A 57671-nucleotide genomic window follows, 5' to 3' on the forward strand; every position below is an offset into this window, starting at 1 on the left:
TATAGTAATATTGTCCAATGAATCGGATGCGGAATCTCAGGGGAAGCTGCATGATATTGCAGATCATTTATTAAGAAATAGTAGTAAAAAATAAAGTTAAAAAATCAAATGAAGAACATTGCAGCGCTTGCGCTTATATCATCAATAGCTCTTGTATCTTGTAAAAAAGAGACAGCAAAAATAACGAAAGTAGACCCTAAAACCGGAAAAACAGTGACTGTAGAAGTTCCTGCCGATTCAGTGGCAAAAGTTACAGAAAACCCGGCAATCAAAGATTCTGCCGGAGTTATCACACAGACTTTCAAGCTTGAAAAAGGGAAAACATATCCTCTTACCACGTATCAGAGAGATGTAAAAACAATGACAGATCCTCAGGGAAAATCAATCACTGCAACCAGTGAATCTACAGACGAAATGAATTTTGTGGTGGATGATATTAAAGGAAATGTATACGAAATGACCCTTAATCTCGTAGCTAAGAGAAGTTCTCAGTCTGCCCAGGGAAAAACGGTGGTGGTAGATACCAAACTTCCTCTTCCTAAAGAAGACGATCTTAAAATGATCTGGAATGTCAACAAAGCACTTACCGGAAACAAGCTTCAGATGAAAATGGATACAAAAGGGAATGTAATTTCTATTACAGGATTTGATGCTGTTTACACGAAAGTAGGGAATGCAGTAGGTACACTGATCAAAGATGCTAATGAAAAAGCTAGCGTAGTAGCAAGCCTTAAACAATCATTCAATGAAAAAGTACTGAAAGATCAGTTCCATAAAAACCTGATGATTATTCCTAAAAAAGGAGTGAAAATTGGAGAAAAGTGGTCAACTTCTGAAAATGCAGACCCAAGCGGAAGCGTAAAAGTAACTTCAAATTATGTAGTAAAAAGCTTAGGAAACGGAGCTGCTGAAATTGCAGTAACAGGAGGTATCCCTAAGAAAACAGAGAAGAAAGCTCAGGGACCTATTACCCATAGCCTGAGTAGTGAACTGGTTCAGAGCGGAACCATTAAGTTTGACGAAAACACAGGATGGATTACCAACCAGAATATCAACGTAAAGACCACTCAGATAGAAACCATTTCCGATGGAAAACAATCTCAGTCTATGAAGAGTGTTTCCAACTCTTCAGTAATGGTAAACCCATCTGCTAAATAACTTGAATAAACATTCAGGGTTTAAGGATTACTCTTTAAACCCTGAACTTTAAACAAAAAATTATGAAGTACATTCTTGAGTTAGTACTCACTGCTATTATTATTTTCTTTGTCTGGAACATTCTGAAAAGAATTTTCTTTAAGACCTTTTACAGCTATCGTTTCAACAATAACAATCAGAATAATAAACAGCAGGACATACACGACTCGAATAAGAATAACAAACAGAACCTTAACTGGGATGCAGAAACTGTAGACTATGAAGAGGTGAAAGAGAGTAATGACAAAAGGTAAACATTCCAAGAAATAAAAGATAATAACCAGCATGGCAAAAAATAAAAACTTAATTTATATTGCAATTTCAGTAGTAGTATTTATAGTTTTAGCATTTTTATATTCTACCCCTGTATTTTCAGGAAAACAACTTTTCCAGCATGATATTGTGCAATACAGAGGAGGAGCAAAAGAACTGCTTGACTATAGAGCCAATACCGGAAATGAAACCTATTGGAGCGACTCCATGTTTGGGGGAATGCCGACTTATCAGATGGGAAGCCAGTTTAAGGGTGATATCATCAAGAAAATCGACAGCAATCTGAATTTCCTGCCAAGGCCGGTCAATTATCTCTTCCTGCTATTTGCAGGTTTTTTCCTTTTGGGAATGGTAGTGGTCAGAAACTGGAAGTATGCTCTTCTGGGAGCCACTTTCTTCGGGCTTTCAACCTATTTTTATATTATTATTGCAGCCGGACATAATGGTAAGGTAAATACCATTGAATACTTTGCCCCGCTGTTAGCCGGAATTTTACTGGTTTATATCAGGAAACAATACATCTGGGGATTCATCGTCACAACCCTTTTTATGGGGCTTCAAATTGCGGCAAACCACCCACAGATGACCTATTATCTGTTCATTGCTTTAGGATTTTTATTCCTTTCTGAGTTGATCAGAGCGATACAGAAAAAAACACCGATGAAGCATTTCCTTATTTCATCAGGAATTATTGCTGCATCATGCATGATCGGGGTTGGAATGAATTCACAAAGAATCATGGCTAATTCAGAATATGTAAAAGAAACTGTTCGTGGAAAACAGATTTTAACAAACGACAGCCATACTTCAGGAAAATCAGGAATGGATAAAGAGAGCATGCTGATGTGGAGCTACGGACAACTGGAAACTTTAAACCTTTTCATCCCAAGATTAATGGGTGGTGGAAGCCAGGAACCTGAAGGAAAAGAAATCATGAACAGGGTTCAGGAACTGGTGCAGGAAAATGTAGGCTCACAATCTGAAATGGATAGAATTTCCAAAGGTTTCAGCGGAGTAACCTATTGGGGTGATCAGCCGGGAACCTCCGGACCTGCTTACCAGGGAGCTATTGTATGTTTCCTTGCATTGTTAGGCTTCTTCTTTGCCTCGAAGAAATACCGTTACTGGATTCTGGGAGCTTCCATCCTGACGATCTTACTAGCCTGGGGAAGTAACTTTATGCCGTTATCTGATTTCTTTATCGATTATGTACCGTTCTATAATAAATTCAGAGCACCTTCATCCATTTTAGTTGTTGTGGAATTATTATTCCCATTAATTGCCATCCTGGGATTATACAGATTCTTCACAGATGAAAAACTGACTGAAGAGTACAAACAAAAAATCCTTATGTATGTAGGAGGTGGAACTCTAGGATTCTTATTGATTCTTTTAATCTTCGGAAAATCATTACTAGGGTTTGCTACAGAAAATGAAAAAACATATTTCCCTCCTTTCCTACTCGACTATCTGGTAGATGAGAGATACAAATTATTCAGAATAGATGCGATAAAAGCATTCATTTATGTAGCCATTACTGCAGCTGCGTTATTCTTAACTTTAAAGAAAAAGCTTAACCAGAATATTGCTTTGGTAGTCATTGGACTTGTAAGTCTATTTGATCTTTGGACGGTAAACAAACGTTATTTAAATGACGAAAACTACGTAGATAAAATATTTGCTGAAAACCCTTTCCAGACAGAAAGCTCAGACCTGTTGGCCGAAAAAGTTCAGGGAAATCCGAATCTGGAATCTATTTTATCCAATGTCAACATCAACAAAACATTGGAAACAATTGCTGAAAAGGACAAAACACACTACAGAATTTACAACCAGACGCTGGGAGTAACCAGTGAAACCAATACGTCTTATTTCAAGGCTTCCATTGGAGGTTATCACGCTGTAAAATTAAGAAGATATGATGATGTACTGAATGAATATATCAATAGTATTGACAGTGTAAAAACACCTAACGTATTAAATTTACTGAATGCAAAATATATGGTTTTCGGAGGACCCGAGCAGCCACAGGTTGTTCCTAATCCAAAAGCCAACGGAAATGCATGGTTTGTAAGCGATTTAAAATTTGTAGAGACTCCTAACCAGGAAATTAAATCTATCGGAACGATTGACAATAAGAAAACAGCCGTTATTGCATCATCTGATAAAGCCTATTTTGACAACAAGCCCGTTCAGGCAGATTCTGCAGCATTTATCAATCTTACGAAATACCAGCCTAATGAACTTGAATTTAAATCTCAGTCGAAAACGCCTCAATTGGCAGTATTCTCTGAAGTTTATTATCCTCACGGATGGAAGATGTTTGTAGACGAAAAAGAAGTTCCTTATATCAAAGCAGATTACTTGCTTCGTGCAGTACATGTTCCGGCAGGAACTCACCATATCAGAATGGTATTTGAACCTGAAGTGATTGAAAAAGGAAAATGGCTTTCTCTACTGTCATTCGGTTTATTTATTCTTTTGTCTGCATTTGGAATTTTCTGGATGAATAAAAACAAGAAAAAAGAAATTGTAGCTGAACAAAAAGCTAAATAATATAATAAGGTTTTTAAATAATATTACGAATGTCATTCTGAATGAAGCACGGCGTAATGAAAAAACTTAATTAAAGAATTCAATCCAGATTGGAAATTTCTCAATGAAGAGATAGAGTGAGATTCTTCACTACGCTTCTGCTTCATTCAGAATGACATAGGAATCAATTAAAATGGAACAGAAGAAAATATTGATTATCACCTATTACTGGCCTCCTGCGGGAGGTCCTGGTGTTCAAAGATGGCTGAAGTTTGCAAAATATCTGCCGGATTTCGGATGGAAACCAGTTATCTATACTCCGGAAAATCCGAGCTATCCTTTATTGGATGAAACTCTGATGAAAGATGTTCCTGAAAATATTGAAATGGTAAGAACCAAAATCTGGGAACCTTATCAATTAGCAGAAAAGCTGAATAAAAGCAATAAAAAATTTAAGGCAGGACAATTTGATGTAGGTAAAAACCAAAGCTGGAAATCCAAACTTTCCATCTGGGTGAGAGGCAATTTTTTCATCCCTGATGCCAGAGTTTTTTGGGTGAAGCCTTCGATAACATTTTTGGAAAAATACCTGAGAGAACATCAAATAGATACGATTGTAACTTCCGGTCCGCCCCACTCTCTCCACCTGACTGGTTTAGGACTTAAAGATAAAATGCCGGATCTGAAATGGATTGCCGATTTCCGTGATCCATGGACAGAAATTTCCTATTACAAGCATTTGAAATTAACCAAAAGTTCGGATAAAAAACACCGTCAGCTGGAAAGTGCTGTATTTAAAAATGCAGACATTACACTGGCAACAAGCTATACCGATGCAGAAAACTTCAGGAAAGCGGGTGCGAATGCTGTTTGTATTACGAATGGATTTGATGAAAGTGATTCAGAGGGAAAAGTAAAAGGACAGAATTATCAGGATCAATTCACTTTAAGTTATATCGGAGTTTTGGAGCAGCTTAGAAATCCTGAAAACCTCTGGAAGGCACTCGATGAACTGATCAAGGAAAACACTGATTTTGCAGCTGATTTTAAATTAAAATTTGCAGGAAGAATCGATGATAAAATCCTTCAGGCTATGGAAAATTCAAGTCTGAAAAACCATATTCTGAATCTTGGATATCTTTCTCATGGTAAAGCGGTAGAGGAAATGCAGAATTCAAGTCTACTTCTTATTACCAATTTCCCGAATGAAGCCTCAAAGGGAATCATCCCCGGAAAAATATTTGAATATCTGGCTTCAGGAAAACAGATCCTATCATTTGGACCCGATCAGGCGGATGTGGCAAAAATTCTGAACGAAACGCAGTCAGGAAAGCATTTCAACTATCAGGATACAGAAACAGTGAAGCAGTTTATCCTTGAAAAATTCAACCTTTGGAAAGAAGGAAGCCTTCATGAAAACACTCAGCATATTGAACAGTTTTCAAGAAAAAATCTAACCCGTCAGCTGACTGAAATCTTATAATAAAGAAAGGAAGTTAGAAGCTGGAAGCTGGAGGTCTTACTCTACAAATTCCATTTGTGGCTTCTAACTTCTAACTTCTACTTCTAACTTCTAAATCGTCCACTGATCATTTACAACAGCGATCAGATAGTATTTACCCTGAAATTCTTCAAATACAAAACGAACTGTTTTCCAATCCATTTCGCCATATTTTTCAGTTCCTTTGATATAATTTTCTGTGAAATCATCTTTAGGATAAATCTCTTGTAAGTTATTCAGGGAATTTCCTCCTCCGATAAATTTATTCAATGAATATTGTGATGCCGTAAAATCTTTGGAAAACACCCATTTACCAAGATAATCATTGATTGTTGCTTTATAAGGATCCCCTGAACCGTCATGTGCTCCCCAGGTAAACAAGGTTTTGGTAGGTTGATATTTTTCAAAATCTGCTTTAGAAAAATGTTTATCTCCTTTCATATCAACAAAAGCATACATTGAAAAACGAATTCCTTTTTCGGGATGAATCAAGGAGGCAAAAGTGGTATAATCTTTAGCTTTCAGCGCTTTCAAAACCTCATCATTGGTCTGCTTTAAAACCACCTCTTTATTAGCATTATTCTTAATGATGTCTGCACTATCTGTTTTGGTCTGTGCTATGGAATCTATCTCATTGGGAACAGGTTTCCCAACTTCTTTCTTACAGGCTACTATCATACTCAGAGCGAATACCGCTATTAATATTTTTTTCATATTTTACATTTTGAAATTGCTAAAAAACACCAAAACTGATGCCAAGCAGCAGATAAGGCAAAGAATCATGAATTCGTCATTCATCATTGATAATTTATAATTTCAGTCGTACCTTTGTTAGATGGAAATGTTGGATATTCTCATTATCGGAGCCGGACCAATTGGTTTAAACTGTGCTCTTGAAGCTCAAAAAAATAACCTTAGTCATGTCATCATAGAAAAAGGAACCATTGTCAACTCACTGTACAATTATCCTTTATATATGCGTTTTTTCTCTACTGCAGAAAAACTGGAAATTGATGAAGTTCCTTTTATTTCTACGGCTCCAAAACCGGGAAGACAGGAAGCTCTGGAATATTATCAGGGAATTGCAAGGCAAAAAAAGCTGAACATTAATCTGTATGAAAAAGTTCTGAATGTCTCAAAAAATAATGAAATATTTGAGATCGAAACTACAAAAACAACCTATCATGCTAAAAATGTAGTGATTGCCACCGGGTTCTATGATATTCCCAATCTTATGAATATTCCCGGCGAAAATCTTCCAAAGGTTAAACATTATTACACCGAGCCTTATCCTTATGCAAAACAGAAAATAGTGGTGGTAGGATCAAGCAATTCTGCTGTAGATGCAGCGCTTGAAACTTATAGAAAAGGAGCTGAAGTCACTATGATCGTTCGTCATTCTGAGATTTCCAAAAGTGTAAAATATTGGGTTAAACCGGATATTGAAAACAGAATTGCAGAAGGAAACATAAAAGCTCATTTTAATGCAGAAATGGTCGAAATTAAAAGTAATACCGTTATTTTTAAAGACGAGAAAGGAGCACTTCATGAAATTGATAATGATTTTGTACTGGCTATGACAGGTTATCTTCCCGATTTTGATTTCCTGAGAAATTCAGGTATTGAACTTAATGGAGACTGTCTGAATCCGTTTTATAATCTTGAAACTATGGAAACCAATGTTTCCAATCTTTATCTTGCAGGAGTAGTATGTGGTGGAAAAGATACTCATCTTTGGTTCATTGAGAACTCAAGGGTTCATGCGAACATGATCATCAACACGATTCTTTCCAGATCTTAATCGTAAACGATTAGTATAATACAAGTTCGGGCAATTTCGTAGAAATTGCCCGAACTTGTATTTTTGAATCCATGAAGCAAAAGCATTCAGCTTACATCAAATCTTCTTCAACTTTTTTTCTATCCTTAAGCATCCAGGGAACAATAAAATAAAAACCAACAGCAATAGCCACAGCCAGCACTCCTGTTCCGATCCATAGGATATTGAATCCTAATTTTTCTGCAATCAGTGTTCCTATATAGGGTGTAATGATGAATGCAATGGAAAATGATATCCCATTCAATCCCATATAAGCTCCTTTATTATTCTCTCCTGAGCGTAATGCGGTAATGGTTGACATAAAAGGAAGTGTCCATATTTCTCCCACACAAAGGAGTGTCATAGACAGAACAAGGGTAATCATACTGTAATCAAATGCCAGCATGGCATAGGAAACTCCACATAGGAAAGTTCCGATCAACATGGTAAAGGCTAAACTGAAATACTTCTCTGCTACCTGTACCAGTCCCATTTCCAACAAAACAATCAGAAAACCACTGTAACCAAGAATATATCCAATATTTTGCTGGCTCAGATGTGCGGTGTCCTTATAAAATATCGTCAGCGTACTGAAAAGCTGGAAGAAACATATCGAAAACAGCATACAGAATGCACAATAAATCAAAAATTTACGATCGCGGTACGGAGAACTTTCTTTTTTAATAACAATGGCTTCCTTTACCTTTTTCGCTTTTTGTTTCGCTAATCTTGTACGGTCTTTAAAGAACCAGATATACATCAATCCAGCCAGCAAAGCAGCCAGCGCATTACTGAAAAAAAGAAATTCATAGGAAATAGCCGACAAAATACCACCCAACGCCGGGCCGATAGAAAACCCAAGATTTACAGCCATACGGTTTAGTGAGAACGCACGGGTAATATTTTCAGGTTTTGCATATTTGGTAATTGCCACCGAGTTTGCCGGACGGAAAGTTTCACTTACAATACTTTGGGCTAAAATAATTCCTGCCAGACCAGCTTCCGTTGTAAAAAGCGGAATTAAACAAAATAAAGGAACACTGAGCAATAAACTCAGACTCTGTACCCTATATTCCCCTATTTTATCCGTAATCATTCCTCCCAGCCAGGATCCTATAACGGAACCTATCCCGAAAAAACTCAGTACAATTCCTGAATTTTCAATACTGAAATGTAAATGATTAGTCATATAAACTCCCAAAAATGGAAGCACCATAGAACCGGCCCTGTTGATGAGCATTACCAAAGCCAGCATCCAACTCTCTTGCGAGAGTCCTTTAAAAGAACTCGTATATACGTTAATTAGTTTCACAATAATATTTTGGAGGGGAAATTCGAAAGTGCAAAATTAGATAAAAATAACCCAAAAACCCTTGTTTAAACCCTGTTTTTATAAATAAAGTCTATAAAAACAGACCATCATCTGTATCCTTAAAAAAACATTTTTTTTAACTATATAAAACCCTAAGACCTTTATAAAAATCGTAAATTGCAGTAACAACAGGTGTTTTGAGCTAAAAAAGACTCTAAAACATAATAAAAACTTAACCAATACGTAAGAATGATAACCTACGAAAATTTGCATGATACCCTATCTTTTTACAGTATTGACTGCCGCCAATCCTATTATATTTCTTCCGGAAAACCCATTTTTGAATTTCCCAAAGCGCCTTTCAGAATGGATTATTATGCACTCTGTATTTGTACCGCAGGAGAAATCAATATTGAGATAGACCGTCAGAAATATAAAGTAGATGTTCACAGTTTTTTGATGGCAGCTCCTTCCACCATTGTAAAGTTTGGAAAGACCAGCGATGATTTTACGATGAAACTGTTGTTCTTTGACAAGAATTTTTTAATTAAAAACATTTCAAATCCTTTTATCATTGAGAAGATGAATCTTTTCTCTAAAGGTTCTTACAGCATTGTAAAAACTACAGTGAAAAATTCTTCATTACTGCAGAATCTTCTGGATGATCTTGAAAAAAAATCCAAGAAAGAAGGAAAGTTTACTGAGGAAATTATCCGTACTATTATTTTCCATCTGCTGCTTGAAACGGCTGAGATTATGGAACATCAAAACACAGCAAATCCTGCAAAAGAAGAAGGAAAAAAAGACCTTTATCTGAAATTCAGCCAACTCATCAGAGAAAATATTAACAGGGAACGAACGGTTCAGTTTTATGCAGATCAGCTGCACATTTCCAATAAATATCTCATAGAGATTATTAAAAAGGCAAGTGGAAAAACACCTCATGAAGTGATTGATGAAGCCCTATTGAAAGAAGCCTTTGTCATGCTCGGAAATCCTGATATAACGATTTCGGAAGTTGCATTTGAACTGCAGTTCAATTCCGCTTCGGCATTCGGTCGTTTTTTCAAAAAACATACGGCTCTTTCCCCTTCAGAATACAGAATGAAGGAAAATATTCAGTCCTGAGAATTTGGGGATAATAATTCTGAACTTGAGGATATATGTCGCTTTATGAATCAAAGTACCTTTATACTGTTAATTAAAAACAATAAAAGATGAGTACGATCAATTCAAAATTCGACAAAGTTTTAAATGCCTCTGAGCAGTTTGGAAAAGTGAACCACGAACCGGATTCAAGTAAAGAAGTTCAGATTAACACTCCTGAAAAAACGATGCCTTTCTCCGACCAGATCGGAAACTATCAGCGTAATAAAGGAATTCCTTTACAGTCTTACGAAAACAGTAAAATCTATATTGTAGGAAGCGGAATTGCAGGGATGTCTGCCGCTTATTATTTCATTCGTGACGGCCGTGTTCCCGGCAAAAACATTATTTTCCTCGATCAGCTGAATATTGAAGGCGGATCTCTGGATGGAGCCGGTAACGCAAAAGACGGTTACATCATTCGTGGAGGAAGAGAAATGGATATGACCTATGAAAATTTATGGGATATGTTCCAGGATATTCCCGCTTTGGAATTACCAGCACCGTACAGCGTATTGGATGAATACCGTCTTATCAATGACAATGACCCGAATTATTCTAAAGCAAGACTGATCCACAATCAGGGACAAATCAAAGATTTCAGTAAATTCGGTTTGGAGAAAAAAGATCAGCTGGCGATTGTAAAACTTTTATTAAAGAAAAAAGAAGAGCTGGACGATCTTACCATTGAAGATTATTTTTCTGAATCATTCCTCAACAGTAATTTCTGGTTCTTCTGGCGTTCTATGTTTGCCTTCGAAAACTGGCACAGCTTACTGGAACTGAAATTATATATGCACAGATTCCTTCATGCTATTGACGGAATGAAAGACTTTTCATGTCTTGTTTTCCCAAAATACAACCAATATGATACCTATGTAACACCACTCAAAAACTTCCTGGTAGAAAAAGGGGTACAGATCCAGTTTAATACGTTGGTTAAAGATCTCGATATTCATATCAATACAGAAGGAAAAACAGTAGAAGGTATTATTACAGAACAGAACGGAGAGGAAGTAAGAATTCCAGTCGGTAAAGAAGATTACGTTATTGTAACTACCGGATCGATGACTGAAAGTACTTTCTACGGAGACAACAATACCGTTCCTGAAGTAACAATAGATAACAGCAATGCCGGACAAAGTGCAGGATGGAAGTTATGGAAAAACCTGGCTGCAAAATCTGAAGTATTCGGGAAACCTGAAAAATTCTGTAGCCATATTGAAAAATCTTCCTGGGAATCTGCAACTTTAACATGCCGACCTTCTGCATTCACAGAAAAATTAAAAGAATTGTGTGTGAATGATCCTTATTCAGGAAGAACTGCTACCGGAGGTATTATTACCATTACAGACTCTAACTGGGTGATGAGTTTTACCTGCAACAGACAGCCGCACTTCCCTACCCAGCCGGATGATATCCTTGTTGTTTGGGTATATGCTTTACTGATGGACAAAGAAGGTAATTATATTAAAAAAACAATGCCTCAATGTACCGGAAATGAGATCCTTGCCGAGTTATGCTATCACCTTGGAATGACAGATCAACTGGAGAATGTTATAGAAAACACGATTGTTCGTACTTCATTTATGCCTTACATCACCTCTATGTTTATGCCGAGAGCACAGGGAGACCGTCCGAGAGTTGTTCCTGAAGGATGTACCAATTTAGGTCTTGTAGGACAATTCGTAGAAACCAATAATGATGTGGTATTCACCATGGAAAGTTCTGTGAGAACAGCAAGAATTGCCGTTTACAATCTTCTTAACCTCAACAAACAGGTTCCGGACATCAATCCGCTACAGTATGATATCCGACATTTATTAAAAGCTACTCAGGCTCTTAATGATTACAAACCTTTCTTAGGAGAAGGAATTTTAAGAAAAATATTAAAAGGAACTTATTTTGAACATATTTTAGTCAACCGCCCGGAAGAAAAAGAAGAGCATGAATCTTTCTTAACCAGATTCCAGGATTGGGTAAAAGGAGTAAAAGACTAAAAATATCAGCTTACAAAAAGTAGTTTTAAAGTAGTATAGCCTTTCATTTTAACGTAAAGGTTGATAAAAACATATCCTTATTTTAAGAGAGCAAAGACAGAACATTATTTTCAAACGGAGATTATCTACTTTAAAAACATGTTTAATTAAAAATAAATCTCATGGATTTTAAAAATATAACGATAGCAGGAAGTGGTGTATTAGGATATCAGATCGCCTTCCAGACTGCCTATCATGGTTTCAATGTTACCGTATATGATATCAATGATGAAGTATTGGAAAAAGCCAAGGGTAAATTCACCGTTTTAAGTGAAGCTTACCAACAAGATCTGGGAGCAACACAGAAACAATTGGATGCAACCTTTAAAAATATCAGCTACTCATCTGATCTTGCCGAAGCAGTAAAAGATGCCGATCTGCTGATAGAGGCAGTTCCTGAAGATCCTGCAATTAAAATAGAATTTTATCACAAACTCGCTCAGGTAGCTCCTGAAAAAACAGTATTTGCAACGAATTCTTCCACTCTGCTTCCAAGCCAGTTTGCTGAAGATACAGGAAGACCGGAGAAATTTGTAGCGCTCCATTTTGCCAATGAAATCTGGAAACACAATACCGGAGAGGTTATGCGCCATCCGGGAACTTCTCAGGAGGTATTTGATTCTGTAATCAAATTTGCAAAAGATATTGGAATGGTCGCCTTACCGATCCAGAAGGAGCAACCTGGATATATTGTCAACTCATTATTGGTTCCGTTGCTTGGAGCCGCAGTTAATCTCTGGATTGATGAAGTATCAGATATTGAAACAATCGACAAAACATGGATGGTAGCCACCGGAGCTCCTGTAGGACCATTCGGTATTCTGGATGTTGTGGGAATTACAACGGCATATAATATCAATAAAATGGAAGCTGAAGAAACTCAGGATCCATTAAAGATCAAAGCCGTAGAAAAATTAAAAGAAGATTATATTGACAAAGGAAAACTGGGAGTGCTGACCGGGGAAGGATTTTATAAATATCCTAATCCTTCATATCGCGACAAAGATTTTCTGAAATAGAATCTTATACTTCAGATTTTAAACTATTAAGAAAGCAGGCCTTATTATAGGTTCTGCTTTTTGTTTAAGATTGATTCTCTTCTAAAATATCTGTTGGAAAACGCGAAGGCGCAAAATAATTTTTCCGAAACGTTTTAAGGCGCAAGGATTTATCTCCGATAAAATTGAACACTGTTGATTTCTAAAGTTAAAAATATTGATTGATTAGATTGTATTACACCTGCTGGAAATCTTCGGTTTCTTTGCTCCTTAAATATTCACCCATGTATAAAATTCTTAGCGCCTTTGCGTTTTCCAACAAAAAAAGCAGAACTTCAATGAAGTTCTGCTTTATGTATTATATATTTCCGAAAATTATTAAGGTTTAAAAGAATCTTTCAGTGTTACTGTACGGTTAAATACCATAGATTCATCCGTAGAATCCTGATCTTTTGTAAAGTATCCTATTCTCTGGAACTGAAGAGGTTCACCCACAGCTACGTCTTTCAGGCTTGGCTCAACAAAACCTTTCACGATAGCCATAGATTCAGGGTTGATGAAGTTTAGGAAGTCAACATCTTTTTCTGCATCAGGCTGTTCTACTGTAAACAGCTGATTGTAGATTCTTATATCTACAGGAATGGCATGTTTTGCAGATACCCAGTGTAGTGTTCCTTTTACTTTTCTTAAACTTTCTTCTGTTCCGCTTCCAGATTTACTCTTCTCATCGTAAGTAGCGTAGATGGTCGTGATCTCTCCATTCTCATCTTTCTCAACTCTTTCAGCTTTAATGATGTAAGCAGATTTCAAACGAACTTCTCCACCTAATTTAAGTCTGAAGAATTTATTGTTAGCTTCCTCTTTGAAGTCTTCACGCTCAATATATAATTCTCTTGAGAAAGGAACTTCTCTTGTTCCTGCATTTTCCTGCTCAGGATTATTTTCAGTCTCCAACCATTCTTCTTTGTCTTCAGGGTAGTTTTCGATCACTAATTTTACTGGATCTACCACTGCCATTACACGCTTAGCAACCTTATTCAGGTCTTCACGTACACAGAAGTCAAGCAATTGGATTTCAATAAGATTTTCTCTTTTCGCAACCCCTACTTTATCAATAAAGTTTCTGATGGCAGTTGGAGTAAATCCTTTTCTTCTCATTCCTGAAATGGTAGGCATTCTAGGGTCATCCCATCCGGTTACCGCTCCTTCTGCTACCAATCTCTGCAGCTTTCTTTTGGAAGTAATCATATAGGAAACATTCATCCTTGCAAATTCTCTCTGCTTGTTTTTAACCCTTCCTTCTTCGTAAACCTGATCCAAGTACCAGTTGTACAATGGTCTGTGATTTTCAAACTCCAAAGAACAAAGTGAGTGTGAAACTTGTTCAATATAATCGGATTCACCGTGAGCCCAGTCATACATTGGATAAATTTTCCATGCAGTACCTGTTCTGTGGTGAGGTTTATTCAAAATTCTGTACATCACAGGGTCACGCATATTCATGTTTGGTGAAACCATGTCGATTTTTGCACGAAGAGACATTGAACCACTTTCAAATTCTCCGTTTTTCATCCTTTCAAATAAATCTAATGATTCTTCAACCGGACGGTTTCTGTATGGAGATTCAATTCCTGGTTCTGCAGGATTTTTTCTTTGCTCAGTAATCACTTCAGACGGCTGCTCATCTACATAAGCTTTTCCTTCTTTGATTAATTGCACTGCCCAATCGTAAAGCTGCTGGAAGTAATCGGATGCATACAAAACTTTATCCCATTTGAAACCCAACCATTCAACGTCTTTCATGATAGAATCTACGAATTCCTGTTCTTCTTTTTCAGGATTCGTATCGTCAAAACGAAGGTTTACGGGAGCATTGTATTTTTCGCCCAGTCCAAAGTTGATGCAGATGGCTTTTGTATGCCCTACATGCAGATAACCATTGGGTTCAGGCGGAAAACGGAAACGGATCTGATCTCTTTTCAGTCCGTTTGCCAGATCATCTTCTATAATTTGCTCAATAAAATTGAGTGATTTTTTTTCTTCTTCCATTAAAGTAGCTTTTATTTTTTAGCAAAAAAAGTTTCACAAAGTTACGGAAAAATAAGCTTTGGTAAAAGTGATAATTTAAAAGCCTTATCTATTGTTATTCAATATTTTTCACTAATTTCGGGAAGCTAGTACCATTTTAACCAATTATCCGCCATGGCAGTTTATATCTTAAGCAACCGGAAAATTATCAGACATAAAGGCGAAAGAGTAGACTCTTTTTCCAATGAAGAATATTCAATTCCTAATTTCAGGATTGCTAAATGCGATTTTGATAATTATAAGGAACCAACCGCTCAGGCGAAAAAGAAAAAAGATTACACCAACAGAAATATCTTAAATTACAAACTTCTTTCCGAACCAGAAAAACAAGGATATGAAGAAGTTTTAGATGTTTTATTGAGTGAAAAAGGAATTAAAAACTCCCCTCTTACAGCCAATAATCTCGGTGGAACCCAAAGAATGTTTTACGAACTGTACAAAAATATGTCTTCCACAAAAGACAGGAGTGATGTACTGATATTCATCCATGGCTATTTGTATGATTTTGATGATGAGTTAAAGGCTATCCTTGATCTTAAGAAAATATTCATTGATAATCCGGCATCACCTGTAGAACATATTTTATTTGTGAGCTGGCCCGCTTCCGGCAGTATAATCCCATTGAGTTATTTTGATGATAAGGCCTCCAGCATCAATTCCGGAACATCTCTGGTAAGGCTGTTTTATTTCTATACTCAATTTTTAAAAGATATCTTTTCCAACCGGGATCTTGCTCCCTGCAATCAAAGAATCCATCTTATGGCTCACTCTTTGGGAAACAGAGTGCTTCAAAGCATGTTATACAGTCTTAAAAGAGAAAATATACTGCGTGTTATTGACCAGGTTCTCCTGTTGAACGCTGATGTAAGCTATAAAGTATTCGAAGATTCAGAAGACTCATTCAATAAGCTGCCATTATTAGCCAACAGGATTTCCATTTACTTGAACCGACAGGATATTATTCTGGGAGCTTCTCAGTTTACGAAAAATATCCTGACTCCAAGGCTTGGTAAAAACGGACCAAGCGATATTGCTCACTATAAAGACATTGTATCTGTTATCGACTGTACATTCGTAAAAGATGATTTGCTTGATAGCTTTAAATATGAAGTGGGAAATCATTGGGGATACCTCTCAAGCTCGCAGGTACAGGAAGATATCTTTCAAAATTTATACGGAATTGACAGAAATCTTATCACCAACAGATCTAAAGATAGTGAAAACATTTTCACAATTATTTCTTAACAAATAATTAAAATAATCCCTGAAAAATGAATTATAAGTTAAAAATTAACTAAAATTCATCAGTATGGCACAATGATTGCTAATTCAAAGATTAGGGAATTACAATTTTTAATTATGGGACAGATTAAAAAAAGGTTTTCTGATATATTAGATTATATAAAGAAAGCTATTTTCGTAAAAGATGTGATTTAATTGTGTAACAACCTCTAAATTCACAAAATATCCGATCAAAAACTGCCAGGTCTTTCCTACAGACCGGAATAAAAACATTCAAACGTTCTGTACAGGAAGGGATTGTCAGGTAAAAAAACTGAGACCAACCAAACTCATATTCGATACAATTTAAATATTACAGAGGAATTGTTAAATATTATTAAATAATTCCCCACTTGTTGTATAATTCAAAAAAGTTATCGACATTTACTTACCAATCAAATAAAATCAATAACATGAAAAATCTAAAAAAAATCAAAAGAGGAGAATTAAAAACAATCAAAGGAGGAAGACCACCTCTTGGATGTAACAGCTGGAATCCGGTGGCTATGTGCTGCAGATCATGGGCTCCTGACTATTGTGGGCAAACTACATGTCCGGATTCACCTCCACCATTGTGCTAATTAACTTTTGACAGTTATGTTTTGAACCATAGCAACTCATTTCTGAGTTCAAGATCGGATTCAAAATTATTAATAAATAAAGCTCCAGTGCCTAAACCTTGAGGCATTGGATTTTTTTTGGTAAATGTATACTGGGCAATAGCATTCAAGCCTATATTACTCTCCAATGCTGAAGTAATCCACCAACTGATATTCTGTTTTTCGGCAAGGGAAATCCATTCATCTGAACCAGAAAAACCTCCTATCAAAGCAGGCTTTAGAATAATATACTGCGGTTGTATTTTTTCTAACAGCTTTTTCTTTTCTTCAGGATCAATAATTCCGATAAGCTCTTCATCCAATGCAATCGGCGTAGGTGTTTTGGCGCATAATTCTGCCATATCATCCCAGTTTCCTGCTTTTATAGGCTGCTCAATAGAGTGAATATGAAGATCGGCAAGCTGCTGTAACACAACAATCGCTTCTTCCTTACTAAATCCTCCATTCGCATCTACACGAAGTTCCAACTGGTCTTTGGAAAACTTTTCTCTTAATTTCTGGAGAATAACATGTTCAGATTTCCAGTCAACACCAATTTTTAATTTAATGCAATGAAATCCTTTTTCCAGTTTCTCCTGAATCTGTTCTTCCATATACCCTGCATCTCCCATCCATATCAGACCATTGATGGTAATGGCAGATTTTCCTTCCGTAAACTCACTTGGAAAATAAAGACTGTCTCCATATTTCAAATTCTGAACTGCCTGTTCATAGCCAAACCAAATGGAAGGAAACTCTTTCAGTTCTTCTTTTAAAAAAGCCGTATCCTGATTGATATTTTCACAAAGCCACTTCAGTTTTTCTTCATAATCAGGTCGGTCATCAAAACTCAGTCCTCTGAAAATAGCACATTCTCCTACTCCCTTTTTTTCGTTTTCCGAAATTGTAAGAATATAGGTTTCTTTATCAAGCAAAACGCCGCGAGATGTTCCACTCGGGCGTTTAAATTGTAATAAATATTGTAAGTAAGTTGCTTCCATTTATTTTACGCTGTCAATACGCATAAATTCTTCTGCTTTCTCCACCATTTCAATACTTCCGCAGAAGAAAGGAATTCTCTGGTGAAGTTCTGTAGGTTCTATTTCCAGAATTCTTCTGAATCCGTCTGTCGCTTTTGCTCCGGCTTGTTCAGCAAGGAATGCCATTGGATTACATTCGTATAATAATCTTAGTTTACCATTTGGAGCCTGCGAATAGGAAGGATAAATATAAATTCCTCCTTTCAGCATATTTCTGTGGAAATCTGCAACTAATGAACCGATATATCTTGAAGTGTAAGGACGGTCACCTTCTTCCATCTGGCAATATTTAAGGTAATTTTTTACTCCCTGAGGGAATTTAATATAATTTCCTTCGTTGATAGAATAGATTTTACCTGTTTTTGGGAAAGTCATGTTAGGATGAGAAAGATAATACGTTCCTAATGAAGGATCCAATGTAAATCCGTTTACTCCGTTTCCTGTTGTATAAACGATCATTGTAGAAGAACCGTAAATAACGTATCCTGCTGCAATCTGATTGATTCCTTTCTGTAAAAAGTCTTCCAGCTGTACTGGAGTTCCGGGTTCGGTAACTCTTCTGTAGATAGAGAAAATAGTTCCTACGGAAACATTTACATCAATATTGGAAGATCCGTCTAAAGGATCGATCAGTACAACATACTTACTTAAATGACCATTTTCACCGCATTTGATATCAATAAAATCATCATTTTCCTCAGAAGCAATACCACAAACAACCTCTCTTTGAGACAAAGCCGTAATAAAAATTTCATTAGCGATTACATCCAGTTTTTGCTGCTCTTCTCCCTGAACGTTTTGGTTTCCTGCAGCTCCTGTAATATCTACAATTCCGGCTTTATTTACTTCTCTGTTTACCACTTTCGAAGCCAATCTTATTGCACTTAGAAGACGAGAAAATTCACCTGTAGAATACTGAAAATCGTCCTGCTTATCTATAAGAAATTCTCCTAAAGTCTGTAATGGTTGATTTGACATATTTTTCTTTTTACGTTTTGCCCAAATTTCGGAAAATTTATCGCATTAAGAAAATTTAATTAAAAAAGAGATTACTCACTGTATATCAACCAAATACAAATAAAACATAACATAATACCTGGTCTTTATTAAAAATTAGGTCTCCTAATTTGTTACATCAGACTCCTGAAAAATTAAAATTATTTCATTATTTGTTGATTTTAAGGAAATCTTAATTCCATCTCCGCGTAAGACTATTTCATATCTCGTTGTAAATTTATAATTTTGACGTCCGTAAAAAACTCATGTAATTTTTTATCTAACAATTTTATTTTTAACAATTTAATGAAAATTTTCAAGTTTGGTGGAGCATCGGTAAAAGATGCTGACAGTGTAAAAAACGTGTCCATGGTTCTAAAAAGCCAGGGATTTGCCAAATGTTTGCTGGTAATTTCAGCAATGGGCAAGACGACAAATGAGTTGGAAAAAGTTGTAGAACTTTATTTCAAAAAAGATAACTATCAAACTGAGATTGAAAAGATAAAACGAAAACACATGGAGATTGCGGAAGGACTATTTCCTGAAAATCATGCGGTTTTTGCTGAAATCAATCTCTTTTTTGATGATATTGATTCTTTTTTACGAAGAAATAAATCTCCTAATTACAACTTTGTGTATGATCAGGTGGTAAGCTGCGGAGAAATGATTTCTACTAAAATCGTGAGTGAATATCTGAATGAAATCCAGTTTATTAATCAATGGCTGGATGCCAGAGATTATGTAAAAACGGATAATTCATACAGAGAAGGTACGGTAGACTGGACAAGAACAGAAGAATTTATTTCCAATCTTAATCCTGAAATCTGCTATGTAACTCAGGGATTTATCGGTTCTGACGACAATAATTTTACGGTGACATTAGGAAGAGAAGGTTCTGACTACTCTGCTGCTATTTTTGCTTATTGCTTAAATGCTGAAGCAATGACTATCTGGAAAGATGTACCGGGAGTAATGACCGGAGATCCAAGAAAGTTCAGTGATGTAAATCTTCTTTCCAACATTTCTTATGAGGAAGCTATTGAGATGGCTTATTATGGTGCAAGTGTTATTCACCCAAAAACATTACAGCCACTCCAGCAAAAGAACATTCCTTTTTATGTAAAATCTTTCATAGATCCTACCAAAGAAGGAACAAAAGTAGGTGCTTCCGAAAAAAACCAACAAGAAGAATCTTATATTCTAAAAGAAAACCAGGATCTTTTGAAAATCTCTACAAGAGACTTCTCTTTTATTGCAGAAGATCATATGAGCCTGATTTTCGGATTTTTATCTAAATATAAGATCAAAGTTTCCCTAATGCAGAATTCTGCGATCTCTCTGGCATTGTGCCTTGAGGATAAATTTAACCATCTTGATGAGCTCAACGAAGAGCTTCAAAAAATTTTTAAAACCGAAGCAATTAAAAATGTATCTTTATTCACAGTAAGAAATGCGAAGAAAGATCACATTGATAAATTTTACCATGAAAAAAATGTATTATTGGAACAGATTTCCAAGAACACTCTTCAAATGGTAACACAATAATATTAATTGCGACTAAACACACATGAGTTTAATTTCGAAAAACGATCTGATCCAAGCTTCCGGCTTAAATAAAATTGGGTTTCTCAAGAACCCAATAGCATCTGCTGTGATGAGCATTGCTAAAATAAACGAAGTAAATAAATTATACGATAAATTAAAAGACAAGGAAGGCAAAGACTTTTTCGACTCATTTGTGAGAGAAAGAAACCTAAGCTACGTAGCTTTTGAAGAGGATCTGGCAAAGATTCCGAAAACGGGACCGTTTATTCTGGTTTCCAATCACCCGCTGGGTGCTATTGACGGGATTTTAATGTGCAAGGTCTTATCAGAGGTTCGTCCGGATTTTAAGGTAATGGGAAATTTCCTTTTGGAAAAGATCAAACCTATGGAACCGTATGTAATCGCTGTAAATCCTTTTGAAAACAGAAAAGAAGCTTACAGCAGTTCTTCAGGAATGCGTGAAACACTCAAGCATTTACAAAACGGAGGCTGCGTAGGTATTTTTCCGGCAGGAGAAGTTTCCAACAAGAACAATCCTTACGGAGAAATTTTAGATAAGGAATGGGAAAAAACGGCACTTAAGCTTATCAGAATGGCTAAAGTGCCGGTAGTTCCTATGTATTTCCACGCTAAGAACAGCCGACTTTTTTATCAGGTGGCTAAACTTCACCCGAATTTGCAGACTTTGATGCTTCCTTCAGAAATGATGAATGACAGGGAAAAACCTATCAGAATCAGAATCGGGCGTCCTATTACTGTAAAGGCGATGGACGATATGGAAACAATTGAGGAATTGGGAGAGTTTCTGAAACGTAAGGTTTATATGATGAAATCTTACTATGAAAAGAGAAAATCCCTTGCTCAAAGCATCAATCTTCAGAACTTATCGGTGAAGTTTCCTTTATTGAAGGAAGAAAACATTGTTCAGAATATCATTGATGAAACACCTCTGGAAGACATTATTAAAGATGTTGATAAATTGAGAGGAACGGATAAAATGCTGTTCAGTAACGGAAATTATGAGATCTATTTTACGACTTATGAGGAAATTCCTTCTATTATGAGGGAAATCGGACGTCAGAGAGAGCTTACTTTCCGTGCGGTAGGTGAAGGAAGTAATCTTCCGTTTGACCTGGATGAATATGATAAACATTACCACCATCTTTTCCTTTGGGATAATGGGGAGAAAAAACTGGCTGGAGCTTACAGAATGGCACTGGGTAGAGAGGTAATGAAGAAATATGGTATCAAAGGCTTTTATACAAGCTCTTTATTTGAGTTTGAGCAGGACATTCATCCTTTCTTTAAAAAGGTAATTGAAATGGGACGTGCCTATATCTGCCAGGAATATCAGCAGAAACCACTTCCGCTTTTCCTTTTATGGAGAGGAATTGTACATGTATGCCTGAGAAATCCTGATCATAAATTCCTTATGGGTGGTGTGAGTATTTCCAACAAATTCTCAGAATTTTCAAAATCACTGATGATCGAATTTATGCGTTCAAATTATTTTGATTCTGCGGTGGCTCAGTATATCACTCCAAGGAATGAATACAAAGTAAAGCTTCGTGACAGGGATAAAAACATTTTCTTTGAGGAGATGGAATCTGACCTTAACAAGCTGGACAAGATTATTGATGACCTTGAGCCTGAATTGAGACTTCCTGTTCTGATCAAAAAATACATCAAACAAAATGCTAAAGTAATTGCTTTTAATGTTGATCCCAACTTTAATGATGCGATTGACGGATTGATGTATATCCGAATCAGTGATCTTCCGGAAAACACGATAAAACCGGTATTGGAAGAGATGAGTGAACAGATCAGAAAAGAGCAGGAAAATAATCCGGCTGATAATCAGTAAGTTTTTAACTTTATTCAAAAAAAGTACGATGAATACTTGCTTTGTATACTAAAACTTACTACTTTTGCATCACTTTAAAACAACGAAGTAAGTCAAACAAAAATATAATGGTTTCTTAGCTCAGTTGGTAGAGCAATGGATTGAAAATCCATGTGTCCCTGGTTCGATTCCTGGAGAAACCACTTTAAAACCTCTAATTCATTTTAGAGGTTTTTTTGTTTTTTATCTATTCCCTATTTTCTTACGCCTACCCTCTTACTGCCCTATTAAAATATAAACTCCCTTCCTATTTGTTCAAAAAAACAAGAAATTAATCAAAATTATGGGAATTATTTCTTTCCCATTTAATGAGTAAAGCTTAATTTAGTAGGTGAAACCTAATTACAAATACAATTATGAGAGTAAAATTATTAGCCAATACTTTTCTGGGTATTGCCACTCTGCTTATTTTTCAATCATGTACAGAAACCCCTATGGCAACAGAGGACACCGTTACAGCACAAAAAAATACCTCAGCTTTAAAAAATACATCATCCTTCAGCGTTCCGGTTGCAGGAAATTCTTTTTTAACGGTAAAACCTTCGGGAGCCAGCGAGGTGATCACCTCCACTAACTTAGGAAACTGGACCAACTCTAATACTGTCATCAGTACTTATTTCAGAGTGAGTAATACAGGAACATTAAACCTTGGATTAAAAGCTTCTGTCCCATCAGGAACAAGTGTTGTAAAAATAACGGTAGGAAATACATCCAAAAATGTGACTCTAACAGGATCTTCGAATAAAGAGTATACTGTTGGAGATTTTACCGTTTCTACTCCAGGTTATGTGAAAGTTGACCTTCAGGGAGTTTCAAAAACCGGAGGATATTTTGCAGATGTTACAGCTATTACTTTCAGTGGAGCAGCTTCTACGGGAACCAATATTTACAGCAATGATCCCTCATACTATTATTGGGCGCGCAGAGGACCTTCCTGCCATCTGAACTATGTAGTTCCAACAACCGATAATGTTAGCTATTATTACAACGAAGTAACAGTTCCTGCAGGAGAAGACAAAATCGGTTCTTATTTTATGGCTAATGGCTTCAGTGCAGGCTATTTTGGGATGCAGGTGAACTCTTCCACAGAAAGAAGGATTTTATTCTCTGTATGGAGCCCATTTGATACTGACGATCCCAATACTATTCCTCCTGACCACAAAATTATCCTCAACAGAGCGGGTACCGGAGTAACCATCGGAGAATTTGGCAATGAAGGCTCGGGTGGACAAAGCTATTATAAATACAACTGGAGCGCCGGGCAAACCTATAAATTCTTATTAAAAGGGGAACCGGATGGCACCGGAAAAACAGACTTCACCGCCTGGTTTTTATCTCCGGATACCACCACATGGAAGCTGATCGCCAGCTGGAAGAGACCCCAAACCAGCACTTATCTGAAAAGCTTCTATAGTTTTGTTGAAAATTTCAATCCCGAAAATGGATACCAGGGCAGAAAAGCAGAATTTAAAAATCAGTGGGTAAGAACTTCCACTGGTAACTGGGTTGCCATTTCAGGAGCCAAGTTTAGCGTAGATAATACCTACAATGCACAGCAAAGAATAGATGCAATGGGAGGAACAAGCGGTAATGCTTTCTTTTTACAAAATGGAGGATTCTTTAACACAACTGTTGCACCTGGCTCACAATTTTCTGTTACTGCACCTACACAAGCTCCTAATATCAATTTTTCTATCCTTCCTTAACATTTTATCCTAAAATTAATCAGCCAGTTACTTTATTAAGAACTGGCTTTTTTATTATTCTGTTTCATGATCTATAATTGCTTGAACTCGGCTTAAGCTTTCTTTTAAATCAGAAAGTCCATAGTATTTATTCTTTTGAAATACTGAAATAATATTTTTATCTTTTACGATACTATTATAAAGAACACTCTCAGCATTCCAAATTGCATTTCCTGAATTAACCCCAGCAAAATTCAAATAAAATGGATCAACTGTATTCCCAATATAAGCAAGAATTTTATATTTTTCTTCTGATGTAAACTTGGTATTATCTTTCAATGCATATCCAAAATTCTCTAAAGCATTCAAAAGCCTGTTCTCGTCTGATTTTGTGTGCTCTTTTATATACTTTAACAAGTCAACTCTTATTTCTAATTCTCCCTTACAATTTTTAACAAAAATAATATCACCAATATCGGAGGAATTTTGAAAATTATTCAAATAGTCATTCATCGTCAAATCATTGAACTTTGGTTCTTTAGTATATCCAAAAGTTTTTACCATTAATTTCACAAACCTTACATCATTACTTATCAACCAGTCAACATAAGATTTATTATCATTAAACATGTACATATTTCTAGCAACAATTGTTTGGACATTCTTTTTCCGAATTTCATTTAAGCTAGCAATATCTCTCCAGTGTGGAATTTTAATATCCGAATCATTTATGCTTGATTTTCTTGTTACATCGAAATTCTCAATGCCATTTAATTTGGGATATATTTTTTTATACTCAATAAGTTCTGGTATATAATAAAAATCTGTAAATATTTTTCTTTGTTTATCGACAAACAATCCTTCATAATCAATCCCGTTATTATGGTACATAACAAACTGTTTATCACATTTATCAAAAAAATTGATATATAAAAAATTTGATTGAGAATTTGGGTCGATAATTCTTTCAAAAATATTTTTGATTTTTTCATTAAATTCATCAGTGCCCAAAGTACTAAAACCATTTGATTTTAATAATTCATCAGCTGTTATTGCTACAGCTTCCAATTCTTTAGTTTCAAATTGAATTTTTTTAAGCCTGCACCCGCCTCATCTATTGTAAAAGTTGACCCTTGTTTAAGTTGTTTGATTAAAGCTGTTTTGATAAAATCATCACCCGGATTTTTAATATCTCCAATAGATTTCTTTTCTTGTCCTTTATTATTACCACCTATGAATAGTAGAATAACTGTTAAACCTTTTAAGATTTTCATCGTATTAAATTTGTGTTTTAGAAGTAAAAAAGCATATCATGAGATATGCTTTAGTTTTATTAATTTAATCTGGTGCACCAACACTATCAAATAAATCTGCATATTCGATCATTGATTTTAAATTGGGTAAGTTATAATAATTGTTTACTTTATATTCATTCTTAACTTTAGTCCAATCTTCTTCACCTATAAAATCTCTGTAATCAGCTAATATTGTCATTTCACCCCAATTTTGACCATCATGATGAGACTTTTTAAATATTGGATCATAAATATTTGCCAGAGAAGCTAAAATCTTCATTTTTTCTTTATCACTAAAATTATTTTTAGGCTCGTTGTTGATAAGCTTAGAGCTTAGATATTTTAATATCAATATATCTTTTAAATTCTTTGAGTTATTATAAAAAGATTCATACGAATTAAGAAATGAAGTTCTTATATCTAACCCACCATCACAATTTTTGGAAGCAATATAACCCAAAAGTTCCTGGTTATTATTGAGTGAATTTAAATTCAAATGATTAATAACAAATTCATTAAATTTTGGTTCTTTATCATATCCAAAAAACTTGATAAGATTTTTAACGAAAACTTGATCATTCTGTACCAGCCATGTCGTGTATGATTTATTATTATTGAATAAATACATATTTCTAGCAACAATTGTTTTAATATTTTGCTTCCTTATATTTTTTAAATCAGCTATATCTTTCCAGTAATATATCTTGACATCTGTTATATGATTATTATTCTCAGCATCTTTTTCATATTGCAATAATTCAGGATCTTTAGTATAATCCAATATTTCAGGGATGCTGTATAAATCTGAAATGAAAAGTCCATTTTTAAAAACATATGTACTGTATGGATTAACATCAATACTATTTGAGTTTTTAAAAAGATTAAAGTCTTTTGAGCATTTATCTTCAAAATTAATATGCAAATACTTTGATTCCGATCTCGGATCAATTATCCTATTAAATACTTTATTGACCGTATTAGCAAAGTCTTCCCTACCTGGCTTTTTGTATCCATTATCTTCTAATTCTTTTGATATGATAGATTCAGTAGCTTCTAAATCTTTTAATGTAAATTGATACGTAGGATAATCTGTTTCATTTTTCTCTCCACTTACTCCGGCTGACAGCTGTGATTTAAGAACAGGTAGAAAAGCGTTTTTTATACCCAATAACGTATTTTGTGAATAAAATTCACTCGATATTAAGATAGCCAGAGAAATTATAATGTTCTTTATCATTGTTGTGTTTTTAAAATAAAAGCACAATTAAATTTAACTGTGCTTTATATATTATTTTTTAGGATGCTGTTTTCTCCATTCTGTATAGTCCATAGGTTGGTATCCTGAGCCGCAGCTTCCTTCATATTCGCACTCGCCTACATAATAAGCATCATAATCTGCATTATCCCACCACTCTTTAAATTTTGGAAGACTGAAAAAATTATTTTCTTTTATAACCTTGAAATCAGCATCATTCAAAAAATAACGAAGTCTGGCCATCATCTTATTATCATCATTAAATTTTTTATCATAATTATACTGCTCAGCAAAATATGCCAAGTTAGCCATTAGTTTTAATTTTTCATTTCTTGTAAGATCAGTGGATTTATCACGCCCCAAAAATTCTAAATAGCTTTTGATATTATCAATAATAAATCTATTTTCAGATGGGTCATTAGGTATATGAAGTTTTTGTAAAAGCTTGAATGTATCAGCATGTAGTTTGAATTTTCCATTACACACTTTAACCCAAAAAAGCTTACCAAAATCCCGGGGATCCTTTTCATCAAACTTTGTTCTTTCAGTAACCCATTTTAATAAATCAGGATCTTGTGTATACCCGAAAGTTTTTACTAAACTCTCCATGAAATTTTGATCATTTAAAATAAGCCATTTGAATTGTGTTTTACTATCATTAAAAAGGTACATATTACGTGCAATAATATATCGTGGAACTTTAATTTTAAAAGAATTATCACCATTAATATTTATTAATTCCCTTAATAAAAGCATTGGAAAAATAAATTGTTTATTAGTATTGATGAAAGTATTCTGAGTGGTTGAATAAAGTTCATACTTATTTTGTTCAAGTGTCATAGGATTGCCATCAAGATGATTACCAAATACTGTTATATATCCATTCGTTTGATCGATACTCACGCATTTATTAGAACTATGACTGATTGAAAAAATAGTTTCAATTTTATTTTTAAAGGATTCACTATAATTATTACTGATCAAATCATCATAAATAATATTTGAAACTAATTTTAAATCTTCTATATTAAGATTGTATGGATCACTGTACTCGACCTCATCAGACTCAACTTTTTCTTGCAATTTAATATGCTTTTTAATATCCTCAATATCAATTTTGGTATCTAAATTTTCTGATTTTGCATATTGTCTATTTGTAGTGCTCATATTATTGTATTGTCCCTTATAGTTACAAGCAATCAATAGTAGAATAATTGTGAAAACATTTGAAATTTGTATCATTAATTATGAATTTAATCTGGAGCACCTACACTATCAAATCCTTCAGCATAACTTATAACTTCTTTTAAATTTGGAAGATTATAATAATTATTTTTCTGCATTTCTTCTTTTAACTTAGACCATCTAATCTTACTTCTTGAATCATCTTCAAAATATGCTCCTAAAATATTCCATCTAGGATCCCAGCCATCCTGATTCCTATGATTTTTTTGAACAGGAAATCATAAGTATTTGCAAGATAAGCTACCATTTTAATTTTTTCATTCTCTGAATAATTATTGTATTCATCTGTTTCTAATAATTTTGAACCAAATTCCATTAATCCAAATAAATCTTTAGGATTTGAGCTCTTTTGATAAGCATCAGTCAAACTCTGCAATATTCCATCCCGTACTTCTAATTCTTTATTACAATTTTTAGCAAATACAAGTTCACCTATTTTATATTGATCTTTGGATTGAATATATTCATTAATAATCATTTCATTAAATTTAGGTTCCTTATCATAACCAAAATTTTTAACCAATAATTTTATAAAGTTTTTATCATGAGTTACTAACCAAATGATATATGTATTATTGTTATTGAATAAATACATATTTCTTGCAATAAGTCTTTGAATGTTTACTTTTCTTTGCTCTTTTAAATTTATTACATCTTTCCAATGTGGGATTTCAACCTCTACTTGCGAACTTGATTTTCTAGTAATTTTGTCAGACTCAACGTTATTTAGCGTAGGATATTCTTTTTGATAATCAATAATTTCGGGCAGGTAATAGAAGTCTGTAAAAAGTTTTCTTTTTTTGTCAATATACCCTCCTTCATAATCAACACTATTATTTCTATAAGTTACAAAGCTTCTGTCACATTTATCAAAATAGTTTACATATAAGAATGGATTACTTGAACTATTATCAATTATTCTCCCAAAAACAGCTTTAATTTTATCATTAAATTCGGTAATAGATAGTTCCTTAAATCCATTTGATAATAATACTTTTTTTGCAGTTTCAGCAGATGCTTCAAGCTCTTCGATTTCAAACGGTACTTTAGCTAATTCAGCTCCTGCCTCGTCAATTGATTTACTTGAACCTTCCTGCAACTGCTTCTTGAGAACTTTTTGTATTATGGTATCATCATTCATACTTAGGTTTTTTTGACTATTGTCTGAATTTTGTTTTTTTTCCTGGCAGCTTGAACTGCTCATTATTAATAAGAAATATATTGTTAATCTAATTTTACTTTTAATATTCATAGAAATTGTATTTTATTATCTGGAACTTTCCTTAGAGTTTTCAGCACTTACATCATACTTTGGAAGTTCTTTATCTTTTTCAGATATTGTATATTTTTTAGGTTTTGTAATCGCAATAATTGATTTACTCTTTTTATCAACAGAGCCTAAAATTATTTTTTGATGCCCTGCTGTTTTTTCGCCATTCCCCTGATTTCCCCCCAAATATACATATCTTGTTCCATCTAAATTTTCACCGGCTATTAATGCCACGTGTGAGAAATCAAAAACTATTAAAGCTCCTACAAAAGCTTCACAATCTTCTCCATTTTCCCATGTACTTCCTTTCCACCCAAAAGCTGCTGCACTTTTGGCAGTATTAATCCTTTTATAATCCTGAGTTTGATCAAAACACCATGCTAGAAATGCCCCACACCAAGGATTTGTATAATCATAATCTAGCCCCGCAGCAGAAGACACATCAAAATATTCCGTGATCTTTTCTTTTAAAGGACTATCTATTTCCCTTAATCCTTTATATTTTTCATATTCTTTCCAGGCAACCTGGAACCATGGAGCATCTCCTACCAAATTTAATCCTGCACCTTTACCACATTCTTCTACCTTAAATACAGATTTCATAGAATCACCAGCTTTAACTTCCCAGTTACCTAGCTTACCTCCACGGTACCAGATTTTACGGTTCAGCCTTGATGGTGTAAGCTTATTTAAAATATCAATAATAGAATCTACTACCACATCATCAGCTGATTTACCTGTATCATCAGCTTTCAAATACATAGAATCCTTATACCAATCTGCCATTCCAGTTATTGCAGCTTCCTTAGGCGTATAATCTCTATCTACTCCATCAACAATTGAAACACCAGAGTCACTAGCTTTTTCATCTATTTTCTTCTGAATTTCTTTATAATTACCTTTTCCTGTTATTTGTAATAATCCTCTACCCCTGAAGTTCCAAGTATCATCAACTGATTCATTCCCAAGTCTTCCTCCATATGCTATTTCCGCTATCTTTTTTTCATTAGATTTATAACCGTTTTTGGAACTTCTACCATACTCATAAGCCATATCATTTGGGGGGCTTTGTTTACCAAGTTCAGGATTTGCCCTGAATTTTTTAAAGTGTTTTGGCAGATCTTCTGCAGCATAATCTAAACTTTCCCCATGAAGACCTCCCTTTAAATTGGTTCCTGCTTCTTGTAATGATTGCGCAAAAAAATGAGCTTTCCTTGCACATGTATTGAGTTCAAAGATATTTCTGTATTTATTTAAAGTTAGCGCTAATTCCTGAAGATCCTCATTTTTTGCATTTTTGTATACTTTTTTGAGAATATCAATTGTAATTTCTGCTTTACATCGTGGACAACCACTTGCGCCATCCCTCTTCACCTCCGCCATTTCCACCACCACCGGCATCACATCATTCTCAATAGCTTCAGGAGTTTCTTTCTGAGATACTTTAAGACAGCCACTTTCATAAAAAATAAACTGTTTTCTTAATTCCAGCATTTCTTCTTTCGTAAAGGGAGTTCCGTCTTTTTTGTAGGCTTTGATTCCCAGTTTTTCCATATCCTCCGTTCGAACCAGATCAGCAGGAAGTGTATTATTGATGGTAAATTGGCTTTTTTCTATTTTCCAGACTTTCTTTTTGGAATCTGCGGGATCCTGCACCTGACGGGAAACCTGCGCTATATAGTAATCAAAATTTTTCGGTGGATTTTTCCATTCTTCTTTTGCAGTAAAGGAAACTTCCAGTAAGCCGTCTTTTCCTGTTTTTTCTTCGTTGTAGCTTTGTTTGCTTTCGTGGGTATAAGTGATATGATCTGTTTCGTTTAAACCTTCTTTAGGGATTTCCTTCAGAACGTCAATCTTCAGAGTTTCTTCAGTCATATTGACGGTGTGTACCCAAAGTTTGTGGGTTTTACCATAGAAAGTCTGCATCCGCTGAATATCTTTACCATCTTCAGTAGAGAACATGATGGAAATAATTTTCTGTTCAGAAGTAATGACAAGTTCTTCATTTGAATCCAGAACTTCCAGATAAGTTGTTGTAGCATCTACCACTACAGGGCGTGTTCCCAGAATGGTAATATTACCCGGAAGCACAATATCCGCAGATGAACTCGCCTGAAGCTCTACCGTAAATACCAAACGGTAAGAAGGATTGGGATTTTCTGTTGTTTTGGGGATAGCTGCCAGCAATTTTTTCTTGTAATCATCATTCGTTGTGATAAGGAAAGACGCTTTGCCTTCATTATTAAGGGTAACCGTTTTTTCCTCCAGCATATATTTATCTTTCTCTTTATAGAAATCATCGCCTTCTCCTTTTACCCAGACTTTTACTTTTAAGACTTGATTCTGAAGTCCATCCAGTTCAAGAAATCCATAGGTTTCTTCTCCAAATCCTGTTTCAGTACGTTTTACTCCTGTTCCATACGCCCAAAGTGCTCTTTTTACCGTAGGTTCTGAAACTTTTACTTTTGCTTCTATTTTCTTGCCATCGGTATAATCCCCTGTTAAATAAGCGGAAATCGTGTATTCTCCAAGATCATTAAATGTAATGGTTCCGTCTCCGTTATTGGTCACTTTATCCGGTACTTCAATTTTTATGGTTTCATTTCCGGACAACGTAGCAATTCTTGCTGTTGCTGTATATTTTATTTTTGTTCCTTTTGGAATATTGGCTGCCGGAAAAGTGAATTTATCTATTACATTTTGAATCACCTCAAAATTAAAACAGTCTGAACCTGAGAATCCGGGCTGCTTTCCTGCTCCTATAGGATTAGCATAGGCTTCAAATATATATTTCCCGAAATACTGATTACTGGCCAGTTTTGCATCGTTATACAGTAATTCTGCCACTCTTTTATTGATTGTACCTGTTCTGAAGGAAGGCGAACTTTCAAATAGAGCGACTCTTCCCACACCTTCTTTTTTAAGATACCAATATACAGATGTGCCGGAAGGCATATAATTAACATTGAATCTGGAAGCCTGTACTTTAATCGTATCACTGAATCTCACCAAACCAGGTTCTCCTTTAACTCCCATTACGCCCAGACTATTCTCGATTTTCACTTCTACAGACTTAGGTTTTGGATCTGTAGGATCTGTAAATGCTTCTATGGTATATTTACCTGCATTTTTAAAGGTAAGAATAACACGATCACCAACTCCTGTAACGGAAACAAGGTGTGAAGAGGAAGCTCCGGAAGAACTGTTATACAGCACTGCTGTTCCCTGTTTCACAGTCCATTGAACTGTATTTACAGGCATAAAGAATCCCTTATTAAGTATTTTTGCCTGATCGGTGGTACTGTTAAGTTTACGTTCAATAGATAAGGGTAAAGGAATATTAATCAGCGTTGAAGATCCGGGACTGACAATTTTCTTAACGAAATCCTGTATTACTTCCACATTGATAGAGCATTTGGCATCACCTGCTTTTTTGCCATAGGCTTCCAGTCTGTATTTTCCTTCTGCAAGTCCATCAAATATTTTTCTCATAGATTGGCTGAAATTGCTTCCTAATCCAATAAATGTTTTTACTTTATCTTTGGTTCCTTCTCCTTTGAAAAGAGCCCAGATAATCTTTTTCTCATCTCCTTTGAACTGAGCTTTTAAATCCAGATTATCACCACCGAAAGGGTTTGTAATAGGAAACAAAGGACCATTCATTCCTTTGATATAGTAGTAATTTCCGGTAGACTTATCCGCTGGTACAGGTCTTATCATCGAAATTGATGTCACTGCTATACTTGCTTCAGACGTGGATGATGAAGGCCATTGTGGGGAAGTATTGGCTACAGAAAATTCATCAGCTTCCTTTACATCTATCTGGGAAACATTATTAGCCTGTCCTGTAGTAGCAAAAGCAATAGTTCCCGGAACTCCATATCCCGGACAATTTCCTGTAGAAGCATCCAACAGTATTTTCATACTCTTGTTGAATTCTACATTTTCGTAATAGTCTTTATATTTTATGTTGCATTTACCTTTACATGGATAGGTTTTCCCGTCTGAACCTTTACAGTTTCCAAACCCGTTGCCTCCTCCGAAGCTATCGGCTTTGTCATCAAGATAGGTGGCAACAGGCTTGTTCTGTGCAAAATATTTGTTTTTGCCCAGCTTTTTTTTCTGGCTTTTCACTTCCATCGGAACGGCGGTCCCATTGGAGTTATTGGTTACAGAACTGCTGCAGTACGCAGTAGCTCCTTCTATAATGATGTATCCTTTATCCGCCATGTCATTTGTTCATAAAGTTTAAGTCATTGTGATCGTTTCCCGGTATACTGTTTTTTGTCCGTCTGACAATATAAAGTCAGCTTTCTTTTTGGAATACTGTTTTTTACGGGAGTTGTATTCCATTTCTATATTTAATTTTACCTGATACTGTCCCGGCTGATACAGGTATTTTTTTTCCAATTCTTCTTTTATGATAGCAGGAACTTTAATTTCGGAAATAAAAGAAGATTCAAATCCGTACTCTCTCTGTTCGGCACTGATAATTCCGTTACATTCTATATCTCCGATTCCTTTGATATTCCATACAACGGTTTCCTCACTTTTTCCTCCGTTATCTACATAATAAGGAGCAAACAAAAGAAGATTCCAGAAGGGTTCTTTCAGTTTATTTTTATAAAAGCCCGCTTCATCTTCAAGAGCTGACAAATATTGGTTTCTGAAAACATCTACATTCTGATACTTTTCCTGAAGCCCGGCTGTTTTGAGTTTCCAGTTTTCTATATTTTTCTGATGATCTACAGCTCCCAGAAAGCTTCCTTTTTCATCCACTTTTATTTCCAGCGGATAAGAGCTTTGTTCCAGGATATGCAGGATTTCCATAAATTTATTTTCGGAGGGAAAAGAGGAATCTTCTACTTTTTCTATCAACCAGTTTTTGGTTTGATCTTCATTTATCTTTTCCTGAACAGTAATTTTAAAGGATGAATAAAATCCTTTTTCTTCCCCGAATTGTATTTCAAGAGCATTTTCCACCTGATAATCATGGATTCCTGATGTATATTTCTGAAATGGTTTTACTCTTGTTTCTACCATACTGGTTGGTTATATTATTTAAAAGTCGTTCCACTCCCGGCGCAACTCACTGATTTTATTAATCATTACACTTATTATCCATCCGGAGGCTGCACCAATCGACAGATATATCAATGTTTTCAAACTAAAAGCCGAATGGAAAATAAATCCAATCTTTAAATGGTCACTCAATGATGCTGAATCAGCATTGTTTACCATTGAATCCCATGCCGAGAATAATATTCCTATAAATCCACCTGCTGTTATTATTCTTTTCTTCATATTTTTTTTGGAATAAAATGTTTTGTTAATTATATCACCTTCTAAAAAGCTTTATTGGTTCTTTTCTGACCTACTCATTGTAAAAACAAAGAAACTTATCAATGTCAAAATAACTTTTCCAAAAAGCAGCTCAATTTCTTCATTGTTTAAGCAATCTGAAATCTGTATTTGATGTAAAACATCCTAAAAGCAAAGCAGATATACAACCCCATATCACCCTAAAAAGGAAAAAAAGATTACTTTCTTATAAAAGAGTAAACATATTCTTTACCATCAGTGCATTCATAAAATATCTGGTATTTATAATAATTCTGATGTAAGCTAATATCATCCAACCTCTTTTTTATTGAGGAAGCATTATTTTTTAATATTAATGTATCAGATGTACAGGGTATTTTATTGACAATGATTTTATAAACTGTTGTATCCTTAGGTTGATCAATATTATATTTAGGTTCCCTCCATACCTCTTTCGCATGATTTTCTATTTTTATTTTTTCTAAAAGGTTTTTTTCAGATGAGCTTAAAGTACCATTTTCAGGAGTTGTAATCCAGAATACAATGAGAAAACCATATCTATAAATGATAAGACCCAGCACTGCAATAATTCCTATTATTAAATATTTCTTCATTAATTTTCTGTATAATATTTTTTTGTTTTTTCATCATAAAAGTAAAATTTAGAATTTTTATATACTCTTGAAAAAGGTGTTGGGCTTTTTACTTTTAAGGCATTAAAATTCTTTTGTAATACTGTTGTAGATGTTCCTCCATATCCCATTCCGCTACCAGGTGTTGTGTATGTTTTATTTTCCTGATTTACAAATTGAAACTCTATCAGCTCAAGATCTTCAAACCATCCCCATACAAAAGCTTCGTCTTTTGTATACATATGTCCGAATTCATCCCCTTTTGGATTCTTTGAAATACCACTGAATTTCACACCTCTTATTGTAGAGGAATCATTGGCATTTTTATACATAAGCACAGGATCCCAGTCAATATCTATCTGGTAAGTTATTTGTGGAAATGTAACACTAAAACCTGAGGTATCTGCCGGAGATAAATGAACAACTTTTTCAATATTGAGCTTTTGGTTTTTAAATACACTTAGAACCCCTTCTGCGAAAGCACCTCCCATACTATGGGAAACCACCATTATGCGACGTTCTTCCTTAAATATTTCCTGATAGAATTTTGATGCCTGATTTTTAAGCCTGGCTTCTGCAAACTCTTTTCCTTGCTTATATCTATCTCCTCCCGATGAAAATTTTGTACCGGCACCATTTATGAAATATTCTTTTGTAGATTTAAAATACTTCTTAGCACTGCTTTTGAGACCAATACCCCAATATTGTTCTCCCCATTCACTTCCAGCATAAGGCATTTTTTTATTCCAATATCCACAAATATAAATAATGATTGGATCCAAAATTTTGAATGAAACTTCTGCTCTTACCTTTTCATCTGGTGCTTTAAAGAAAGCATACACTCTTAATTTGGATATTTTCCGATCTTTAGGAACATTATAAGATATTTTTTCTTCACCTGTCACCTGAGAAGCATTAGCTAAGGGAGTATCATCATACTGTATTGCCCACTTAAGACCTTTCAATTCTGATTTAGTAGGAGTTCTGCTATACTGTGTTGCTTTAAAATAATATTTAACTCCTTTTTTTATAATTTTAATTTCTTTCGTACATTCTATATCTTCATAACATTTCACAGTCTTTACAAGTAATGACTGAGTTTCGCTTTTCGCCTGATATTCATCAAATTTCTTTCCTCCTTTCTTCCCATAAAAAGTATTTTCCTGAGGGGATTTAAAATCCAAAGTTCCCTTGGAAGCATCTTTCATAATATGTTCTGCTTCCTTGTAGGATTTTCCAAAGACATTCCTTACGATATTTCCGCCTTCGCCTGCCATATTACTGCATTTTTACCTGTTTACCACTATTGATAAGTACTTCTTTGGCGCTTTCTACATTGATGGCATCTTTTGTACTGATGTAAGAGCCGGATTCCATATTTTCCGTAATGTTTTTGGCTGTAGATTTTCTGCCGGCCTCAGCGGTTTCAATAATATTGCTTGCTGTCAGATTATAATCATCATTAGCCGTTTCCGTGATGTCTTCTCCAGCCATAATATTTATATTCCTTTGAGCAGAAGCAATGATATTTTTACCGGCATTAATCTGCACATTTTCTCCGGCTGTGAAGGTTATATTTTTGGGAGCATTCACCACAATATTCCCCTTTCCATCCATGAGATAGGTATTTCCGCTAGGATCTTCAATAAAAATACTTCCTTCCTGATCGTTAAAAATGACTTTATTACCACTTCTCGTTTGAATAGACTTAAGGTGGTTATTGATACTTCCTCCCAATGCCACCTGTCCATGAAACATTCCTCCCATAGCAAACGGAAAATCCGGATGATGATATTCAAAACCTACCATTACCTGATCTCCTACTTCAGGTACCGCAACAAAACCTCTGTTTTGAGTGATCATATCTGTTCCTCCTGCATCAGGGCTCATCATTCTGATAAAATGGGTAGTGTCAGGGTTTTTCTGCCAGTCGAATCTCACCTGTATTCTCCCCTGATTAAGAGGATCGGTATTGGAAACAACGGTGGCCACCTGTGGCTCGGCTTTAGGCTGTATGAATTCAGGTTTTGGCATAAATCCTGTTCCTTCAGCAATGGCTTCAAAACTGCCGTTATAATATCCTCTGGCATTGACTTCATGAGTCACTTCAGTAACCGTGATTTTTGTAAAGTAAGAAGTCTGGCTTGTATCCGGCTTCCGCATTTCAATATCGGCAAGGCAGCCCGGATACAGAAAGGGAACCGTAGTATTTCCCGAAACAGTAAATACTTCTACAGCAGCACTTCCGGCAGCACTTTTCTGAGAGTCACTTACATCCACAAACATATTGGCATTGATAGGAGCCGGAGAAAGTGAACGGGTTTTAAAGATATTGTTGTTAAGTTCATAAGCTTTTGAAGGAATTTCTCCCAGATGTCTGATATTATTTTCAGAACCTTCCATTTTTGTATGGCTGCTGCTGTTATATCCAAAAAACTCAGGATTGGTGTGTACAGCATTCAGTTCTACCTGAACATCTGTTGCATTGCTTCCATAGACGAGCCGAATCGGTTTTTCAGAAGGGGGAAGTTTCCCAAAATGAAGAACTTCTCCATCGTAGTAAAACTGTTCTCCATATGCTTCTGCAGTTCGTGCAAGATAGTTATAGTGGGTTTCGTTATATTGTGAACTATAATTGATATAGCTTTTGTTCTGCGTATCTACTCTGAAATCAAATTTCTCTGATCCCAGCGCTTCTTTAAGTATTTTATTGGCAATAATTCCCGTATTGACGGCCTGATCTCCTCCAAAACTTTGAGTATGGGGAGCGGCATCCATAAGAATAGTAGGACTTTGACCTCGCAGTACTATATTGCCCAGGCTCATTTTTTCCTGGCTGAATGCAGCTTTGGTGATTACCCCTACAAAAGTTCTTTCCGGGCTTTCGCTTTCATAATCTTTATATTTGAAAACAATGGTAATCCTTTTTCCCAAAAACTGGCGGGCTTGTTCCAGGGTGTGGTTTTGAGCTTCCCCAAGAGAATCATGGGCGAGAATAAGTTCAAAATTGTGATGACGTCTTGCACTTTGCTGCAGGCGAAAATGCTTGAAGTGTTTGATAATCTTGCCTTCAATCACAATATCCAGTTTCACCACACGGTTGATTCCGGGAATATGATTCTCTGAAATCTTATCGGAATTCGAGGCATTTTTATTCATAGTGATTAGGTGTTTTTTTTCAGAACTTCATTTTAAATAAACAGGAGTTCTATAAGGTTAAAAAAGGCAGAACAGCATCCCATAAACCGGGTGTACTATCCTGCCTGATATTTAAATTCTGAATAAACTTAAGAAGGCCATGCTCCGAAGTAAGAAGAATTCCCCAGATCTATCTGTTCTGCACTGATAACAAAACTGATATACATACTGTTGTCATCTACAGCATCGAAATCTACTTCATGCTGAATAACATAACCGTTGTTCCACTTCAGGGTTGTTAGTGTTCCTTCTTCGTGAGATTTATTGAAAGTGATCTCACCTACGGTAGGCTTATATTTTCCGTTCAGTAAACTTTCCAGAATGTCTGATTTTTCAGTAGCTTCCACCGTGATTTTGATAAGAGCGTTGGAAGGGTCTGATGCTACACGTCCTGATACGTCTGTAGATCTTGATACACTGTAGTTAAGCTTTAATAACTTTTGCCCTTCACCGTTGTTGAATTTTAAAATTCCTCTTGAATTTCTTTCTGCCATGATTTGTAAATTTTAATGGTTAATATGTTGTGATTGTTTGCTTTCTATATCACCAAATATAGATGTATCTACAAAAAGCAAATAGAATTTATGATTAAATTTTAAAAAGTGTCGTAATAGTACGACTAACAACTGTTAGGCTAATTAATCACTATAAATCAGGTGTTTGCCATTTTTTCACCTGAAAAACTGGATTATTTTATTGACTGTTTAATATTGTTCAAATAAAAATAATCTTCTGATTGCTCCCTGATTGAAAAAAAGTTTTAAACAGACCACAAATTTTCGGAATCATGCGACTATTTATTAAGATACTTTTTAAAACAATAAAAAAACAGAAAAAAAATAAGACCTATCAAAATACTGATGAACAGCACATTGAATAGAATAACGGGCGATACCAGGATATTTATTCAAAAAAATAAGACAAAATACTTGCACGGTATTATAAAATGTTATACTTTTGCATCACTTTAAAACAACGAAGTAATAAACGAAAACATAAATGGTTTCTTAGCTCAGTTGGTAGAGCAATGGATTGAAAATCCATGTGTCCCTGGTTCGATTCCTGGAGAAACCACTTTAAAACCTCTAATTCATTTTAGAGGTTTTTTTGTTTTGTACTACGAGCCGATCCTACGCTCCCTTTCATGATTTCTTTCTATCCGTCAAAAACTGATGGCATTTTAATCAATTCCAGAATATCAATCAAATTTAATCACACAAAAAGGAATTATTAACAAAATTGCATTATATTTAAACATAAACAATTATTAACAAATATAACAACCAACACCAATCAAAATCATGGAACACCAAACCATTCAAGAAGATGTTAATAATGAATTTAACATTCAACAAAGTCAGTTTAAGAATGTTCTTTCTATTTTTAAAGAAGTAAGCAGGTGTTTACCTCAAAAAACGGCCATTATTTCTGAGACCACAACCCTTTCTTATGAAGAACTGGATTATAAATCAGATCAACTGGCAGCTCATCTTCTTACTTTACCCTTAAAAAAAGGATCTGCTATTGCAGTTTGTATGTCTCAATCTGCAGAACGTATCATCGCTTTTCTAGCCGTACTCAAGATAGGATCTGCTTATATTCCTATTGATGGACAGTTACCGGAGAACAGGATTAAAATGATTATAGAAGACTCGGAAACTGAACTTATCATTACTGAGGATTCTTATAGTAATAAATTCATTGGTACAGAAACCCCGCTGATGAATATGAGCCATAGGTGCTACGATTCTGTTAAACATCCTGAGATCAATCCTGACGACATTGATATGATGCAGACAGCTTATATTATTTATACTTCCGGAAGTACAGGAGTTCCTAAGGGAGTAGAAATTCATCATGAAGCTTTTCATGCTTTTATAGTGTCTTTTACAAGTCTCTGGGGATATTCGGCAAAGGACAGAACACTTCAATTCAGCTCAGCCGGATTTGACGTTTCTATTATTGATATATGGGTGCCTTTATTCACAGGGGCAACTGTTGTGCTGTATCCGGATAACAAGATCATAGGAAAACCTTTGCTGGACTTTATCGTAGAACATAGGATAGAAATTGTTCCATTTCTTCCACCGGCTGTGTTGAGTACATTACCTACAGATATTCCTATCGGGAATCTTCATACATTGTCAATTGCAGGCGAAGTACCTTCTGAGCAAACCATAAAAAACTGGTATCACAGAGTTCGTCTCATTAATGTATACGGACCTACCGAAACTACAGTAGGTGTTGTTACACATCATTTCCAGATTGATACCAATCCTCATATTATCGGAAGACCTTTAGAAGGCACTCATATTCACATTCTCAATCAGGAGCTGGAAAATGTGAGTGAAGGAATTACCGGCGAAATTTATATAGGAGGCAAACAGGTAGCGAAAGGATACATCAATAAGCCGGCAGAAACATCAGAAGTATTTATTGATGCTCCTGAATGGATGCAGTCTCACCACGGAATCAATTACAGATTATACAAATCCGGTGACCGTGGATTCTGGAGAAAAGACGGCAATATTGAATTTGTAGGACGACTGGATGAACAGGTGAAATTAAGAGGATACAGAATTGAATTAAAAGAAATTGAACATCATATAGGACAACTTGCCCAAGTAGCCAATGTAGCTGTAAAAGTACATCGTCCGGAACAGGGACAGCCTGTTCTTGTTGCATTCCTCGAACTCTATGAAACGGATAAAAAGCATATCACGCTGGAAGATATCAGAACACGATTGAAACAAAGCCTTCCCACCTATATGCTTCCTGAAAAAATCATTTTGCAGGACAAACTTCCTTTGACAATTACCGGAAAGATTGATAAGAGCAAACTTCATATTCCTTTACAGCAAACTATCAAAAAGGCAAAAGAGAAAGTGGATACATCAGATCTCAAACAGGAAATCACTGAAATATGGATGGACTTACTGAATCTGGATGAAATAGATGAAAATGATAACTTCTTTGAATTGGGCGGACATTCTTTAATGCTGGGACAAATGCATGCCCGTTTACCTCTAAATATTCAGAAAAGAATATCCCTTCCCGAACTGTATCAGTTTTCAACCATATCTCTTTTCGTAAAAGAAGCAGAAACCCGTCTGGCGCAGACTCAAATGAGTCAGCAACAAAAGGCTCTTCTTGTGCAGGAACAGCTTATAAAAGATGCAGAACTTCCATTTGATTTTGAAATTACCGAACAACCGGATCCAAAATTTCTGTCCAATCCTTCTACCATTTTCCTCACAGGAGTTACGGGATTTGTCGGCTCACATCTGCTGGAGGAAATCATTCCCCGAAATCCCAATGCTACGATCTACTGTCTTGTAAGAGCCGAGAATGAAACGCTGGGATTAGAACGTATCAAGAGTACTTTTTTAAAATTCAAACTGGTGTGGAAAAGTGAGTATGAAGACAGAATAAGAATTGTTTTAGGTGATCTCACCCAACCGAAATTAGGAATTGACGAAAAATTATATGAAGAACTTCTGAAAAATATAGAGGTTATTTATCATATGGGAAGTGATGTAAGCTATGTAAAACCTTATGAACACATCAAAAAACCTAACGTTGACGGTATGGCTCATATATTACATCTGGCAGTACACGAAAAAACCAAATTTCTGATTATTTCATCTTCAATGGGCGTCTACAGCTGGGGAAGAAGCTTTACCGGAAAAACATGGATGAACGAAGATGATCCTATTGAACAAAATTTACCTGCAGTGTGCCGTGATATGGGATACATCCGAAGCAAATGGGTTATGGAAAGCATGGCCGCAAAAGCCCGTGACAAAGGCCTTCCATTAATAAATTTCCGTTTAGGTTTTGTAGTCTGTCATGGAGAAACCGGAGCCACTCCATTGAATCAGTGGTGGAGTTCGCTGATGCGTTCCTGTATTGAGCTAAAAGCCTTTCCGCTGGTCATGGGACTGAAAGATGAGGTGATTACTGTAGATTATGTATGCAAATCCATTGCCCATATTAGTCAGAATCCCGATGCAGTAGGCTTAAATTTCAATTTAAACCCTTTACCGGAACACGACCTTTCTCTTACAGATTTCTGTGTACGTATCACTGATTATTGTGGATTAGAAATGAAAAGTATGGAATTTGGAATCTGGTTTGAACAATGGAAACGGAATCATGATACTCCTGTGTATGCACTACTTTATATATTCTCCGATGATATTCATGAAGGAAAATCTCTTGTTGAAGCCTATGAAAATACCTATTATTTTAAAAGTAATAATACAGAACGTTTCTTAAAAGATACAGATATAAAACCGGCTATATTTAATAAACCGGTTATAGAAGCCTATCTCAGATATATGAAGATGATTTGATGTTATAAAAATTATATTACCATAAAAAGGCCTCTATTTTTAGAGGTTTTTTTGTTAATCTCCAAGTTCCAACTGGTTCTTTACGAGATGATAATAATCGGATTTCTTAGAAACGAGTTCTTTATGACTTCCCTGCTCAACAATTTTTCCATGTTTTAATACAATAATCTGATCCGCATTTCTTACTGTGGAAAGTCTGTGTGCTACAATAACAGCTGTTTTGCCCTGAAAAAAAGATTGAAGATTATCATGTATCACTTTTTCGTTATCGGCATCAAGAGCAGAAGTTGCTTCATCAAAGAAAATAAATTTTGGATCCTTATAGACTGCTCTTGCTATAAGTATTCTTTGTTTTTGTCCCCCAGAAATCCCATTTCCGGAAGCACCGATTTTGGTCTTAAGTCCTAATGGAAGTTCTTCAACAAAAGATTTTATATTAGCTGTTGTTAAGGCTTTTTCAAGTTTATCATAATCGATATTTTCATCTCCTGCCGCAATATTTCTTTCTATGGTATCCGAAAATATAAAGCCATCCTGCATAACGGTTCCGCAGTTTTTCCGCAAATCTTTCGGAGAAATGTCTTTACTATTTAAATGATTGAAATAAATTTCTCCATTTACAGGTTCATAAAATTTTAAAAACATTTTCATTAAAGTACTCTTCCCGCTTCCACTTGCTCCCACAATTGCAGTTACTTTACCTTCGGGAATAAAGAGATCAATATCTTTTAAGACATAAGGAGATCTGGGCCCTTCATACTGGAAAGAAACATTTTTGAAATAAACTCCTCTCTGTATTCCATTCTGCTCGGTATATTTTTTACTGAGCAAAGGAACATGATTTTCTTTTTCTTCTTCAGGGTGATCCTGAACCTCATTTAAACGGGATAAACTTAATTTGGCATCCTGTAAAGAACGAAAGAACTGAATCAGCTCATTTACCGGAGAATTCATCTGCCCTATAATGTAAGAAACACTTAATAACTCTCCTAAAGTCATGCTTCCTTTGACCACAAAAGATGCTGCCAGAAAAGTGACAATAATATTTTTTAACTGATTGATAAATTCAAACCCTGAAAGCTGTACCTGATCCAGCTTTAGTATTCTTATATTTGTTTTAAACAGTTTCTGCTGTATTTCTTCCCATTTTTCACGCTTATAGTTTTCAAACTGATTCAGCTTCATTTCAGATACTCCATTGATAATTTCATAGATGGATTCCTGATTTTCACTTCTTTGCTGAAAACGGAAATAATCCAGGATTTTTCTTTTTTTCATCCAGAATAAAGACCAGATCACTGATACAAGTGTTAAGATGATGTATACCACCAAAATGGTAACATCATAATACCAGAGTACCGCAAAAAAAACGGAAAAGGTAATGGCAGAAAACAAGGTAATCAGACTTTGTGAAGTCAGGAAAGTTTCTATCCGTTCATGATCCTGTATTCTCTGATTAAAATCTCCCATGAGCTTAGTATCAAAAAACTTTATGGGCAGCTTCAGCAATTTTTTCAGAAAATCAGAAATAATACGGATATTAATATTGGTTCCTACAATCAGCATGATCCAGTTCCGGAATATATTAAAAATGATATTTCCAAAGAAAAAGGCTAATTGGGCAATCAATATATAGGAGATAACCGAAAGGTCTTTCTTACTCACCCCTTCATCCATTAATTTCTGAGTAAGGATAGGAAATACCAGCGTCGTAATGGTGCCGAAGAGCAAAAGCAGTAACATCTGAAGCATTTGTTTTTTATAAGGCTTCAGATGGTTTAATAGAAATTTTATTGATAATTTTTTTTCTTTTGGCGGATTCTGCTGGTATAAATCTTCTGTGGGTTCCAGGAAAAGAACGACTCCTTTATCCTCATCAAAAATCCAGTTTTTTTCAAACTTTTCTTCTGATAAGGTAATATAACCGTGTCCCGGATCTGCAATTTTAAAAACAGGTTTTCCGGTCAATACATTTTTTGAAATTTTATATAAAATAACAAAATGATTTTGGTTCCAATGAAGGATACAAGGCAAAAGAGAATTATTCAAATTCTTTATCTGCGATTTTGCAGCCATCGTTTTGAATCCTATTTTCTCAGCTGCTTCACTGATCCCTAATAATGAAACGCCTTCGCGGGTAATAAAACTTTTGTCCCTCAGATACTGTAATGTAAAATCCACCCCATAATGAGAAGCTATCATAGCTAAACATGCAGGGCCACAATCCATTTGGTCATGTTGAGGAACAAAATTCATAAATAAATAGAATTATTTAAAAGTTACTGTTGAAAGAGCATCCAGTTGCTTTTTTATTTTTACAGGATTCCCTATAATATTGACATTAAATGAATTATTACTTCTCATACTCAAGGTATTTTCTACATTAAAATCAGCATTAACCAAAGAGTCTGTTTTCAGATTTAAATACTGAACTAATAGTTTTTCTGCATTAAAATCAGTTGCCGATTTCAATGACAGATTCAATTTTTCAGCTTTTCCTTTTATTGTACTATTGGACACAGAATTCCCGGTATAAACTAATTTATCAGAAATGATCCCCAGGTTAGTAGTTCCCACCACATTAAAATTGAGCTGTAAAGAATTTATGATAAGGTCTGCTCCCGTAGAAACAGTTCCGGTCTGAAAGGCATTTACAGCAATTTCTTCTGTAGTATACGGAATTGTTATATACACGTTACAGGTTTTCATTTCTTCAGTCTGTTCATGGGTATAAATTAATATATGATCACCATCCCTGTAAATTTTAATATTCTGCTGCTGTTCTTTATCAGCTTCTATGACCAAAGAGAAACTTTCTCCCTGCGACAGGTATAGATTGGCAATTCTCTCCGTTTTTATTTCTTTTACAGGAATATCTTTCAATCTTTCTTCTTTTGTAGCCTGGGTTGTCATTAAACTTGTCATAAAATAGAATTAAAGTGTTAATATATCATATTTACATCAGCTGTGGCTTCTCTTTTCCTGCATCTTCAAGCAATGAATCTATGGGTATTGAAGAAGTAAAATCTGCAGAACTTCTTATGAAATTTTTGATAAGATCTTTATTCCATTCTTCCTGATTAATACTATTCCACTTGAGTTTTACCCAATATACAAAGCTCATCAATTCATCATCTACAGCGGTTTGATTATTGAGTACTTCACTAAAAGTCTGGTATAAGATTTCAGCTCTGTTATCAAGACGATCCAGAAAAGGAATATATTCATTGGTAACCTGAGCCAGCATCAGTTTTCTTAATTTTTTCAGAGATTCGGAACTGTCCTGATAAGAAAATTTAATATCCAGATAATGTACTTCTTCTGAAAGCAATAAACTTCTGTATAATAAATTAAAAATCCCGACTGCATTTTCATTATTGTTCTCCTTCATTTCAACTCTTGAAATATTATGCAATTGCTGAATTTTATGGTAAAACATTGAAGGATTGTATTGTTCAAGCTTCTCATCAAACAACATGGTTTCATGAGTCTGCTGTTTAGCCAATGTATAATTGGATCTTTTATAACTTAAGAAAGCATGGATAGGTAAGCTGATTAAGCCATACAAATCTTTTTCTTTTGATTGCAATGAATCAAAATCAATATATTTTTTAGCACGTACAATCAGCATTTCTGCTTTTTGTATATTTCCGGCCCTTCCTTCTTTTAAAGCTTCATGATAATTGAGACTGTAAAAATTGAAAGCTTCCTTATCCTCACATACGATATTGATAAGCTTTTCCATTTCACTTTCAAAAATGAAATCATCCTTATAATGCTTTAAATTGGTAGATATGAGGTCTTTATGCTGCTGTAAAAGTTCTATCATGTATATATTATTTTCCATAGTGTCAACTGATTAAATATTCTGTGCCTTTTTCCTGAATAATATAATTAATGGCAAGTTTATCCTGAATATTGAATTTATTGGCAGGACAGGCTACTATTCCTTCTTCCCAAGATTTTGGACATCCGCCTCCACAAACCGGAAACATCTTACAGGTATAACAAGGATATCCTTCCTGATTGGTAAGAACGATATCATTCCAGTCCTGTAAATGAAGTGTACTGAACTTCTGGTTCACTTCAATATCTTTTATATTTCCAAGTTTATGAGCTGTCTCTTCATAGGAAGGAACATAGGAAACCTCCGTACAGTTGTAAATATTTCCATACGCATCTATTAATTCTGCATCAGGATTGGTAATCATGCATACTTCATGGTTTCTTTGGGGCAGAATGGAAGGTGAAAAACCGTATCTATATTGTTCTATAATCCATTCTACTTCTTTTTCAGAAAACACTTCTTTCTCCAGGGATACAAGATGTGCTTCATTTCCCCAGGAATGGATGGGAGCCACATAAAAATGGGAAATCTTATCCTGAAAACCATGTTCACTCATCAGTTGTAATAAAGGAACTACAGACTGATAATTACTTTTATCTACATTACATCTTATGGAAATTTTGACTCCAAGTTCTTTATAATTTTCAATACTGAAAATATCAACCAGGTTTTTAAAAATAAGATCGAATGAGTTTTCTCCAGACTTCACAAAACGTCTTTTATCATGAAATTCAGCGGTACCATCCAATGTTATTTCTATTGCCCCGACATGGTGTTGATTAACCAATTCCAAAAATATATTCTTTTTAAGCGCTAGCCCATTAGTTGTCATTTTAGCACCATAACCGATTCCTAAATCAGAAGTTATTTCTTTTAATTTTTCTGACACTTTTCTCAACGTATGTAAACTCATCAGAGGCTCACCTCCAAACCAGCCGATGAACAGTGCCTTGTAATCTTTTAAAGAAAGCTTATGTTTTAATCGTTCAATAAGTTTTTCATAATCTTTAGCCTGCAGATCGTTTTTGGTATGCTGCTGTCCACAGTAATCACACCCTAGCTGGCAGTTTGAAGAAGGCTGAATAACCTGATACAACACATCGTTGCTTGAAATCATCATTTTATTTTCTTCAACAATTTCCATTAATTCATCTTCGAAAGAAGGCACTAAAATAAGAGCAGTAATAAGTTGGTTTTTTATATCTGCATCAATTTTATCAAAATCTCCCTCTATCAGAAAATCGAAATTCTCTTTCTGTAGAAGAAGTACTTTACAGCTTCTCGTTGAAAAGATGGTGTATTTATCTTCCGAAACTTGCGTAGAGACTGTATAATGAGATAATTTATAGTTCATTAGTTCACTTTTAGAATTAAAAGAAAAAGTGTTCATAGTTTTCTGACATTAAACACATTCGGTCATTTTGGAATTATAGAGTCTTTACGTTTGGCTTTACTGTACAACCAGTATTTCCACAGCCTGTATTATTTGCTGCCGCGTTTCCTCCTTTGATTGAAGATAATTCTCCTTCTTTTAGTGTAGTCACATCTGCTGAAATTTTAGTCAACAGGTTTTGTAATTTTGAATTTTTCATTTTAATTAATTTTAAGAATTAGATGTAGAATCATAGTTTTTGAAGTGTATAATTCTTTGGACTTTTTCACACTTTCCTTGCAAGGGGTATTTATAAATGTTTCATTTGTATAGTACTCTACAAACTACTTCATCTGATAAAATCTTAATTTGATCTGTTTTTTTCATCCTGATTACCCGTTTCTCTTTCTTCCATAGATAATTTAGTACTTCCAAATTTGTAGGTCAGTGAAACTCTAAATTGTCTGGTATCATAATATTGTAAAAAGGTTTGATTAATGTCCTGAGATCTGTTGCTATACAGGGTGAGATTTTTTCTGAAAATATCATCAAAATTCAGCCCTACCGTTAATTTCTTATTAAAGAGCAAAGACCTAAACCCGATATTTAAGGTTGACGAGGAAGAACTGTTTATAATCCCTTGTACGGCCGGATAATTATATTCATAATAAAGGGTTGCTAAAAATGTTTTTTTCTTATTCAGAGAAAAGGTATTGGTAGATGTTGTATATCCTCCCCAGCCTGAATAAAAGTTTGAAAATAAATCGATCTTCGGATTCAGTTCATTATAATAGGCCGATACTTCCGTTGCGGTATTCCACCAGCTGAAAAGATCGTAATTGAATGTCAAAGATCCTCCAAAAGAGCTCGAATCAAAATAATTCAATCTTTTAAAAGCCTGGGAATCATTCATGATATCATGTACCGTTACCTGCCCATAGCCATCACGTTTATTACTATTATACAGACTTAAATTCAGTAAGCTCTTATAGGAATAATTGAATTCTATATTATAGCTATATGCCGGCTGCAGAAAGGGATTTCCTTCTGTATATGACTTGGGACTCATATACCATTTTGCCGGATTCATTTCCCAAAATCCCGGTCTCTGAATTCTTCTTCCGAAATTCAATGACAGCACATGATCTTCATTGGGTTTAAAAGAAACATAAGCCGTAGGAAAAATCTTAAAGTAATTTCTCGTTATTTCCTGATTTACAGAAAAAGAATTGGCATTGGTTTGTGTATTCTCACCACGAAGTCCTGCTTTTACATCCCATTTTTCACCAAAATGCTTTAATACACTTATATAAATCATCTGCATATTTTCCTTGTACAGGAAATGATCTGCCTGTGATGAAAGTAGGCTCTCATCAATCCTGTTATAAAATTTTGAGTCTACCTTATTATCTGTCGTAGTAGAAGTCGCTTTTACTCCGAAGGCAAAATCTGCCCAGCTGCCCGGAAGCTCAACATCTGCTTTCAAGGAATAATTTTTAATATCCTGATGAGAATTATTAATAGCCAACTGATTTTCACTGGAATTTCCCACAAAATCCTGTAAAAGGGAGCTGAAATTATTATCTTTCGGGGATACTCCATTAAAATAATCGGCATCTACTGAAAACTTTTTCCCTTTATCATCAAGATCCAGTGTATAATTAACATTCAAAGAAACGTTTTTGGGTTTTCCGGATGACATTCCTTCTGTCTTATAGTTTTTAATCACCGTACCATCTGTATAATTTCTGCTGAAATTATTATTGAACTCATCAGACGTATTATTTGAGAACGAGCTGATAAGCTGTGTTCCAATGCTACTTCTTTTGGTAAGGTTGTACTTTAAGTTCATTACTATTCCCAAATTTTTCTGATGATTCCGGTTATAAATATTATTATTCCAATGTTCGTTAGGGTAATAATAATTAATATCATTGGTATAAATATTTTTCCCATACTGATAGTTGAGATCAACTAAAGCAGAAAATTTATCTTTTTTATAGGTTAATCCTACTGCATGTAAAAAAGTAGCATAAGTTGCCTGCTGATACACTGATCGTAATGTTACTTTCCAGTTATCCTGCGTCACTTCTTTCAATTGAATATTAATAAGTCCGCTATTTCCTTCCGCATCGTATTGTGCCGGTGGATTTGTAATTACTTCAATTTTCCGGATGTTTGCCACAGGAATTGATTTCAAATAATTATAAAGATCATCACCGGATAATTGTATAATTCTGTCATTAACCATTACTTTGACGGAACTTTTTCCTGACAGTTTTATTTCGTCACCCTGAATCCTGACTCCGGGAGTAAGTTTCAAAGCATCCATTGCATCTCCTCCCTGTGCTGAAACAGAATTTTCCACGTTAAAAACCAGGCGGTCAATTTTTCTTTCTACTAATCTTTTTTTCGCGGTTAGTTTTACCTCCTTGATATCTGTTTCTTGTGCGGCCTGTACAATCAAATCTGAATGGATGTTTCCATCGACCATGCTTATTTTACTGTAAACTACTGTTTCATTTTGAAGAACTTCCAGTAAATATTTACCATTTTCAGGAAGGTTTACCATAAATTCTCCATTTTCATCACTCATCGCCATTCGTTTTATCCCGTCCTTTCCTGCAGTAATTTCAGCATATGGAATGGCTTTTTGATCCTTATCCAATAGTTTCCCGGATATACTTTGTGCATATGAGAAAGCCGACATGAAAAAAAAGGGAAAGAAATAAAATGAAGAATGGACTTTTAACATATTATTATTCAATAAAATAATTGCAATACTCTCGTGTAGGGATATTCAGTCCTCCATCCTTTTACAACATCAAGTATTGTTAAAGGCAGAAGAGTACATTCTATTTTTTCGGAGGTGTATTTTTAGGGTCTTCTTCGTCTATGTTGTTAGGAACGGATATTGTATCACTCTTAATGATCTTATATAATTCAGGTGAGTTTTTACTTCCTTTTAATATTTCTTTAGAATTCATCTTTGCGGGCTCCATAGTATCTAATTCATTTTCATCCCTACATGAGCTTAATAAAAATAAAAGTAAGATCAGAGCTAAATAGTAATTCATCTTTTCCATAATAATCAGTTTTTGTGGTGGAAATATATAGAGGTAAAATAGAATTTGCAAAATTTACAATTATCTAAAGCATTAATAGCGTAAAAAAAGAGCGTTTATACTTAAAAAAAGACAATAAAATCATAAAAAAAATTTATATTTTCATAAAAACTACAAATACAATAATTTGATTTTCAATCAATTGTAATTTAATACCTGATTTAATAAAAAATTACTTATTTTTATCTTGTTTTATAAATACAAATGAATCATTTAAGGTATATTTTTCTCATTTTTTTTCTTTTTGGAATGTTTTTTTTCCTTCCCGCTCAACACAATCAAAAAGAATTTGGTAATATGAATTACCCTGAGCTGGAATTGGCCATCAAAAAAATAGAAAATAATCCAGAGGAACAATGGAAATATATTACCCGATTTATTCAAAAAGCGCGGAAAGAAAATAACCTTGAGAAGATAAGAAGGGGGTATGTTTTGGCTACTTTTAATAAAAGAGGAGAAGAGCAGATTAAATATGGAGACAGCATATTAATGATCGCAAAAAAAATAAATAACATTGACATTATTGGAGACAGTTATTTATCCCTGGGAATGTCTTACATCAGCAATGAGAACTATCCCAAAGCTCTCGATGCATTTCTTAAAGGGTATGATTACATCAAAAAGAATAAAGACCCCTATCTGATTCATAATACGGAATATCAGATTGCGCAAACCAAATCTTATCTGGGACTCTATCAGGATGCTAATAAGCTGCTGATGAATTGTGTGGCATTTTTCAGAAATAATAATGAGAAAATCGGGGATACAAATTATAAGTATTACTATCTCTATTCTTTAATTGCTCTTATAGAAACCAATACGTATTTATCTAATTTTGAAATCAATCAGTCCCTGATCCGGGAAGGAAAAGACTTTATAGAAACCCATCCGGGCTTTCAGGAATACAATGCCTATTTTACATCATCACAGGGAACCGATTTTTATTACCAGGGAAAATATGATCAGGCCGCTGCAAAACTTCAGGAAGCAATAGAATCCTACAATGACTCATGGAAACACCTTACTGATAAATATTATCTGGGAATGTCTTTCTGGAAAATGAATAAAAAAGATGAAGCTTTACCTTATTTTTTATTGCTGGATCAAGAGTATAATGAAACTAAAAAATTAGATCCAAGATTCAGACCTGCTTTTGAAATGCTTATCAATTATTATTCAGAAAATAATGACAGCAGGAAACAGCTGGAATACATTAACAAATTGATTCTTCTGGATCGTGCGTATGAGAAAGATTATAAATACCTCAACTCCACTCTAAACAAAGAATACGACACAAAAAAGCTGTTTGATGAGAAAGAAATGCTGGAGAATAAAATGAAATGGGAAAGACTTATTTACATTATCCTCATCGGCGTTGGGCTTATACTGATTACAGTTTTAACGGTATTGCTGATTAAATACTATCAAAAGAAAAGACATTTCAAGATCCTTTATGAAAAATTTATGGAAAATAAGGATGAAGAAACTCCGGTTCATGAAGAAGTTCTGATGGCAGAAAGTAAAGAAAATATTCTTGATGATCAACTGGGAATAAACCCTTTAAAGGTTGAAAATGTTCTGAAGGTATTATCAGACTTTGAAAAGGACAAGCAATTTCTTAAAAAGAATATCTCACTTGCCAGCATGTCTAAATTGTGTGGTACCAATACGGTTTATCTATCCAGGATTATCAATTTTTATAAGAAAAAAAGCTTTAATGAGTATCTGAATGAATTACGATTGGATTATATTGTTTCTGAATGGAAAAACAAACCCAAAACAAGGTATATCAGCATTCAGGAAACCGCTGAAAATGCAGGCTATAATACAACACAAACGTTCACCAAAAATTTCCAGGAAAAATATCAGATTCCGCCAACCTATTTCCTCAGTCGTCTCAATAAGGAAAATTAGAAAACAGTACAGCTTCTGTAATCTGTAAGGAAATTATTTACAAGAAAGTTTACCATTACCTGTTCAGCCAGTTCAGGCATTCGGCAATTTGCATTTTGCTGATGAAAACTTCGCTATTCACTTCCGGTTCAGGAGAAAGCCTAAGTTCTACTTTTTGGCTGGAATGCTTGATAATTTCGGAAACCGCTTCTTTATTAATGATAAATTTACGGTTTATTTTAAAGAAGATCTCAGGATTCAATTTTTGAATAATATCTTTGATGGTATCATCAAAAATATAGGTTTGATGGTCTTTTGTGGTAAGGAAAAGGTATTTCCCCGAAGCAAAAAAATAGGCCGTGTTATGCTCGTCTATTGATTTCAGCTTATTTCCTTCTCTTACCATAAAACGTTTCATCACCTCATCATCAGCCTGTCGTAATGAAGAAATGGATTTCAATACCGGCTCAGGGTCAAAATTGTTTCTTATGGAGATAAATTTCTGTAAAGCTTTATGCAAATCTTCTTCTTCAAAAGGCTTCAGAAGATAATCAATAGTAAAATGCCTGAAGACTCTCATGGCATATTCATCAAATGCGGTAATGAAAATAATTGGGGTAAAAAGTTCCACCTGTTCGAAAATCTCCAGGCTCATCCCGTCCCCAAGATGAATATCCATAAAGATGAGATCCGCCGAATCTTTTTCAAAGAAATCAATTGCCTGTTTTTTGGAACGAAGAATAACAGTCTCTGTAACAGGGACTATGCGCTGTGTATCTAAAAGATTTTTCAGATAATTCACAGCCAACAGCTCATCTTCTATAATGGCAATTTTCATAACGGTGCAAAAGTACAAAAAAACCGCTAGAACAATTAAGCTCAAGCGGTTTCATCTGTATTGAATTTGATATGAAGTTTTATAGATTAGGATTATTCTTCTTCGCGCTCATTGGATATTCAATGGTATATCGCGGGTCATTCTGCTGAAGAATATATTCATTACCACTAATAGTGTGGCTTATTTTTTTCTGATTTGCTCTTCTTAAATCGAACCATCTCTGGCCTTCCAAGGCAAATTCTCTAAATCTTTCATCCAGGATAAAGTTCATAAATGCTGTAGAATCCATTGAAGACACGGCATTTTGTACTGAAGTATATCCTTCCGGAGTATATCTGTTCTTCATTACTTTAAGAAGGGTTTCTTTAGCCTCAGTCAGTTTATTCAGCTTTAATAATGCTTCAGATTTTATAAAGTATTGCTCTGCTGTTCTGAAAGATACCTTGAATTCTAAACTTCCTCCTTTGGTGACTTTATACTTATTACCATTTTTCTCAAAATACATGCCAAACCTTTTATCTGAGATCATATTATAGGAAGAAATAAGTTCCGGAGAGGCAAAAGACAGGTTCTTTATAGAATTATCCCATGTATTATCAAGAGCCATAATAGATTCCGGGGAAGCATAATGGTTGGGAGGTGTATTTACTGTATTTAAATTACTCAAATCTCCTTTTACCGCCAGTACCTGATCTGCATAGTTTAAGGCTTTGTTCCAGTCTCCTTCGTATAGAGCTGTTCTTGCTTCAAAAGCCAGCAATGCCGTTTTTGAGAATCTGTAATTTGCTCCCAATGCCTGCTTCTGCTCTACCATCAAACCTTCTGCCTTTTTAAGATCAGAATGAACCTGATTGTATACTTCCTGTACTGAAGATGGCTTCAATACCTGTTCAAGATCAATTTCAAGATTAATAGGAACTCCTCTGTCTGTAGAAGCTGTAGCACTGTTGTATGGCTTTCCATATAAATTCACCAAATCAAAATACAGGTAAGCACGCAAAGCATAAGCTTCTGCTAAAATCTGATTTTTCTCAGGAGAATCCTGCATGGTTTTACTTCCTTCATTGATGATCTGATTCAGATAGAAGTTCACGTTATAAAAGCTTAACCAAGGAAGTTCCGCAGAGGTAGAGTCATAGTTCGAATCTTTCCACATCGCAATTTCACGATAAGAAATAAAATCTACTCCATTATCATCAATACTTGTCTCATCAGTACGAAGGGCTACCAACGATTTGTGAACAGGGTATTTTGAATAGGCTGACGTAAGTACTTTTCGGTAGTCTTCAGCTGTAACAGGAATGACTTTACCTTCAGGCTGAATATCTAAAAACCTGTCACATCCGATATTGATAAGGCTGATTGCTGTAAGCGCTATGATTGTTGTAATTTTTCTCATTTTTTCAAGTTTTAAAAAGAAACATTAAATCCTACTGTTACCGACTTGGTGATAGGCTGTGCATAAATATTACCATACGTTTCCGGATCGAAATATCCTTTATATCCGTTACTGAATACAAACAGGTTACGCCCTTCCACACTCAGTCTCAAACTACTGATTCCCATAGGATTGGTGAATTCTTTCGGAAGTGTATAGCCTAAACGGATGCTGCTGATTCTGATATAACTGATTTCTTTTGCCCATATATCAAGCAGATTGTATGCGCTTGAGCGGTTTCCGGTAAACCATTTATTCGCCATCCATCCGTCCGGGTTAGCATCCATATCAGGACTTGTAATTCCAGGAAGTGAACCTCCTGCTTCATAGATATCTCTTGTATAGTTTCTTCCTCTGTCCAGATCCATACCTCGGTAAGAAGGCGTTCTCATTACCGTCTGCTTCAGATTGAATGTTGCAGAGATAGTAAGATCAAAATTACTTACCTTAAATGTGTTGATAATACCTCCGGTAAACTTCGGATCTCTGTCTCCAACGTACGTAAACAGACTTCTCAGCTCAGCGTTTGAAAGTTTTGTATCCACAAGCTGTCCAGGAAGGAAATCTGCATATACATCATATAATTTAAAGAATTCTGCTGCAGAAATCTTTTGATCTCCTTTCCAGAACAATGGGTTTCCATGTTCATCCATTCCTGCGGTTTTCAAAGCAAAAACAGCATTTACAGGCAGACCTTCTCTTGAAGGAAGGAAAGCATTATCACGGGGCTGCTCACTCAATACTCTACTCTTGTTGTGTGCAAAGTTGATGGTAGTCGTCCATTTGAAATTATCATGATTGATATTTCTGGTAGATATTGCCAATTCAAAACCTTTGTTGGTCAAGCTTCCCCAGTTCATCATCGTGTATTCAAACCCTGTTTCAAGAGGAGTTTCTTTCATACTGATCATATCCGTACCTTTTCTGCTGTAAACATCAGCGGTAAGGCTTACACGGTTATTGAACAATCCTAAATCAAGACCAACGTTAGTATTGGTAGTTTTTTCCCATCTCAATTTATCATTCGGTGGGCTGATAACATTGATGACTCCTTCTTTTATTCCCGGAAGAATCGTTGCATCATTGTATTCCCCAATAAAGAATGGCGATGTATTTCTGTCAATATTCCCCTGAAGACCGTAAGAAGCTCTCAGTCTAAGGTTAGATACTGCAGATATATTTTTCATAAAATCTTCCTTCGTCACCAGCCATGATCCTGAAAGTGCCCATATTGGAAGATATTTATATTTTTTATTCACCCCGAACAGGTTGGTTCCGTCATATCTTACACTTCCGAAGAATGTATATTTCTGATCGTACGTATAAGATGCTGTGGCAAACATAGAAGCATAAGCATTCTCTATAGGAGCGGCTTCACGGTACGTTTCATATCTTTTATCTGCTGCAAAACCTGAATTCGGGAAAACAATTGCCGTAGCTCTTCTGGTTTTTGGATCATATCCGAAAGCTCTCGTAATCGTTGTATTATCCTCCGTTTTACGGATTTCCGTACCGGCCATCAAATCAATTTCATGTTTTGAATTGATCTTTGTGCTGTACGCAGCCTGCAATTTCCAGTTGTACTGGAAGAAATCATTATCCCAATTTTGTTTTACGGCACCCGCTGGCAGAAAGTAATTGTATTTACCGTCTTTGTAATAACGGGTATTTTCTTTCATTTTTCTGGTGAAATAGGTATTCTCTGCTGCAAACTTTTCTGTTTTATTAGCATCATACTGAAGACCTAACTGAGAGGTAAATCTTAAATTTTTTGAAGCTTTATATTCTAAATCTAAAATCGCTTTCAGCGAGTTATTTTTCAGTGAATAGTTTGTATTCTCTCTTTCTTCAAGGAAATTGAAAGGAATATAACGGTCTTCAAAACCATCCATATCTTTATCATAATTGTAGCTTCCGTCTGCATTGAAAGGTTTCAGATAAGGATTGGCATTTCTTGAATAATTAACCGGGTTGATTGAAGCATCAGCATCCGTTACAAAAGATGTACGTTCACTCTGAGTTCCGAAAATAGAGATTCCTGCATTTAACTTATCGCTTAATTTATAATTGTTTTTTAAAGTCAGGTTATAACGTTTAAACCCTGTACCGATAGTTGTTCCTTCTTCATCATAGTATCCCAGGGAGAAATAGTAATCTGCTCTGTCACTTCCTCCGGAAACACTTAATCCATATTGCTTGTTGATGGCATTTCTGTATAACAGTTTGCCCCAGTCTGTGTTGTTGTTTCTTAAACCGTTGATTTGCTGGCGTGTTAATGAATTCAGTGCATCAAAACCTCCGTTTCTGAAAGCCTCAAGCTGGCTGTTCTGAGTCAGAATTCTCATTACTTCTCCTTTATCGGCACGGTAGGTAAGATCGGCACGCTTGGCAAGCATTAGTTCAAGATCTACTTTTTCGGAAGCATTCAGAAGGTTCAGTTTATCAAAATCAGGACGAGATGTCACGAAAGTATCTGCTGAAAAGTTCAGTTTCAGACTTCCTTTTTTTCCTTTTTTGGTTGTAATGGAGATCACTCCGTTTGCCGCTCTTGCTCCGTAAATTGCAGTTGCAGCCGCATCTTTAAGAATCGTAATATCTTCAATATCATTAGGGTTTAATCCTGCAATAG

The 57671-nt window shown here is 35.1% G+C and carries 43 protein-coding genes and 2 tRNA genes (2 of these 45 running past the window's edge); 18 read left to right on the forward strand and 27 right to left on the reverse strand.

Annotated features, from left to right (window positions below; all coding sequences use genetic code 11):
• From ACWPWS_RS14975 to ACWPWS_RS14995, 5 genes are all read left to right on the forward strand, one after another.
• Nucleotides 1-94: the final stretch of a serine hydrolase domain-containing protein gene (locus tag ACWPWS_RS14975; protein WP_454047046.1), read on the forward strand. 1028 nt of this gene lie to the left of the window's left edge; only the last 94 of its 1122 coding nucleotides appear in the window; its start codon lies beyond the left edge, outside the window; its stop codon occupies nucleotides 92-94.
• A 14-nt stretch (nucleotides 95-108) separates the two neighbouring features.
• Complete coding sequence (locus ACWPWS_RS14980) at nucleotides 109-1158, forward strand: DUF6263 family protein (RefSeq protein WP_209788327.1); 1050 nt, start codon at nucleotides 109-111, stop codon at nucleotides 1156-1158.
• A gap of 62 nt (nucleotides 1159-1220) precedes the next feature.
• Entirely contained in the window at nucleotides 1221-1451 is a 231-nt protein-coding gene (locus tag ACWPWS_RS14985; RefSeq protein WP_105681040.1) for a hypothetical protein, read from the forward strand.
• 31 nt (nucleotides 1452-1482) lie between these two features.
• Nucleotides 1483-4026: a YfhO family protein gene (locus ACWPWS_RS14990; RefSeq protein ID WP_454047047.1), complete on the forward strand. Its 2544-nt coding sequence runs from the start codon at nucleotides 1483-1485 to the stop codon at nucleotides 4024-4026.
• Nucleotides 4027-4198: 172 nt separating this feature from the next.
• Nucleotides 4199-5488, forward strand: coding sequence for a glycosyl transferase family 1 (locus ACWPWS_RS14995; protein ID WP_454047048.1), 1290 nt, complete (start codon nucleotides 4199-4201; stop codon nucleotides 5486-5488).
• Nucleotides 5489-5578: 90 nt separating this feature from the next.
• Here ACWPWS_RS14995 and ACWPWS_RS15000 read toward each other — a convergent pair whose 3' ends face one another.
• A complete protein-coding gene (locus ACWPWS_RS15000; RefSeq protein WP_454047049.1) occupies nucleotides 5579-6220 on the reverse strand; it encodes a hypothetical protein in 642 nt (213 codons plus the stop codon).
• A gap of 121 nt (nucleotides 6221-6341) precedes the next feature.
• Between ACWPWS_RS15000 and ACWPWS_RS15005 the strand changes: the two genes are divergently transcribed.
• A complete protein-coding gene (locus tag ACWPWS_RS15005) occupies nucleotides 6342-7307 on the forward strand; it encodes a YpdA family putative bacillithiol disulfide reductase (protein ID WP_454047050.1) in 966 nt (321 codons plus the stop codon).
• A gap of 91 nt (nucleotides 7308-7398) precedes the next feature.
• Here the strand turns inward: ACWPWS_RS15005 and ACWPWS_RS15010 are convergent, their stop codons facing one another.
• A complete protein-coding gene (locus tag ACWPWS_RS15010; protein WP_454048195.1) occupies nucleotides 7399-8580 on the reverse strand; it encodes an MFS transporter in 1182 nt (393 codons plus the stop codon).
• 306 nt (nucleotides 8581-8886) lie between these two features.
• On the opposite strand from ACWPWS_RS15010, the gene ACWPWS_RS15015 reads away from it, so the two are divergent.
• The 3 genes from ACWPWS_RS15015 to ACWPWS_RS15025 all read left to right on the forward strand — a co-directional run bounded on the left by ACWPWS_RS15015 (nucleotide 8887) and on the right by ACWPWS_RS15025 (nucleotide 12841).
• Nucleotides 8887-9765 (forward strand): helix-turn-helix domain-containing protein, encoded by an 879-nt coding sequence (locus ACWPWS_RS15015; protein WP_454047051.1) that lies wholly within the window; start codon nucleotides 8887-8889, stop codon nucleotides 9763-9765.
• A gap of 89 nt (nucleotides 9766-9854) precedes the next feature.
• Nucleotides 9855-11783, forward strand: a complete 1929-nt coding sequence (locus tag ACWPWS_RS15020; RefSeq protein ID WP_454047052.1) for an oleate hydratase — start codon at nucleotides 9855-9857, stop codon at nucleotides 11781-11783.
• A 161-nt stretch (nucleotides 11784-11944) separates the two neighbouring features.
• Entirely contained in the window at nucleotides 11945-12841 is an 897-nt protein-coding gene (locus ACWPWS_RS15025; protein ID WP_454047053.1) for a 3-hydroxyacyl-CoA dehydrogenase, read from the forward strand.
• A 357-nt stretch (nucleotides 12842-13198) separates the two neighbouring features.
• Here ACWPWS_RS15025 and ACWPWS_RS15030 read toward each other — a convergent pair whose 3' ends face one another.
• On the reverse strand, nucleotides 13199-14869 hold the full coding sequence (locus ACWPWS_RS15030) for a glutamine--tRNA ligase/YqeY domain fusion protein (RefSeq protein WP_454047054.1): 1671 nt from the start codon (nucleotides 14867-14869) through the stop codon (nucleotides 13199-13201).
• A gap of 153 nt (nucleotides 14870-15022) precedes the next feature.
• Here ACWPWS_RS15030 and ACWPWS_RS15035 point away from each other — a divergent pair, with 153 nt between their 5' ends.
• Together ACWPWS_RS15035 and ACWPWS_RS15040 are read left to right on the forward strand one after the other, a co-directional pair.
• Complete coding sequence (locus ACWPWS_RS15035; RefSeq protein WP_454047055.1) at nucleotides 15023-16153, forward strand: alpha/beta hydrolase; 1131 nt, start codon at nucleotides 15023-15025, stop codon at nucleotides 16151-16153.
• A gap of 449 nt (nucleotides 16154-16602) precedes the next feature.
• A complete protein-coding gene (locus tag ACWPWS_RS15040) occupies nucleotides 16603-16770 on the forward strand; it encodes a bacteriocin-like protein (protein WP_156121559.1) in 168 nt (55 codons plus the stop codon).
• A gap of 14 nt (nucleotides 16771-16784) precedes the next feature.
• On the opposite strand, the gene ACWPWS_RS15045 is transcribed toward ACWPWS_RS15040, so the two are convergent.
• Nucleotides 16785-17789 carry an o-succinylbenzoate synthase gene (locus ACWPWS_RS15045; protein ID WP_454047056.1) on the reverse strand — a complete coding sequence of 335 codons (1005 nt, stop codon included), beginning with the start codon at nucleotides 17787-17789 and terminating at the stop codon, nucleotides 16785-16787.
• Nucleotides 17790-18806, reverse strand: coding sequence for a class 1 fructose-bisphosphatase (gene fbp, locus ACWPWS_RS15050; RefSeq protein ID WP_034695188.1), 1017 nt, complete (start codon nucleotides 18804-18806; stop codon nucleotides 17790-17792).
• Between the two features lie 324 nt (nucleotides 18807-19130).
• Here fbp and ACWPWS_RS15055 point away from each other — a divergent pair, with 324 nt between their 5' ends.
• The 4 genes from ACWPWS_RS15055 to ACWPWS_RS15070 all read left to right on the forward strand — a co-directional run bounded on the left by ACWPWS_RS15055 (nucleotide 19131) and on the right by ACWPWS_RS15070 (nucleotide 23978).
• The gene (locus tag ACWPWS_RS15055) at nucleotides 19131-20369 is read left to right on the forward strand and encodes an aspartate kinase (RefSeq protein ID WP_454047057.1); all 1239 of its coding nucleotides are present in this window, start codon (nucleotides 19131-19133) and stop codon (nucleotides 20367-20369) included.
• A gap of 22 nt (nucleotides 20370-20391) precedes the next feature.
• Nucleotides 20392-22233: a lysophospholipid acyltransferase family protein gene (locus tag ACWPWS_RS15060; RefSeq protein WP_209788296.1), complete on the forward strand. Its 1842-nt coding sequence runs from the start codon at nucleotides 20392-20394 to the stop codon at nucleotides 22231-22233.
• A gap of 109 nt (nucleotides 22234-22342) precedes the next feature.
• A tRNA-Phe gene (locus ACWPWS_RS15065) sits at nucleotides 22343-22415 on the forward strand.
• Nucleotides 22416-22628: 213 nt separating this feature from the next.
• The gene (locus ACWPWS_RS15070) at nucleotides 22629-23978 is read left to right on the forward strand and encodes a DUF3472 domain-containing protein (RefSeq protein WP_454047058.1); all 1350 of its coding nucleotides are present in this window, start codon (nucleotides 22629-22631) and stop codon (nucleotides 23976-23978) included.
• Nucleotides 23979-24032: 54 nt separating this feature from the next.
• Here the strand turns inward: ACWPWS_RS15070 and ACWPWS_RS15075 are convergent, their stop codons facing one another.
• The 12 genes from ACWPWS_RS15075 to tssD form a co-directional block, all read right to left on the reverse strand.
• Nucleotides 24033-25025, reverse strand: a complete 993-nt coding sequence (locus ACWPWS_RS15075; protein ID WP_454047059.1) for a hypothetical protein — start codon at nucleotides 25023-25025, stop codon at nucleotides 24033-24035.
• The gene (locus ACWPWS_RS15080; protein ID WP_454047060.1) at nucleotides 25013-25231 is read right to left on the reverse strand and encodes a hypothetical protein; all 219 of its coding nucleotides are present in this window, start codon (nucleotides 25229-25231) and stop codon (nucleotides 25013-25015) included. Before ACWPWS_RS15080 ends, ACWPWS_RS15075 begins: the two co-directional genes overlap by 13 nt.
• Nucleotides 25232-25295: 64 nt before the next feature.
• Nucleotides 25296-26489 (reverse strand): hypothetical protein, encoded by a 1194-nt coding sequence (locus ACWPWS_RS15085; RefSeq protein WP_454047061.1) that lies wholly within the window; start codon nucleotides 26487-26489, stop codon nucleotides 25296-25298.
• 51 nt (nucleotides 26490-26540) lie between these two features.
• On the reverse strand, nucleotides 26541-27674 hold the full coding sequence (locus ACWPWS_RS15090) for a hypothetical protein (protein WP_454047062.1): 1134 nt from the start codon (nucleotides 27672-27674) through the stop codon (nucleotides 26541-26543).
• Between the two features lie 235 nt (nucleotides 27675-27909).
• A complete protein-coding gene (locus ACWPWS_RS15095) occupies nucleotides 27910-29004 on the reverse strand; it encodes a hypothetical protein (RefSeq protein WP_454047063.1) in 1095 nt (364 codons plus the stop codon).
• A gap of 15 nt (nucleotides 29005-29019) precedes the next feature.
• Nucleotides 29020-33252, reverse strand: a complete 4233-nt coding sequence (locus tag ACWPWS_RS15100) for a hypothetical protein (protein ID WP_454047064.1) — start codon at nucleotides 33250-33252, stop codon at nucleotides 29020-29022.
• 18 nt (nucleotides 33253-33270) lie between these two features.
• Entirely contained in the window at nucleotides 33271-34065 is a 795-nt protein-coding gene (locus ACWPWS_RS15105; RefSeq protein WP_454047065.1) for a hypothetical protein, read from the reverse strand.
• 18 nt (nucleotides 34066-34083) lie between these two features.
• On the reverse strand, nucleotides 34084-34326 hold the full coding sequence (locus ACWPWS_RS15110; RefSeq protein WP_454047066.1) for a hypothetical protein: 243 nt from the start codon (nucleotides 34324-34326) through the stop codon (nucleotides 34084-34086).
• A 236-nt stretch (nucleotides 34327-34562) separates the two neighbouring features.
• Nucleotides 34563-34958, reverse strand: coding sequence for a hypothetical protein (locus tag ACWPWS_RS15115; protein WP_454047067.1), 396 nt, complete (start codon nucleotides 34956-34958; stop codon nucleotides 34563-34565).
• Nucleotides 34958-36253, reverse strand: coding sequence for a hypothetical protein (locus ACWPWS_RS15120; protein ID WP_454047068.1), 1296 nt, complete (start codon nucleotides 36251-36253; stop codon nucleotides 34958-34960). The genes ACWPWS_RS15115 and ACWPWS_RS15120 overlap by 1 nt, the downstream gene beginning before the upstream one ends.
• A gap of 1 nt (nucleotide 36254) precedes the next feature.
• Nucleotides 36255-38135, reverse strand: a complete 1881-nt coding sequence (locus ACWPWS_RS15125) for a type VI secretion system Vgr family protein (protein WP_454047069.1) — start codon at nucleotides 38133-38135, stop codon at nucleotides 36255-36257.
• A gap of 128 nt (nucleotides 38136-38263) precedes the next feature.
• A complete protein-coding gene (gene tssD / locus ACWPWS_RS15130) occupies nucleotides 38264-38668 on the reverse strand; it encodes a type VI secretion system tube protein TssD (RefSeq protein ID WP_105681061.1) in 405 nt (134 codons plus the stop codon).
• 507 nt (nucleotides 38669-39175) lie between these two features.
• On the opposite strand from tssD, the gene ACWPWS_RS15135 reads away from it, so the two are divergent.
• Nucleotides 39176-39248 (forward strand) — tRNA-Phe (locus tag ACWPWS_RS15135).
• Nucleotides 39249-39475: 227 nt separating this feature from the next.
• Complete coding sequence (locus ACWPWS_RS15140; RefSeq protein WP_454047070.1) at nucleotides 39476-42529, forward strand: non-ribosomal peptide synthetase; 3054 nt, start codon at nucleotides 39476-39478, stop codon at nucleotides 42527-42529.
• Nucleotides 42530-42583: 54 nt separating this feature from the next.
• Here ACWPWS_RS15140 and ACWPWS_RS15145 read toward each other — a convergent pair whose 3' ends face one another.
• The 7 genes from ACWPWS_RS15145 to ACWPWS_RS15175 form a co-directional block, all read right to left on the reverse strand.
• Nucleotides 42584-44785 carry a peptidase domain-containing ABC transporter gene (locus tag ACWPWS_RS15145; protein WP_454047071.1) on the reverse strand — a complete coding sequence of 734 codons (2202 nt, stop codon included), beginning with the start codon at nucleotides 44783-44785 and terminating at the stop codon, nucleotides 42584-42586.
• Nucleotides 44786-44797: 12 nt separating this feature from the next.
• The gene (locus ACWPWS_RS15150; protein ID WP_454047072.1) at nucleotides 44798-45454 is read right to left on the reverse strand and encodes a GIN domain-containing protein; all 657 of its coding nucleotides are present in this window, start codon (nucleotides 45452-45454) and stop codon (nucleotides 44798-44800) included.
• A 31-nt stretch (nucleotides 45455-45485) separates the two neighbouring features.
• Nucleotides 45486-46358, reverse strand: a complete 873-nt coding sequence (locus ACWPWS_RS15155) for a hypothetical protein (protein WP_454047073.1) — start codon at nucleotides 46356-46358, stop codon at nucleotides 45486-45488.
• A gap of 22 nt (nucleotides 46359-46380) precedes the next feature.
• Nucleotides 46381-47730, reverse strand: coding sequence for a radical SAM/SPASM domain-containing protein (locus ACWPWS_RS15160; protein WP_209788257.1), 1350 nt, complete (start codon nucleotides 47728-47730; stop codon nucleotides 46381-46383).
• Between the two features lie 73 nt (nucleotides 47731-47803).
• On the reverse strand, nucleotides 47804-47968 hold the full coding sequence (locus ACWPWS_RS15165; protein WP_165791601.1) for a hypothetical protein: 165 nt from the start codon (nucleotides 47966-47968) through the stop codon (nucleotides 47804-47806).
• 144 nt (nucleotides 47969-48112) lie between these two features.
• Complete coding sequence (locus ACWPWS_RS15170; protein ID WP_454047074.1) at nucleotides 48113-50458, reverse strand: TonB-dependent receptor domain-containing protein; 2346 nt, start codon at nucleotides 50456-50458, stop codon at nucleotides 48113-48115.
• A gap of 145 nt (nucleotides 50459-50603) precedes the next feature.
• Nucleotides 50604-50834 carry a hypothetical protein gene (locus tag ACWPWS_RS15175; RefSeq protein ID WP_209788254.1) on the reverse strand — a complete coding sequence of 77 codons (231 nt, stop codon included), beginning with the start codon at nucleotides 50832-50834 and terminating at the stop codon, nucleotides 50604-50606.
• Nucleotides 50835-51170: 336 nt separating this feature from the next.
• On the opposite strand from ACWPWS_RS15175, the gene ACWPWS_RS15180 reads away from it, so the two are divergent.
• The gene (locus tag ACWPWS_RS15180) at nucleotides 51171-52787 is read left to right on the forward strand and encodes a hypothetical protein (protein WP_454047075.1); all 1617 of its coding nucleotides are present in this window, start codon (nucleotides 51171-51173) and stop codon (nucleotides 52785-52787) included.
• Nucleotides 52788-52842: 55 nt separating this feature from the next.
• On the opposite strand, the gene ACWPWS_RS15185 is transcribed toward ACWPWS_RS15180, so the two are convergent.
• From ACWPWS_RS15185 to ACWPWS_RS15195, 3 genes are all read right to left on the reverse strand, one after another.
• Nucleotides 52843-53604: a LytR/AlgR family response regulator transcription factor gene (locus ACWPWS_RS15185; protein WP_209788249.1), complete on the reverse strand. Its 762-nt coding sequence runs from the start codon at nucleotides 53602-53604 to the stop codon at nucleotides 52843-52845.
• A gap of 79 nt (nucleotides 53605-53683) precedes the next feature.
• Nucleotides 53684-55003 carry a RagB/SusD family nutrient uptake outer membrane protein gene (locus ACWPWS_RS15190; protein ID WP_454047076.1) on the reverse strand — a complete coding sequence of 440 codons (1320 nt, stop codon included), beginning with the start codon at nucleotides 55001-55003 and terminating at the stop codon, nucleotides 53684-53686.
• An 11-nt stretch (nucleotides 55004-55014) separates the two neighbouring features.
• On the reverse strand, nucleotides 55015-57671 hold the 3' portion of the coding sequence (locus tag ACWPWS_RS15195) for a SusC/RagA family TonB-linked outer membrane protein (RefSeq protein WP_454047077.1). It continues 676 nt past the right edge of the window; 2657 of the gene's 3333 nt are visible here — the last part of the coding sequence; the start codon falls outside the window, past its right edge — the gene reads right to left on this strand; the stop codon is at nucleotides 55015-55017.

Source organism: Chryseobacterium sp. Marseille-Q8038, assembly GCF_965111995.1.

What these genes read in the sequence shown, in the direction of transcription:
- ACWPWS_RS14980 (WP_209788327.1), top strand. Translation starts at nt 109, where the DNA reads ATGAAGAACATTGCAGCGCTTGCGCTTATATCATCAATAGCTCTTGTA.
- ACWPWS_RS14985 (WP_105681040.1), top strand. Translation starts at nt 1,221, where the DNA reads ATGAAGTACATTCTTGAGTTAGTACTCACTGCTATTATTATTTTCTTT.
- ACWPWS_RS14990 (WP_454047047.1), top strand. Translation starts at nt 1,483, where the DNA reads ATGGCAAAAAATAAAAACTTAATTTATATTGCAATTTCAGTAGTAGTA.
- ACWPWS_RS14995 (WP_454047048.1), top strand. Translation starts at nt 4,199, where the DNA reads ATGGAACAGAAGAAAATATTGATTATCACCTATTACTGGCCTCCTGCG.
- ACWPWS_RS15000 (WP_454047049.1), bottom strand. Translation starts at nt 6,220, where the DNA reads ATGAAAAAAATATTAATAGCGGTATTCGCTCTGAGTATGATAGTAGCC.
- ACWPWS_RS15005 (WP_454047050.1), top strand. Translation starts at nt 6,342, where the DNA reads ATGGAAATGTTGGATATTCTCATTATCGGAGCCGGACCAATTGGTTTA.
- ACWPWS_RS15010 (WP_454048195.1), bottom strand. Translation starts at nt 8,580, where the DNA reads ATGCTGGCTTTGGTAATGCTCATCAACAGGGCCGGTTCTATGGTGCTT.
- ACWPWS_RS15015 (WP_454047051.1), top strand. Translation starts at nt 8,887, where the DNA reads ATGATAACCTACGAAAATTTGCATGATACCCTATCTTTTTACAGTATT.
- ACWPWS_RS15020 (WP_454047052.1), top strand. Translation starts at nt 9,855, where the DNA reads ATGAGTACGATCAATTCAAAATTCGACAAAGTTTTAAATGCCTCTGAG.
- ACWPWS_RS15025 (WP_454047053.1), top strand. Translation starts at nt 11,945, where the DNA reads ATGGATTTTAAAAATATAACGATAGCAGGAAGTGGTGTATTAGGATAT.
- ACWPWS_RS15030 (WP_454047054.1), bottom strand. Translation starts at nt 14,869, where the DNA reads ATGGAAGAAGAAAAAAAATCACTCAATTTTATTGAGCAAATTATAGAA.
- ACWPWS_RS15035 (WP_454047055.1), top strand. Translation starts at nt 15,023, where the DNA reads ATGGCAGTTTATATCTTAAGCAACCGGAAAATTATCAGACATAAAGGC.
- ACWPWS_RS15040 (WP_156121559.1), top strand. Translation starts at nt 16,603, where the DNA reads ATGAAAAATCTAAAAAAAATCAAAAGAGGAGAATTAAAAACAATCAAA.
- ACWPWS_RS15045 (WP_454047056.1), bottom strand. Translation starts at nt 17,789, where the DNA reads ATGGAAGCAACTTACTTACAATATTTATTACAATTTAAACGCCCGAGT.
- fbp (WP_034695188.1), bottom strand. Translation starts at nt 18,806, where the DNA reads ATGTCAAATCAACCATTACAGACTTTAGGAGAATTTCTTATAGATAAG.
- ACWPWS_RS15055 (WP_454047057.1), top strand. Translation starts at nt 19,131, where the DNA reads ATGAAAATTTTCAAGTTTGGTGGAGCATCGGTAAAAGATGCTGACAGT.
- ACWPWS_RS15060 (WP_209788296.1), top strand. Translation starts at nt 20,392, where the DNA reads ATGAGTTTAATTTCGAAAAACGATCTGATCCAAGCTTCCGGCTTAAAT.
- ACWPWS_RS15070 (WP_454047058.1), top strand. Translation starts at nt 22,629, where the DNA reads ATGAGAGTAAAATTATTAGCCAATACTTTTCTGGGTATTGCCACTCTG.
- ACWPWS_RS15080 (WP_454047060.1), bottom strand. Translation starts at nt 25,231, where the DNA reads ATGAAAATCTTAAAAGGTTTAACAGTTATTCTACTATTCATAGGTGGT.
- ACWPWS_RS15085 (WP_454047061.1), bottom strand. Translation starts at nt 26,489, where the DNA reads ATGATAAAGAACATTATAATTTCTCTGGCTATCTTAATATCGAGTGAA.
- ACWPWS_RS15090 (WP_454047062.1), bottom strand. Translation starts at nt 27,674, where the DNA reads ATGAGCACTACAAATAGACAATATGCAAAATCAGAAAATTTAGATACC.
- ACWPWS_RS15095 (WP_454047063.1), bottom strand. Translation starts at nt 29,004, where the DNA reads ATGAATATTAAAAGTAAAATTAGATTAACAATATATTTCTTATTAATA.
- ACWPWS_RS15100 (WP_454047064.1), bottom strand. Translation starts at nt 33,252, where the DNA reads ATGGCGGATAAAGGATACATCATTATAGAAGGAGCTACTGCGTACTGC.
- ACWPWS_RS15105 (WP_454047065.1), bottom strand. Translation starts at nt 34,065, where the DNA reads ATGGTAGAAACAAGAGTAAAACCATTTCAGAAATATACATCAGGAATC.
- ACWPWS_RS15110 (WP_454047066.1), bottom strand. Translation starts at nt 34,326, where the DNA reads ATGAAGAAAAGAATAATAACAGCAGGTGGATTTATAGGAATATTATTC.
- ACWPWS_RS15115 (WP_454047067.1), bottom strand. Translation starts at nt 34,958, where the DNA reads ATGAAGAAATATTTAATAATAGGAATTATTGCAGTGCTGGGTCTTATC.
- ACWPWS_RS15120 (WP_454047068.1), bottom strand. Translation starts at nt 36,253, where the DNA reads ATGGCAGGCGAAGGCGGAAATATCGTAAGGAATGTCTTTGGAAAATCC.
- ACWPWS_RS15125 (WP_454047069.1), bottom strand. Translation starts at nt 38,135, where the DNA reads ATGAATAAAAATGCCTCGAATTCCGATAAGATTTCAGAGAATCATATT.
- tssD (WP_105681061.1), bottom strand. Translation starts at nt 38,668, where the DNA reads ATGGCAGAAAGAAATTCAAGAGGAATTTTAAAATTCAACAACGGTGAA.
- ACWPWS_RS15140 (WP_454047070.1), top strand. Translation starts at nt 39,476, where the DNA reads ATGGAACACCAAACCATTCAAGAAGATGTTAATAATGAATTTAACATT.
- ACWPWS_RS15145 (WP_454047071.1), bottom strand. Translation starts at nt 44,785, where the DNA reads ATGAATTTTGTTCCTCAACATGACCAAATGGATTGTGGCCCTGCATGT.
- ACWPWS_RS15150 (WP_454047072.1), bottom strand. Translation starts at nt 45,454, where the DNA reads ATGACAAGTTTAATGACAACCCAGGCTACAAAAGAAGAAAGATTGAAA.
- ACWPWS_RS15155 (WP_454047073.1), bottom strand. Translation starts at nt 46,358, where the DNA reads ATGATAGAACTTTTACAGCAGCATAAAGACCTCATATCTACCAATTTA.
- ACWPWS_RS15160 (WP_209788257.1), bottom strand. Translation starts at nt 47,730, where the DNA reads ATGAACTATAAATTATCTCATTATACAGTCTCTACGCAAGTTTCGGAA.
- ACWPWS_RS15165 (WP_165791601.1), bottom strand. Translation starts at nt 47,968, where the DNA reads ATGAAAAATTCAAAATTACAAAACCTGTTGACTAAAATTTCAGCAGAT.
- ACWPWS_RS15170 (WP_454047074.1), bottom strand. Translation starts at nt 50,458, where the DNA reads ATGTCGGCTTTCTCATATGCACAAAGTATATCCGGGAAACTATTGGAT.
- ACWPWS_RS15175 (WP_209788254.1), bottom strand. Translation starts at nt 50,834, where the DNA reads ATGGAAAAGATGAATTACTATTTAGCTCTGATCTTACTTTTATTTTTA.
- ACWPWS_RS15180 (WP_454047075.1), top strand. Translation starts at nt 51,171, where the DNA reads ATGAATTACCCTGAGCTGGAATTGGCCATCAAAAAAATAGAAAATAAT.
- ACWPWS_RS15185 (WP_209788249.1), bottom strand. Translation starts at nt 53,604, where the DNA reads ATGAAAATTGCCATTATAGAAGATGAGCTGTTGGCTGTGAATTATCTG.
- ACWPWS_RS15190 (WP_454047076.1), bottom strand. Translation starts at nt 55,003, where the DNA reads ATGAGAAAAATTACAACAATCATAGCGCTTACAGCAATCAGCCTTATC.